The sequence below is a fragment of the Nocardiopsis sp. NPDC050513 genome (assembly GCF_044457925.1).
In the GTDB taxonomy this organism is placed as follows: domain Bacteria; phylum Actinomycetota; class Actinomycetes; order Streptosporangiales; family Streptosporangiaceae; genus Nocardiopsis.
This window is the reverse complement of record NZ_JBITHK010000016.1, coordinates 1-55,423: the sequence shown is the minus strand read 5'-3', so window position 1 is coordinate 55,423 and position 55,423 is coordinate 1. Positions and strand designations below refer to the sequence as shown.

Here is a 55,423-nt window from a genome sequence, read left to right as displayed (position 1 = left end):
GGGACGTGGGGGTCGGCGTCGGGGCAGGCGGTCTCGACCCGGATCTGGCTGTTGTGGGTGATCGACCGGAGGTGGTACACGGCGTGCAGCTCCCGGCCCGTGTCGCCGGGGTAGTGCACACCGGACACCCCGGTGCAGAGCTCGTAGCGCAGGGCGGGGTCGTCGCGCAGTGCCCGGGCGACGTCGACCAGCGCCTCGCGGCGCACGTGGAAGGTGATCTCGCCGCGGTCGACGACGATCCGCTCGACTGCCTCGGCCTTCTCCCCCAGGGCGGCCTCCAGGTCGTCGGCGACCCGGTCGAAGTCGGCGGTGCGCGGGTCGTCGGGGTCGGTGAACGGGCGGGAGCTGGCCGCGGGAGCGCTCCCCCGCACGCGCAGACCGCCGTAGCCGGAGGTGTCGCCGGTCGTGGTGGCGCCGAACATGCCGGTGCGGACGACGGGCGCGGCCAGGCGCTCGCTGCCCCGGCGCTCCGGGAGGTTCTCGGCGGACGCGCCGCCGTCGCCGTTCTGGTTGGCCTCGTTCTCGGTGCTCATGTCAGTCCTTGCTCACCAGCGGGAGCGAACGGCGCAGCATCCGCTCCTCGGTCTCGGCGATCTCCTGCTCCCGGTGGGCGCCGAGCTTGGTGTTCTGCACCTTGTCGTGCAGCTTGAGCACGGCGTCCAGGAGCATCTCCGGCCGGGGCGGGCAGCCCGGCAGGTAGATGTCGACCGGGACGATGTGGTCCACGCCCTGGACGATCGCGTAGTTGTTGAACATGCCGCCGCTGGAGGCGCACACCCCCATCGCGATGACCCACTTGGGCTCGGGCATCTGGTCGTAGATCTGGCGGAGGACGGGCGCCATCTTCTGGCTGACCCGGCCGGCGACGATCATCAGGTCGGCCTGGCGGGGCGTGGCGCCGAACTTCTCCATGCCGAAGCGGGCGAGGTCGTAGTGCGGGCCGCCGACGGCCATCATCTCGATCGCGCAGCACGCGAGCCCGAAGGTCGCGGGCCACATGGAGCTCTTGCGGGCGAACCCGACGATCTGTTCGACGGTGGTGAGCGCGATGCCGCTCGGCAGTTTCTCCTCGAGTCCCATCAGTGACGGACCTCCTCGGGGCCGTGGTGCGGGGTGGGCCGGGTGCGGGACGGGCGTGCCGCCGTCGGGATCAGTCCCATTCGAGGCCTCCGCGGCGCCACTCGTAGGCGTAGGCGATGGAGACGTTCACCAGGAAGAGGACGATCGCGACCAGTCCGAACCAGCCCAGGGCGTCGAAGTGCACGGCCCAGGGGATGAGGAAGATGATCTCGATGTCGAAGACGATGAACATCATGGCCGTCATGTAGTACTTGACGGTGAAGCGTCCGCCGCCCGCGGGCTGCGGGGTGGGTTCGATGCCGCACTCGTACGCCTGCATCTTGGCTCGGTTGTAGCGCTTGGGGCCCATCACCGCCCCCGCCACCATCGACACCACGACGAACGCGGCGCCGATCCCGCCGAGCACGAAGATCGGTGTGTAGAGCTCCATCGGTCACCCTCCTTCTGGCTGGTCGGGGAGGTCGTGGAACATGCTTGTGATCGCTTTCACTAGCGGCCGCTCATCCTTCTGGGCTTCTCCCCGCGCGGGGGGAGACGGGCGTGTGCGTGGCTACCGTCCGACCGGCCCTAGGCTGCGGGCGCGATGCGCGACAGACCGTTGATCACCCGGTCCATGGCGTCTCCCTGGGTCGGTTCGGTGAGGTTGGCGAGCATCTTCAGCGCGAACTTCATGAGGGTGCGCTGGCGCAGGCCGTAGCGGGTCGCGTACTTCATGAACTCGGGCTGGCCGAGCATCCTCACGAAGTAGCGCCCGAGCGTGTAGTAGCCGCCGTAGGTGTCGGCGAGCACCTGGGGGTAGCGCAGGAGGGCCCGCTCCCGTGTCTGCTGGGTGGGACGCCCGTGCGCCTGCGTGACCACGTCGGCGGCGATGTTCCCGGCCTCCATGGCGTAGGCGATGCCCTCGCCGTTGAAGGGGTTGACCATGCCGCCCGCGTCGCCGACGAGCATGAGGCCGCGGGAGTAGTGGGGGACGCGGTTGAAGCCCATCGGGAGCGCGGCCCCCCGGATGGCGCCCCTCTGGCGGTCCTCGGTGAAGCCCCACTCCTCGGGCATGCTGTCGGTCCACCGGCGCAGGAGCCTGCGGTAGTCGACGTCCTGGAAGGAGGAGGTGGAGTTGAGGATGCCGAGGCCGACGTTGCAGGTGCCGTCGCCGACGCCGAAGATCCAGCCGTAGCCGGGCAGGAGGACGTCGCGGTCACCGGTGCGGTCCCACAGTTCGAGCCAGGACTCCAGGTAGTCCTCGTCGTGGCGGGGGCTCTCGAAGTAGGTGCGCACGGCCACGCCCATGGGTCGGTCGTCGCGCTTGCGGATGCCCATGGCGACCGACAGGCGGGAGGAGTTGCCGTCGGCGGCGACCACGAGCGGGGCGCGGAAGGTGACGGGTTCGCGGTCGGCGTCCTTGGCGCGCACGCCGACGATGCGGTTGCTGCGCTCGTCCATGAGCGGGCCGGTGACGGTGGTGCGCTCCAGGAGCTTGGCCCCGGCGGCGACCGCGCGGTCGACCAGGATCTGGTCGAAGTCGAAGCGGGTGCGGACGAGTCCGAAACCGGGGTAGGCGGCCAGGTCGGGCCACGGCAGGTCGAGGCGGACCCCGGCGCCGACGATGCGCAGGCCGTGGTTGCGGACCCACCCCTCGTCCTCGAAGGTGACCCCCATGGCGGTGAGCTGCTTGACCGCGCGGGGCGTGAGCCCGTCCCCGCAGACCTTCTCACGCGGGAAGGAGGTCTTCTCCAGCAGGAGGACGTCCAACCCCGACTGGGCCAGGTAGTACGCGGTGGTGGAGCCCGCGGGTCCGGCGCCGACGACGATCACGTCGGCGTCGTACTCGATCCGCTCCCGGCGTCTGGGGGAGGAGGTGGCTGTCTCGCTCACGGTGGGTCCTCGACTACTCGCGCGGTGCACCGTGGCGGGCCTGTGCGGGGTCCGACCCGCTCACGGGGTCTGTTGTGCGGCGACCCCAGCCGTCCGGGATGTCCGGTTTGTGGCTTGTGGGATACGCCTCGCGCCCTTGTGAAGCACTTCACAAGGCCACTTTTCCGCAGTCTAGACCCTTCGGGGGCCGATAGGCGAGCCCCGAGGGGGTATTCGGAACGCTCTGGCAATAAACAGGACATACAGTGACAGACAGTGCCATCAGCCCCGCAAGGCCGTCACTCTCCGACAGACACACAGGTCATCGATGGTTTCCAGCACCACATCCGCCACCACGGCCACAGAAAAAACCCCGACGAACACGTAGTTCATCAGGGTTTGAGTGTTTTGAGTTGTATGTGACCAATGTGGTTAAAAGTTCCCCATGTCGGATTTTACTTTTCCCGGAACCCCCGGTGCAGAGCGACCGTTCCCAGGGTCAGGTTGCGCCAGGCCACCCGCGACCAGCCCGCGTCCTGGAGCTCGCGCGCGAGCTCGGGCTGGGTCGGCCACGCCATGATCGACTCCGACAGGTAGTCGTAGGCCTCGCTGCGCCCGGACACCGCGCCCGCGATCCTCGGCAGGGCCGCCATGAGGTAGGTCGAGTAGATCCGGTCCACGGCCTCCACCGGGATGTGGCTGAACTCGCAGATCACCAGCCGCCCGCCGACCTTCGTCACCCGCAGCATCTCGCGCAGGGCCTGGCCCACGTCGTTGACGTTGCGCAGCCCGAAGGAGATGGTCACCGCGTCGAAGGTCCCGTCGGCGAACGGCAGCCGCAGCGCGTCGCCCGCCACGAACGTGACCCCGCCCGTGGACGCGCCCCCGCGCCGCTCGACCCCCGCGCGCAGCATCCCCAGCGAGAAGTCGCAGGCGATGACCCGCGCGCCCTTGCGCACGAAGGACTCCGAGGAGGTGCCCGTCCCCGCCGCCAGGTCCAGGACCAGTTCACCGCTGTGGGCGTCCACCGCGTTCACCACGCCGCGCCGCCAGACGCGGTCCTGGCCGAGGGAGATGACGTCGTTGACGAGGTCGTACCTGGAGGCGATGCCGTCGAACATCGCGGCGACGTCCTGGGGCTTCTTGTCGAGCTTGGCGCGGGTCATGGGACCAGCCTAAGGGGGCCGTCCCGGTCACCGGGCCCCTCCCCCGAATCCGTCGGCCCCGGTGCCCCGGTCCCGGCGAGAGCCGCCCTCCCGATCACCGTCCGCACACACCTCGTGCACAAGTTTTTCCCGGAATCCCCTACACGCCGAAACCTTCGACGGACGACCGGCGTCAGATGTAACGGAAAGTGAGATGTGACGGATCCATCACCGAAGGGAGACCCCGCGTGTCCAGTTGGGACATCCAGCCCGCCGAGGTGGCCGGAGTACTCACCCGGGTCGCCGGGCACTTCGGCGAGGAGGGCGGCGAGGGCCTGATCGGCGCGGCGACCGGTCTCGAGCACTGCGTTGGCCGTTGCGTCGAGATACCCGCCAGCTTTCCCATCGAGGTCGCCTTCGGCGAGTTCGCCGACTTCTACTTCGGCCTGGTCGGCGACATGGCCGCTGTGACGTCCAGCGCGCTCACCGGAGCCGCCGAGGCCACCCTGGCCTACAGGAACGGTCAGGAGGACATGGCCGCCCAGCACCAGGCGGCCGCGGGTCAGGTCCCCGAGCCCGTCGACTACGGCTCCGACTACGCCGCCCCCTAGCGGGAGCGCTCCCGAACCTGTCCCCCGCCTACCCCCGGCCCCGGGTTCCCCACTCTGCGACCCCACTGACGGAGACGGCACTGTGACTGCTGAGACCTGCGCGATCGGCGGCCTGATCAACCCCGACGCGTTTCCCGTACCCGACTTCAACACCGACGTACTGGACTACCAGGCGGGTCGGCTCCGCTCGCTGGGCGCCGACCTCGCCCGGGTGGGCGGCGACATCAAGAGTTCGTGGGCGGGGCTGAGCTCCTGTTACTCCGCGCCCGAGGCCGAGGAGCTGTTCGCCGCGGTCGACCCCGTCGCCGTCGACGGCGAGACCATCGCGGCCGGAACCGACCAGGCCGCGACCGCCCTGGAGACCTTCGCCCAGGACGTCCGGGACCTCAAGGTGGAGTGGAGCGCCCTGAGGAGTGACGCCAACCGCTTCCTGGAGAGCATCGAAGGCGATGAGGACTGGCGGGAGGGCGGGTTCTTCGACGAGGTGAGCGACAAGGTCGCCGAGCACAACGAGCTCATCGGCCGTGCCAACCTTCTGGTGCAGGACTACCAGGCCGCCGAGATGAAGTGCGCCAACGCCGTCACCGCCGGGCTCCCCGGGCGGACCACCTTCAGATTCGCCGACTCGTACACCGACAGCGCGGGCGTGGGCGAGATGCTCTACGGATACGGCGGAAACCCGCGCGGCATGGACACGGCCTGGGGCGGACCGCTGGAGACCGACCACCACTGGGCCATGGACGTGGACCATGCGATCGGGGACTTCCTGGAGACCGGCGGCGAGGACCTGAGCGCCTTGTTCGGCGTGGACACCACCGGGGGCCGTCCCGACTTCTCCTGGGACACGCTGCGGGAAGCCCACTGGGGCAACCTCACGGGCACCGCCTCGCTGTTCGGTGTGTACGACCCCGAGGACGGCGGCTGGGGCTGGCCCGACAAGGACGTGGCGATCGACGCCTGGGCCGGGGTGGCGCACTCGATCGTCCCCTGGACGGAGTGGGACGAACGGCCCGGGTACGTGGTCGGCACGACCGCGATCACCATCATCGGTGGCGGGGGAGCGTTCGCGGCCCTCAAGGTGTTGCGCAAGGGCGACGCCGACACCCCGGGCGGGACCGACGTCGGCCTGCGGATCGACATCCCCTTCCTCGGCAACGTCGGATCCTCGTTGCCCGTCCTCCACCTCGACCTGCCGACGCTCGAGCGGTTCCTGGACGGCTCCGCTCTGTCAGGCGCCCAGGACGCACTGGACCGGCTGATCAGCCGCAACGAGGAAGCGGCGCACTCCGACCCCGCCACCCAGGACCTCGACGACGCCCTGACCGTGGAGGACGTCCTCAACCCCGCCTCGGAGGAGAACACCCGCCTGCGCGACGAGTACGAGGGCGACTTCCTGGAGAACGACGTCCGCTCCGACGGCGAGGTCCCGGACAGCTGGGAGGCGTCGAACACCGGTCTCGGCGACGACACCGACTCCACCCAGGTCCCCGCCCTGGTCGGCCCCCGGTCCGACACGGGCGAGGGGGAGGGCGTCCCCGACACCCCTTCCTCGGACCGCCCCGTCGACCTCACCGGGATCGGAGACCACGATCTGCCCGAGTCCACCGGCGACGGCGTCGACCTGGGCGACCGGACCCCCGACGTCACCGACAGCGTGGACGCGGGGAGCCCCCACGGCACCCCGTCCCACGGGGACGGCACGGGTGACCACCACGACGTCGGACCGGGCGGTGACACACCCGACTACTGGGACGAACTGGGCGGCGGCGCCCCTGACTACGACGCGGAACTGGGCGGCGACGGCCCTGACTACGACGCGGAGCTGGGCGGCGACGGCCCGCTCTCCGAGACGCCCTCGGGCGACATGGCACCGGCGGAGCGAGTGCGGGTCGCCGAGGCCAGGATCTCCGAGGGCGCGGAGACCTTCGCCAGCGACCGGACGGCGATCGAATACGGGAACAGCCATTGGAACGAGTACGTGAACGGCCTCTCCGAAGATCACCAGAGAGCGCTCTCCGGCTACTCCGCCTCGCCGCCGCACAGCCCGAACTACACGGACTACAACGACTACCTGCGCAGCCCCTACGACGACCCTCCCGCATGGCTGGAGGGGGACCTCAGGCTCATCGACGAGGCCCTCGGGGGGAGGCCACTCCCGAACGACGTGGTGGTGAGCCGGGGCACGGGTCTGGGACACCTCGGCGTTGATCCCTGGGAGCTGACCGGCGGGAACTTCACGTACACGAACAAGGGATACCTGTCGACTTCCCTGGGCAGCGTCCCGGGCCTGTACCAGAGCAAGGAGGCCGTTCTCCACCTGCGGGTCCCCGCGGGCACCCCCGCGCTCTGGATGCCGGAGGTCTCGAGATCCGGAGCCGCCGAACGCGAACTCCTCCTGGGAAGAGGAATCGAGTACCGGATCGTCGACGCGATCCTGGACGAGAACGGACAGTGGCAGATCTACGCCGAGGTGGTTCGATGAAACCGGGAGGGCACATGGACGACGGCGAGCGGGACGACGCGAGGCTCACGGACGACCTGCGCTTCACACCGGTGGAGGGGGCGGCCGAGGGGTTCGCCCGGACGACCGCCGGGGCGGTCTCCTACGTACCCGTGGTCAGCACGTCCGGCGTCCTCGGTTACCTGTGGTGGAGCGACGCCGAGAACGCCGCGGGATTCGAACCCCGCCCTTCCGCGGGGAACGCGGCCTTCAACGCCGCCTCCTACTGGATCGCCCGTGTGCGCGGGACGAATGTCCGCGAACGGCTCCCCTCACACGTGGTGACCGAACTCAGAGAGGGAAGCGGTGGGTCGGCCGCGGGTCACATCGCCCCGGACGCGCCCGCTCAGGCTGAGAACCACCAAGCTGTCAGGGCGATCGCGCGAGAGTAGTCACCGGTCCGTCTCCCATGCCATGACTCGCGAACGAGGTGAACCGAACGCGCGCGCGGGCCGTCTCAGCCTTGTGGAAGCGGATCTCCGGAGCGAGGAGGCGGAGCGGGCGTGAAGTTCGAGTTCGTCGAGCCGGGCGAGGAGCAGGCCATGCTCCCCGAGACCGGGCGGGAGCACGCCGCCGAGGAACCGGAGGCGGTCGAGCCCGAGGAGGCGCCTCCCGGCACGCGGCTCACCCGCGCCGCCGCGTCGATGCGCACCCGGGTCAGGGCCGACCTCGTCACCCTCGAATCGTCCCTGAACCGACTCGGGCAGTCCATCGCCGCCGCGCACAGGACCCGACCGCGCCAGTCCGCGGACGCGGCCCCGCCGCGCAACTTCCGCGCCGGTGCCTTCTCCCACCGCGACGACTGAACCCCACGGGAAGGAAACGAGCCACGTGTCCACCTGGGACATCACACCGAGCGACGTCGGCGGCGTCCTGACCGCCGTCGCCGGGCACCTCGGCGAGGAGGGCGGGTCCGACGGTCTCGTCGGATCCATGACCGCGATCGAGGGACGCCTCACCGCCATCAACGAGAAGGCCGGCAGCGTCCCGGTCAGCGTCGCCCTCGGCGAGTTCGCCGAGCACCACTTCGGCCTCCTGAGCGGTATGGCGTCGCTGACCGTCAGCGCCGTCACCGGGACCAGCGAGGCCACCACGGCGTACGTGAACGGCAACCTGGAGATGGCCGCCCAGCACCAGGCCGCCGCCGGAGAGGTCCCCGAACCGGAACCCCGGAACCCCGGCGGCCCGAACGTCCCCCTGTGACCTCGGCCCTCACCCTCACCGCCCCCTGCCCCGGGCTTCCCTCAGCGACACGTCGGCACCGCTTGGAGACACGGCAGTGACCATGGAGATGTGCACGCCCACGGGCGGCGTGATCAACCCCGGCAACTTCCCCGTTCCCACCACGGACCCCGACGAGCTGGAGACGCTCGCCGCCTCCCTCCGGACGGACGGAGAGACGGTGTCCGGCATCGGCGCCGACATCAAGTCCGCGTGGGCGGGCCTGACCTCCTGCTACTCCGCCCCCGAGGCCGCGGAGCTGTACGCGGTGGTGAACCCGGTGGCCACCGACGGAGACGCCGTCGAGAGCGGCATGGACAGCGCGGCGACCGCGCTGGAGACCTTCGCCGGCGAGGTCCGCGACATCAAGGCGCGGTGGGCCGTCCTCACCACGGACGCCAACGGCTTCCTCGCCAGCATCGAGGGCGACGACGACTGGCGCAGCCCCGACACGTGGTCGTGGGAGTGGTGGTCCGGCGGCGAGAGCCCGAAGGTCGCCGAGCACCAAGCGCTGCTGGACCGCGCCGACCAGCTGCGGCAGGACTTCGAAGCCGCCGAGGTGACGTGCGCCAACGCCATCAACGCGGGCATTCCGGGCCGTACCTCGTTCGTGCACAGCGACGGCGGCGAGCCCGGCGCGAACGAGTTCGCGCACGGGTACGACGGATACCTGGGCGATGTCCCCATGGCCTGGGGCGGCCCGGTGGAGACCGACGACGCGTGGTTCGTCGACCTCGGCAACTCGGTCAAGGACTTCGGTGTGGGCGCCCTGGAGGACCTCGGCGGCATGCTCGGCATGCACAGCTCCGAGGGCTGGTTCCAGATGTCCTGGGGCGACGCCCTGTGGGAGAACTACGAGGGGGCCCTCCAGGGCGCGGCCTCGCTCGTCGGCATGTACGACTCCGAGAGCGGCGACTGGGGCTGGGCCGGCTGGGACAACGTGGGCTCGGCCTGGCGCGACGCCGCGCACGCGGTGGTGCCCTGGGAGGAGTGGGGCGAGCGGCCCTGGTACGTGATCGGCACGGCCGCGCTGAACATCGGCGCCACGGTCGGCGGCGCCCTGCTGACCGCCACCGGGGTGGGCGCCGTGGTCGGTGTGCCGCTCATGGCCTGGCGCGGTTCGGCGATCCTCGGCAAGCTGGGCGGCGGCCGCGGTCCGGACGTGGACCTGCCCGACGGGGGCACCCCCGACCTGACCGTCCACCTGAACCTGCCGCGCTTCGCCGGGGGTCCCCGGGAGCTGTTCACCGTCGACCTGTCCCGCCTCGACCTGGCTGGAGTGAGCCCGTCGCGGATGGCGGACATGCGGGGCGCGCTGGAGCGGCTGGTCAACCGGTTCGGTGTCGGCGACGGGCCGACGGACGGCGCCGACGCGCCCCGAAGCGACCGCCGGTACGGTGACGGCGGCGAGGACCCCACCACCCAGGACCTCGCCGACACGGTCACCGTCGAGGACGTGCTCAACCCGGCCTCGCCCGAGGCCACCCGGCTCCGGGACCGGTACCAGGGCGAGTTCCTGGAGAACGACCTGCGGTCGCAGGACGGCTGGGAGGCGTCGCAGACCGGGCGGAACGACGGTCCGGAACCGGACCGCGAACCCGCGCTGATCGGCCCGCGCGCCGACACCGCCGACGCGACCGCGACCCCGGACACGCCCCCGGTCCAGCGCGTCGACCTGACCGGCGACGGCGGCCTCGACGACCTTCCGGACCACCGCCGAGGCGACGTCGACGCGAGCGACCGGAACCCGGACGTCACCAACAGCGTGGACACCGCCGATCTGGCCGGTCCGCGCGACACCGGTGGCGTCGGCCCGTCGAACGGCGCGCACGCGAGCGTCCCGGGCGACGGTTCCCCGGACGGCGACCAGACCGGCGGGCGCGGCCCGACGAGCATGGGCGGCGACCTGACCACGCGCGGGAACGGCGGCGCGAACGGGAGCGGAAACGGGGGCGACGGACAGACACCGCCGCGCAGCGAACCCATCGACCTCGGCGACCCCGACGGCCTCAGCCCCAGGCTCAGGGCGCTGGTCCCGGGCGAGGGGCAGCGGTTCGGCGACGGTGTCCGGCTCGACCCGAACACCCGTTACGAACTGATCGAGGCCGACGGTACGCGGCGCACCGAGTACATCACCGACGACCAGGGGAACATCCGCGAGATCCGGGCCGGCTCCGACGGGTGGAACGCCAACCACCCCGAGTTCAGGAATCCCCGGCCGGACATGACCTACGTGGTCGACGACCGCTACACGTACCGCACTGACGGTCTCGGCCGGACCGAGTCGGCCGAGGGGACCCTGAGGCGCGGCGCGAACGTACGCAACGACGATGAGCAGGGCGTGGTCAACGCGCAGGGCAGGACCTACTTCCAGGAACTGAACGAACAGCTCCGGGACGAGTTCGAGCGGCGCGAGGGGCGTCCGCCCGAGCCCGGGGAGGTGCCGCAGTACCAGGACATCCAGTGGAACGGCGGCCACCTGATCGGGTCGGCGGAGTTCTTCGGCATCGGCGAGCGGTTGAACCAGGTCCCCATGCGGTTCGACGTCAACCAGAACCGCACCGAAACGGCGCTCCCCGACATCCCCGAGGAGGCCCGCGGCGGCATCGACGGGAGCTTCCGCAACCTCGAACGGTCCTGGCGCGGAATCATGCGGGACGGGGCAGGGTGGCACAGGTTCAACGACCCGCGGTTCAACGACGGCACGTGGGGCGCGGCGCTGGACATCGACCGCGCTAACCCGCGAATTGACGTGCGGATCAACGGCGTCTACGACCCGGACCTTCGCCCCGTACCCGACCCGGACAACCCTGGTAGCATGATTCCTCCGCCGCCGAGCAGAATCGAAGTCGAATGGACGCTCAACGGCGTCCGAATGAGAACACAGGAATACAACAACCTGCCGCCGCTCGTCAATCCGGGAGAGTAAGGGAAAGGCATGACGACCCATCATTTCAAACGGGGACACCTGGATCCGGCACAGCAGCAGGAAGTCCTCACCCAGATCGGGATGAGGATTCTTGACAAGGTTCCCGGCGGATGGAGCCGGATCACGTACTCCCGGGAGTCGGTCATCGAGCACTCCGCCTCGCTCCTGGAGGTGGAGTACGGGGACGGCTCGACCTCCAGCGAGTCCGTCGCGGGGCTCGGCGTTCTCGCCGACGACCTCCGGGCGGGAATGTACCGGGAGGGCAAGGGCACCTGGTTCTCGATGAAATACGTCATCACCCCGCCCGGAAAATTCAACGTCGACTTCAACTACGACGAGGACCCTGGGCTGACCTTCCCCACCGCCCACGGTTTCACCGTCGACCTGAAGTACTTCCCCCGCGACGACGAATTCGTCCCCGACTGGCTCCGGGAAAAGCTCCGGGAGGAGTCCGAGGGACGTGCCGCCGAATAACGCGGACCGGGAGCCCGCAGCCCCACGGCCCTCCGGGAACCGCGCGCGATTCGACCAGATCTGGCATACCGACGACCACCGGATCATCCTTGTCGAAATCAAGGGGAATCCGGACGGGGGACACCGCGCCGGCGACGGCTCCGCGGCATGACCGCGCGGTGGGCGGAGGCGTCCGGATCGCGCCTCCCCCGCCGCACCCGGCTCGGCGCCCCTGCGCACGGGGTGGAAGTGAGGGCACACGCGACACAACACCCATAACAGTGTGTGATTAAGGAGCGACTCTTTGCCACAATGTGGTGGCGCCCCAATTCCGTGGCACACCGGCCCCGGCCGACCTCCACGACCGAGGAGAGTCCTCCGTGAAACCCACCCGACTGACCGCGCTCACGATGAGCGCGTTGCTCCTTCTCCCCGTCGGGGTCGCCGTCGCGGCCCCGACCGCCGCGGCGACCGGCACGGGCGTCGTCAGCGACGAACCCGTCCCCTGGACCCCGCACGTCCTGGACGGGCGCGTCAAGGACATCCTGCGCGTCGGCGACGTCGTCGTGGTCGCCGGGGACTTCAACCGCGTGTCGGACAGCGGCCGGCGCCGTACGCACGACCGGCGCAACCTGTTCGCGTTCGAGCACGGCACGGGCCGCCTCGTCGAGGAGTTCGACCCCGACGTCAGCGGCACGGTCAACTCCGTGGTCCCCGGCCCCGACGGCTCCGTGGTCATCGGCGGCGCCTTCGGCGTCGTCAACGGCCAGCGGAGCAGGGGTCTGGCCCGCCTCTCCCTGGCGGACGGCGCCACCGTCCCCGGGTTCGACGCGGCGCTCGACAACGGGTCAGCGACGCGTCTGGCCACGGACGGCACGCACGTCTACGTCGGGGGCGCGTTCCGCGGGATCAACCGCGAGGCACGCGTGGGCATCGCCCGGCTCGACGCCCGCACCGGCGCCGTGGACCCCGACTTCGCGCCCAGGATCTCCCATCCCCGCCGCGGCGGCACCCGCCTCCAGGAACTCGCGCTGAGCCCCGACGGCCGCCGTCTGGTCATCAACGGCACCTTCACCAGGGTCGACGGCGAGGGCCGGTACCAGATCGCCATGATCGACACGGCGGACGGCGCGCTGACACCGTGGTCGACGAGGGCCTTCGAACCCGACTGCGACTACTCCCGCATGCACACCTACATGCGGCAGATGGACTTCTCCCCCGACGGCTCCTTCTTCGCCGTCGCGACCGCGGGCGGGCCCCACATCAAGCCCGGACTGTGCAAGGCGGTCGTGCGCTTCGACGTCACCGACACCCCGGACGCCGACCCCGCCTGGTCCAACAAGACCGGCGGCGACGCCGTGTACTCGGTGGAGATCACGCGCGGCGCGGTGTACGTCGGAGGCCACCAGCGCTGGATGGACAACGAGCTCGGCGCGCACAACGCCGGTCCCGGCGCCGTCCCCCGCGAGGGGATCGCCGCGGTCGACCCGCAGACCGGCCGCGCGCTGCCCTGGAACCCCGGGCGCCCCCGCGGCCACGGAGCCGAGGCCCTGCACGCCACCCCGGACGGCCTGTACGTCGGCAGCGACACCGAGCGGCTGGCGGGCGAGTACCGCGCCCGCCTCGGCATGTTCCCGGCCTCCTGAGGACGCGGCGCGGGAACCCCCGGCCGGGGAGGCCTCATGCGTCCCCGGCCGAGGCGCGCGCCTGGTCCCCGTCCTCGCGCGAGGCCCCGGCCGAGAGGCGCTCGCCCACCCCGGGGTCGCGGCGCCTGTCGAGGCGCGCGATCGTGGCGGCGGACATCTGGTCGCGCAGCCTCGACAGCAGGACGTAGGAGACGAGGCCGCTGATGAGCCAGGCGAGCACCAGAGCGACCCACGATCTGGCGCCGAACAGATAGACGACTCCGAAGGCCGCCGCGAACAACCCGAGGCGGGCGGCGGTATAGGTCAGCCAGCTACGCATGGAAAAGCCTCACAACAGACGATTACCTGGACTAGATTGGTCGCAACACCCATCAGCGCGCGTTTGCGTCCGACCCCCGACGGGCCGGGAGCGTTCCGGGCGGCCGTACCGCCCGTGCGCGCGCTGGCCGGGTGACGCCCCAGAAGCCCTGACCTCAAGGTTAAGGGCGTGCACCGAGGGGCACGCACCAGGGCGGCGTGTGTCGTCTCTCAGGGGTGGCCGGGACGGTCCAGCCATGGGTCCGGATGGTCATGGGATGTTTCAATCCCGACAGCAAGGTCCGAACATCACGTTCCGGTCACATATCCCGTACTCCTCCCCCCAACAACGCAATTTCTCCGAAAACTAGGGAGGAAACGGACCAACTCGTGCACACTAGGGGATCAAACGCCCGCCGCCCCCGCAGCCGAGGCGGGCATGATTGGGGGAATGTGAAGGTGGAACGAGCTAGCGAACGCCTGTTGACCCCCGGGGAAGTGGCCTCACTCTTCCGGGTTGATCCCAAGACCGTCACCCGCTGGGCCGCCTCCGGGCGGATCAGCAGCATCCGCACCCCGGGCGGTCACCGCCGCTTCCGGGAGTCCGAGGTACGCGCGCTCCTGTCCGGGGAACCGGCCGAGAGCGCGCACTGAGGGAGCCTTCCCGACACGGGGCCGCGCCGCTCACCTCCACGGTCCGCAGCACCCCCGTACGGCCTCCCCGAATCCGTGTCCGGTGTCCCAGCTGTGAGGAGTCGACAGCAAGAGTAGGCTGGAAGCATGGTATGGCTCGGTGGCCTGATCACTCTCGCGACGATCGTTCTGTGGGTGTACGCGTTCTGCGACGCGCTCACCACATCGGCCCAGGATGCGCGCAACCTGCCGAAGTTCCTGTGGTTGGTCGTCATCGCGGTGTTCATGCCCGTCGGCGCGATTCTGTGGCTCTTCCTGGGCCGGCCTCGCCAGTCGGCCCCGGCGTCCGGCGGCACGCCCTCTCCGGCCCAGGCCGGGTCGGCCGCCGACGATCTCGACCCGTCCGACTTCACCAAGCCCTCCAGCGGCCCGCACCCGCTCGGGCCCGACGACGACCCCGAGTTCCTGCGACGGCTCAACCGCCGTATCGACCCGGACGAGTAACCGACCGCGCGATCACACGACGGTGGGGCCGCACCCGCGAGGGGTGCGGCCCCACCGTCGTCCCGGGGCCCCGGCGCGCGGGCGCGGCCGGGTCAGGCGTAGGAGTGCAGTCCGCTGAACAGGTAGTTCACCGCGAAGAAGTTGAACATGATGGCCGCGAAGCCCACCAGGTTGATCCAGGTCGCCTTCCGGCCGCGCCAGCCGCCGGTGGCCCGGGCGTGCAGGTAGGCGGCGTAGATCACCCAGGAGATGAACGACCACACCTCCTTGGGGTCCCACCCCCAGAACCGTCCCCACGCCTCGTCCGCCCAGATGGCGCCCGCGATGATGCCGAACGTCCACAGCGGGAACGCGAACAGGACGAAGCGGTGCGACAGCCGGTCGAGCATCTCCGAGCTGGGCAGGCGCCCGGCGATGCCGGCGACCTCCTCGCCCCGTGCCCTCCGGCCCTCGGCCCAGTGCGACACCAGGTACACGATCGCCGCGACACCGGAGACCATGAACGCGCCGCCGGAGATGATCAGCGCGGTGATGTGGATCGGCACCCAGTACGAGTCGAGCGCCGGGATGAGCGGCCCCGGGTCCACGTACAGCCAGCGCACACCGATGCCCAGCAGGACCAGCACCGGAACGAGGACGAACGCGCCGAGGTAGCGCGCCTGGTAGCGGAAGGACGCGAACAGCAGGCCCGCGACGGCCACCAGGCACAGGGCGACGATGAACTCGAACATGTTGCCCCACGGCCACCGGTCCGCGGCCAGACCCCGGGTGGCCACCTGGGCGACGCTGAGCAGGAAGCCGAGCGACGTCACCCCGAGGGCGATCCGGCCCAGCACGCTCTGGGAGGCCCGCGCCTCGCCCTCGCTCGTGCGGACCCGGACCTCGATGCCGTCGTCGGCGCCCCCGGCGTCCGCCGTGGCCCCCGCTCCCACCGGCATGAGCCGGCCGGCCTTCAGCTTGGTGCGGCGCCCGTAGGCGGCCTCGATCGCGAAGAGGAACAGCGCCGCGGCGTACGCGAGGATCATTCCGATGATCAGCGTGTCGCTGGCGGACGCCATCGCCTCGTTCGACAGTGCGGCAATCGTCACCGCTCACTCCGTTCGTCGACTGGGTCGGATGGTCGGTCGGGTCGGTCCGCCGAGCCGGATCCCTGGCGGAGCCGGTCGGCGAGCCTGGTGGTGAGTTCGTGGAACTCGGCGTTGTTCCCCGCGACCTCGGTCTTGCCGAGCCCGGCCACCTCGACCGTGGTCCGGCCGTCCTCCCCCTTCGCCGCGCGCACCCACACGCGGCGCGGACGGACGAACAGGGTGACGAGCAGGCCCCCCACGGCCGCGACGGCGGACCCGAGGGCGAAGGGCCGGGCCCCGTCGCGGTTGGTCTGGAGGCTGACGTACTCCCGGACACCGGTGAAGGTGACGGACCCGGCGCCGTCCGGCAGCTCCCAGGTGTCGCCGACCTCCATCACGGGCGAGGAGCCGAGTTCCTCCATGCCCTCCGTCCGGAGCTGGTACACCGACTGCGGATCGATCAGCCCCAGGTCGCCCCGGTACCCCTCCAGGGTGACGCGCGGGTTCTCCGCCCCGGGGAAGGTCGAGACCATCTGCCCGTCGGCGGTCTCCTCCGCCGTGGGCAGGAAGACGCCGACGAATCCCAGCTGCTCCCCGCCGGTGTCCGGCACCTTGAGGACGCCGTCGGAGGTGAAGGTGGCGGTCTCGCGGAAGAGGAACGGCACCGCCTGGTCGAAGACCACCCCGCCGTCGGCGTCCCGGACCACGAACTCCGGCGCGTACCCGTGCCCGAGCAGGTAGACCTGCACCCCGTCGACGGTCAGCGGGTGGTTGACCTCCAGCCGGTGCCGACCGTCCTCGGCGCCGGGCGACTCCCGGTAGGTGACGTCGGCGACATAGGACGAGGCCTGCCCGCGCAGGTCCCCCTCCTCGATGAAGGTCGCCTCGAAGTCGTCGAGGCGCAGTGTGAACGGCTGGAGGTCGTCGGTGTCGGTCCAGTGGCCGGGGTAGATCGCGTCGTAGGAGGGCAGCGTGTTGGCGAAGCCGTCCCCCTCGACGATGAGCATGTTGCCCCGGTAGCCGAAGAACGCGCCCGCGGCGAGGGCCGCGAGGAGCCCGAGCAGCGCCAGGTGGAACAGCACGTTCCCGGCCTCGCGCAGGTAGCCGGTCTCGCTGGAGAGCGAGTCGCCGTACCGCTCGACCCGGTACCCCCGAAGGATCCGCCGGGCCTGCTCCAGTGCCGTCTCCGGGCTGGCGTCCGTCGTGAAGCGCGCCGCGTAGGGCATGCGGCCCAGGTTGCGCGGGGTGCGCACCGGACGGGCGCGCAGCGCGCGGGCGTGCGCCACGGCGCGCGGGAGGACGCAGCCCGCCAGGGAGACGAACAGCAGCAGGTAGATCGCCGCGTACCACGGCGAGGAGAAGACGTCGAAGAGCGCGAACCGGTCCAGCCACGGGGCCAGGTCGGGGTGCTCCCTGAAGTAGGCGCCGACCTCGTCGACGCTGACCACGTTCTGCGGCAGGACCGACCCCGGGATGGCGCCGACCGCCAGCAGGAACAGCAGGATCAGCGCGGTCCGCATCGAGGTCAGGGTCCGCCACGTCCAGCGCAGCCATCCGAGGGCCCCGATCCCCTTCGGCCGCGGCGCGGCGGTCTCCCCGTCGGCGGCGGGTGTCCCGGTCTCGGTCGTCGTCATCAGATCACCGTCTGGAATCCGGCGGCCCAGCCCTGCATGACGGTGGTCAGCTCGGTCCACAGGCCGGTCACCATGGACAGGCCGACCAGGACGAGCATGACACCTCCGATCACGGTGACCGCCCGGGTGTGGCGTTTGAGCCGGGCGAACGCGCCCAGCGCCTTGCGGTAGAGGAGTGCGGCCAGCACGAACGGCAGGCCCAGGCCGGCGCAGTACAGGAGTGACAGGAGCATGCCGCGCCCCGCGCCGCCCTCGACGAAGGCCAGGGACTGCACGGCGGCCAGGGTCGGCCCGATGCACGGGGTCCACCCGAGCCCGAACAGCACGCCGAGCAGCGGCGCTCCGGCCAGACCCGCGCGCGGCAGTCGGTGGAACCGGAACTCGCGGCCGAACCCGGGCAGGACTCCCGTGAAGGCCAGGCCCAGCACGATGGTGAGCGCGCCGAGCACCCGGGTGATGGCGTCGGTGTGGTCGAGGAGGACGTCGCCGAGCCAGCCGACGAACCCGCCCACCGCCACGAACACCAGGGTGAACCCGGCGATGAACAGCGCGCTGCCCGCGACCATCGTCCAGCGGCGCGAGGCCAGCTCGGTGTCGAGGTCGGTGGCCGTGGCCGTTCGGCCCGCGGACGCCGCCCCGTGCTCGCGCACGGCGGCGCCGCTCATGCCGGTGACGTAGGACAGGTAGCCCGGAACCAGGGGAAGGACGCACGGGGAGAGGAAGGACACGAGTCCGGCGGCCATCGCCAGGGGCGCGGCCAGGAGCAGGGATCCGCTGAGGACGGTGGCGCCGATCGACTCCATCAGTCGGTGTCCTCGTCGGCCGCGTCCCCGGTGGGCTCACCGGCGGACCCGTTCTCCTCGGCGGACGCGTCGGGAGACGCCTCGGCGGACTCCCGTGCCTCCTCGGCCTCCTGTTCGGCGACGCGCGTCCGCTGCTCGGGGTCGCCGAGGTCGAACTCGACCACGACCGGGTCGAGCAGTTCGGTGAGCTGCCCGTAGGTGGTGGGGCCGATGACGCGGGCGGCGATGCGGCCGTCGGGATCGACGACGATGGTGGAGGGGATCGCCCGGGGCGGGACGGTGTCGCGGAAGGCCTGCGCGATCTCGCCGGGTTGGTCGTAGAGGCTGGGGTAGGGGATCTCCTGGGCGGCGACGTAGGCGCTCGCGGCGGTGTCGTCGTCCTTCATGTTGACGCCGAGGAATTCCACGCCCAGGTCGGCGTACTCGGTGTGCACCTCGTCGAGGACGGGCTGCTCGGCCCGGCACGGCCCGCACCAGCTGGCCCACACGTTGAGGACGAGGATGCCGCCCTCGTAGTCGCTGAGCGCGATCTCCTCGCCGTCCAGCGTGGTGCCGGAGACGTCGGGCGCCTCCAGCCGCTCCGCCGCGTCGAACGCGGTCGCGCTGCCGTCACCGGAGATGAAGCGCTGGTCCTCGCTGCTCTGGATCTCGGTCCCGCCGGCGCAGCCGGACAGGACGAGCGCGGCGGCGACGGCGGACGCCGCGAAGCGCGGCGCACGGGGCCGCGCACCGACTCTGGCACTGGGCATCGAGGATCCTCGCGAATGGGGCTGAGCAGGGCGGACTACGACAACGACAAAGTGTAGTAGCTGCCCGGCACCCCACCTCGGCGGCCCGGCGGAACCAGCGTTCGCCCAGCGCAGGGGGAAGGGGGATCCCGAGGGGGGCGGTGGTGGAGGACACACCCGCCCCCGGGATGGTCAGCAGACCGGGGGCCGGGCACTCGGCCCCGCCCCGGTCGGCCGCTCCGCTCGTCAGCCGGCCTCGACGAAGGCCTCGCGGAGATAGTCGTGCACGGCGCGCTCGGGGACCCGGTAGGAACGTCCCACGCGAATCGCGGGGAGAACCCCCGAGTGCACCATTCGGTAAACGGTCATCTTGGACACGCGCATGATCGTGGCGACTTCCGCCACGGTCAAAAACCTGACCTCGTCGAGAGGCGGCTTGCTCCCGTTCATCTTCCGACGCCCTCATTCCCGGACGTGAGCATTGGCTACCGTTCGGCCCGGCGTGGAAGCCCACGGAGGGGCGACCCCGGTATGCGCCCGTCCCACCGCCACGCCGGTGTGTCATACCGTCACTACTGACACGTCCGTTTTCAGAGTAGGACGGAGTTCGCCTGAGCGAAAGGGCGTTGGTCCCCTCTTCTGCGCACCCCCTCTCCGAGCCGCCCAAAGAGGTTTAGCGGTGGGTATAAATGGTCGACCCTGATCACACAAGTCCCGCCCGAGCGAGGACGTAATCACGCAGGGGCGCGTAGTCCTCGGGCGGATATCCGTCGTCCAAAGGCACGGTGACCAGTAGTTTTCCCTCGTGTTCGGCGAGGAACAGGGCGGGGTCGTTACTGTCGGCGAAGCCCATCGCGGGCACCCCGGCCTCACCCGCCGCACCCGCGAATCCGTGATCGGCGATGACCAACTGCGGCCACTCCTCACCGCGGTTCGAGAGGTCGCCGAGGATGGCGCGCATGGCGAAGGGGTGGTGGCTGTGACGGGGGTGATGGCCGTCCGTTACGATGGCGACATCGTCCCTCCAGACCACGGTTCGGCGGCTCGGAGGGCGTTCCGCGGGCACCTCGTAGCTGTATCCCTCGGCCGCGGTCACGACGCGGCATCCCCGAGCGGCGAGGGCGCCCTTCCACGCGGCGTACATCGCCCGGAGTTTGACGGGGTGTCCGGTGGCGAACATGACCGACTCGCGCCGCTCCGCCGCCAGGGCGAGTCGGTCGGCGACCCCCTCCAGGGCGTCGACCGTCAGGTCGGGGTCGATGGTGTCGATGCCCCAGGTGTACTGCTCGTCGGCGACCACGCCGCAGCGCTTGCTCATGAGCGCGAGCACCTCGGGAAACGTCCAGTCGTGGGAGAAGGTCAGACCGAACTGGTGGTAGGGGTCGCCGTCCACGAGCCGCTGGTAGTGCCGAAGATTGTTCTGGCGAGGGGTGTCGACATGTCCCGCGATCCCCTTACGGACCAGATACGTGATGAGTTCAGCGCGTGTCGGCGGCGTCACCAGCGTTCCCCTTCCTCGAATGCGCAGCGAGCGTGCGCCACGCTGTGCGGCCACCACGACGCCCGCTCCTGTTCGCCCGGTATTCAACCTCTTCCTACCCACTGGACGTACGCCACGCCCAATCCTGCCGATTTCGGCCGTGTGCGCACACACGTACGGACTCGCGCGGAAACTCCCGAAGGGTGCCGTCAGAGGCTGGGGTCGATTCCGTGGCTGGGGAAAACCGCGGTACGGGTCGCGTGGATCGCCCGGTCCACCGGGTCTCCGGGGTCGTACCCCTCCTCGAACCGGGCGAAATCCACCTCGCGCCCGTCGGTCATGTAGAGCGGGGCCTGTTCGCCCGTGCGCCGCCGCACGAAGTCGCGCCACGCCTGCGGGGTCTCGGCGTCGGGGTCGACCGGCGCACCGGCGGCCTCGGCCAACAGGTGGGTCCAGGCCCGCGGAACGACGTGCACCAGTCCGTATCCGCCGCCGCCGAAGAGCAGCCACCGGCCGCCCGCCGTCTTCTGCGCGAGTTTGTGCAGCTCGGTGTAGGCGCGGCGCTGTCCGTCGAGGCTCAGGGTGAGGTTGGCGAGCGGGTCCAGGGCGTGGGTGTCGCACCCCTGCTGGGTGACGAGGATCTCGGGCTGGAACTCGTGCAGCAGCGGCGGCACGACCGCGTCGAAGGCCCGGTGCCATCCGGAGTCCCCGGTCCCCGCCGGGAGGGCGACGTTGACCGCGTACCCCTCGGCGCCCGGGCCGCCCGTCTCGAAGGCCTGGCCCGTGCCGGGGAAGAGCGTGGTCGGCGACTCGTGGAGGCTGATCGTGAGCACGCGGGGATCGTCGTAGAAGGCGCGCTGCACCCCGTCGCCGTGGTGCACGTCGACGTCCACGTACGCGATCCGCTTGGCGCCCTGCTCCAGCATCCACGCGATGGCCAGGGCCGGGTCGTTGTAGACGCAGAAGCCCCAGGCGTGCCCGCGCATGGCGTGGTGCAGACCGCCCGCGATGTTGGCGGCGTGCGCGGTCTCGCCGCTCCACACGGCCCTGGCGGCGGCGACCGACGCCCCGGAGATGAGCGCTGCCGCGTCGTGCATGTCCGGGAAGACGGGGTTGTCGGCGGTGCCGAGCATGTGGGCGTCGTCGGCCTCCAGCGTCTTCCCGGCCCGCTTCACCGCCTGGATGTAGGCGGGGTCGTGCACCAGGGACAGCAGCTCGTCGGAGGCGGGTTCCACGTCCAGGAGGCTGACCCCGGGGGCGTCCAGGACCCCCAGCTCACGGCTGAGCGCCATCGTCAGCTCGACGCGGACCGGCGCCAGCGGGTGCTGCGGCCCGAAGTCGTAGGCGGTGAGTCCGTCGTCCCACGCCAGCCGAAGCGAACAGGACGTGCGCCCTCCCATGCCGTGACCCCCGTTCCAGGTGCGCGTGCTCCACTGCACACAGTACGCACCGGGGTCGGTCGGCTGAACCGCGGGGTAGGTCTGGACCAATCGGCCCGCGCGTGGAGCGGCCCGGCCGGACACCGGGTCCGACCGGGCCGCCGGCGCCTCACTCCTCGCGCGTCACGTAGAAGCAGCTCTCGTACCGGTCGCCGCCGCTGAGGTCCAGCGTGCCGTGCAGGGGAATGGACCGGCCCGTGTCGGAGACGAGCAGCATCCGGTACTCCCCCGGATCGAGCTCGACGCGCATGACCTCGCCGCCGCGATCGAAGCACGAGTTGCCCGACGGCGGCGAGGTGTACTCGCCGCAGTCCTCGCACCCGGGCGTGACGACGTCGTCGTGGGCGCCGTCCGGCCCCGTGTAGAGGAACCTCATGTCGTAGGGGCTGTCGTTGGTGATCTCCATGACCACCTGGTCGCCGTCCGCGCTGCCGGTGGGCCGCGCGTCGAAGTCGGAGTCCCCGTAGACGGTGAGGATGTCCATCTCCTCCTCGACGCGCGCGGCTCCCACGAAACGGACCAGGTCCTCGACGTCGTCGGCCTCGTGGTCCGGGTACTGCGCGGCGAGGAAGTCGGTCATCTCCTCCGCGGTGGCGGCCGACCCTCCGTCGACCTCGGCCCAGCCGCACTGGCGGGCCGCCTCGGGGGCCTCGGCGTCGATCCGCTCGGTGACCGCGGGGGCCGCGGACCAGTCGAGGTCGGCGAAGACCTCGATCTGCCGGAAGGCCGCGCACCAGCGCTCCGCCGCGTAGTCGGACGTGCCGAGGTCGTACAGCTCCACCATGGCGTCGGGCACCTGCCCCGCGGCCTCGGTTCCCTCGTAGTCGCCGGGGATGACGCTGTAGATCTCGTGCGCCCGCTGGAATCCGTCGCGGATCTCGTCGGTCACCTCTCCGGTGTAGGCCTCCGAGGTCTCGTTCGCGATGCTCCCCGCGTAGGAGAGGTAGGTGTCGGCCACCTCGCCGTCGGTGTCCTCCCAGCGGGAGGCCGGGTGGGCGAAGTAGTCGCTGTAGGTGTCCAGCGCCGCGTCGTACTCCTCGTCGGACACCTGGTCCTGGGCCTCGGTGAGCAGGCGGCAGGCGTCGACGCCGCCACGCGCCCGGTCCATCAGGGACGGCGACATCGACAGCTGGAAACCGCCCTCGATCCGCGCGTAGGCGTTGGTGGCCGCGTCGCAGTCACCGCGCGCGTGCGTGGCGTCGGCGACGCGCAGTCGCCACTCGCCCGCCTGCCACACCCCGGCCAGGCCCGCCAGGACGGCGACCGCCAGGGCGGCGGCCGTGAGCACGGGCGCGAGCTTCTTCGCGGGCTGTCCCCCGGCGGCCGCGGTGCGCTCGTCTCGGGCACGGCCGGCGAACAGACCGTGCGTGGCCGCGGCGAGGAACCACACCAGGAGGACGGGCACCCAGATCAGCAGGTGGTCCGCGGCCCCGTGGAACGCGGCGCCGACGAGCAGGCCCGCGGTGACGGCCAGCGCGATCCCGAAGAACAGCCACTGGCGCAGGAAGACGTACCCGGCGCCCAGCCCGGAGAGGTTGAGCAGCGCGGCGCGGACACCGGAGGGCGAGGAGAGGAGACCGAGCCGCGGCGGCCGGGGCGGCGGGGGCGGCGGGGGCCCGAACTGCCCGGGAGGCATCCCTCCGGGGGGCATCCCGCCGGGGGGCACGCCCATGGCCGCGCCGAAGGCGCCGGGGGGCGGCGAGCTGAACTGGGGTCCGGAGGGCGGCCCACCGGGAGGAGGCGGGGGAGCGCCGCCGGGCGGCCGCTGTGGCCCGGACGGAGGCTGGTGCGGAGCGTGGGACGGCTGTCGCGGGGGCTGTTGGGGGCCCGGCTGCGGCTGCTGCGGGCCGGAGGGCTGCTGTTGCGGGGGTTGCTGGGGCCCCGGCTGCGGCTGCTGCGGTCCCGAGTGCGGCCGCTGCGGGGGCTGACCGGGCTGGGGCTGACCGGGCTGGGGCTGGCCCGGGGGCTGCTGGGAAGGGTCGAACGGGGGTGGTGAACTCATGGGGGCCCTGGGGTCGGGAGGGGATGGGACGTCCCGCGCACACGGGACCGAGATGGGGAGCGATGTCCCCTTCCTCGCACACTATCCGTGTCTGAGTACGTCCTACCCCGTGGTCAGCGGCCGATCCCGGCCAATCCCCGTCCCCGCTCCCCCGGGCCCGTCCGGGCCCGGATCAGCTCCCGGACAGCGCCTGGCTGCGGTCGCGGGCGGCCTCGATGGCGTCGGTGAAGGCGGTCCGCACACCGTGGCGTTCCAGCTCGCGCAGGGCGGCGGCGGTGGTCCCGCCCGGCGAGGTCACGGCCTCCCGCAGCACCACGGGGTGCTCTCCGGAGTCCGTGAGCATGGCGGCGGCGCCGGTCATGGTCTGCTCGACCAGCTTCTGCGCCGTGGCGCGCGGCATGCCCATCGCCACACCCGCCTCGACCATCGTCTCGGCGATGAAGTAGAAGTAGGCCGGCCCGCTTCCGGAGATCGCGGTCACCGTGTCCATGTGCTGCTCGCCCACCCTGATCACCTCACCGACGGCGCCCAGCAGCTCCTCGGCGCGGTCCAGGTGCTCGGGCTCGGTGTTGGCCCCGCCCGAGACGGCGGTCATGCCGCGCCCCATGAGCGCCGGGGTGTTGGGCATCGCCCGCACCACGGGCACCCCGACCGGCAGGTGGCTCTCCATCACGGACGTGGTGAGACCGGCGGCCACCGAGATGACGAGGCGGTCCGCGGCCAGGTGGGCGGACAGGTCGTCCAGCAGTGCCACCATGTCCTGCGGCTTGAGCGCCAACAGCAGCGTGTCGGCCCGCTTGGCGGCCTCCTCGGCGGGCACCACCTCGACCCCGTACCGCTGGCGGAGCTCGTCCGCGTGCTCCACCCGCGGCTCCGTGACCAGGACGTCCTCCGGCGCGTGGCCCCTGGCCAGCATCCCGGCGAGGAGCGCCTCGCCCATCTTGCCTGCACCGATGATCGCGATCATGAAGGTTCCTCTCCGCGGGTCCCCTCCACGCTAACGGCACGGGAACTCCGGTGTGGACGCGACGTCTCACACCGTGGACGTTCAGTGGCGCTCGGGGCCCTCCGTGCCCGGGTCGCCGTCCTGGTCGTCGACGGTCCCCTGCGGGTCGACGGAGAAGTGGCGGGGCGGCGCGGGCGGCCTGCGGCGCAGCAGGGCGATGCGCTCACGGCGGTCGTGCGGCTGGGCGCCGGCGTCGGCGGTGGGCCTGGCGAAGTGCAGACGCGTGAAGGCGAGCGCCTCGGCCAGTTCGCGCATGCGGGAGGTCCGGTCGGGCGACTTGCGGGTGCTCACCTCCAGAACGAGCTGGCCCTCGTAGCCGTCGGCCGCCAGGTGCTCCAGGAGTTCGCCGACGGGCTGGCGGCCCCGGCCGGGGATGAGGTGCTCGTCGAGGTTCTGGCCGCCGAAGCCGTCGGCGACGTGGACGTGCGAGAGGCGGTCGCCGAGCCGCTTGGCCATGTCCATCGCGTCGGAGCCGGACATGGCGGTGTGCGACAGGTCGAGCGTGACGTCGGGGTAGTCCCGGTCCAGCGGGTTCCAGCTCGGCGCGTAGGGGACGACCTCGCGGTCGCGCACGCGCACCGGGTACATGTTCTCCACGGCGAAGACGACGTCGGTCTCGTCCTGCATGCGCGCGACGCCGGTCTCGAACTCACGGGCGTAGTCGCGCTGCCACCGGAAGGCCGGGTGCACGACGATGGTCTTCGCGCCCAGGGCCTCGGCCATCTCCTTGGACCGGACGAGTTTGCCCCACGGGTCGCGGCCCCACACCCGCTGGGTGAGGACCAGGCAGGGGGAGTGGACGGCGGTGACGGGCATCTGGTGGTAGTCCGAGAGGCGCCGCAGCAGGTCGATGTCCTGGCTGGCGGGGTCGGAGGAGACGAGCACCTCCACGCCGTCGTACCCCAGCTTCGCGGCGATCTCGAAGGCGGCCGGGGTCTTCTCCGGGTAGACCGACGCCGACGAGAGGACGACGGGCGCGTCTGGGACCTGGATAGGGCTCACGAGACCCAGACTATGCGCTCCGCCCCCTCCCGCGGGTTCCGCTCCGGTGAACGCGGCGTGCCGCGTCCGGAGCCGGGGACGGCGGCGGCGCCGCACCGGTCACCGTAGGCTGCGGGAATGATCTCCCGGAGCCCCAGGATTCCCAGGGACGCCATCCCCAGTCCGAACATCTGGAAGCATCCGCGAACCTACGAACTGGAGAACGACGCCGTCGACCCCGACGGGGTGCTCGCTGCCGCCATGGACCGCGTGCGGCCGATCGACGACGCCCTCGTCTTGGACGTCGGCTGCGGTACCGGCTACCACCTGCCCGGCTTCGCGGCGCGGGCGCGTCGGGTCACCGGGGTGGAGCCGCACCCCGCCCTGGCGGAGACGGCCCGGGCGCGCGTCCGGGGGCTGGACCACGTCCGGGTGCTGGACGGGACGGCCCAGGACCTGCCGGTGCCCGACGCCTCGGTCGAGGTCGCGCACGCCCGGTGGGCGTACTTCTTCGGCCCCGGGTGCGAGCCCGGCCTGGCCGAGCTGGCGCGGGTCATGCGGCGCGGCGGGGTCGCGTTCGTCATCGACAACGACGCCACCCGGTCCACGTTCGGCGCGTGGTTCCGACGTTCGCTGCCGGGCTACGACCCGGGCGCGGTCGAGCGGTTCTGGACGGCGCACGGGTTCCACCGCGAGGCCCTCACAACGCGCTGGCGGTTCACCGACCGGAGCGACTTCGAGGCGGTCGTGCGGATCGAGTTCCCCGCCGCTCTGGCCGCGCGGATCATCGGGTCCCACCCGGGACTGACCGTGGACTACGCGGTCAACCTGTGGTGGAAGGAGTACTAGGAAGGGAGGGGGAGGCACCAGGGACACGGGTGCCGGGTCCGGGTCGATCAGGACTGGCGGGCGGCGGACGGGCCGCCGACGGGGTCAGAGCCGTACGGCCCTCGCCCCGGCCATCACGTCGCGCTCGCGCACGTGGTCGCCCCTCTTCGGCGCGTCGATCATGCGCCCGCCGCCGAGGTAGATGCCGACGTGGTAGACGTAGCCGCCGGTGTTGGCCCAGTAGACGAGGTCGCCGCGCCGGGCGTGGGAGTAGGGGATGCGGAATCCGGCCGCCGCCTGGTCGTGGGCGACGCGGGGCAGTGCGACGCCCGCCTGGCGGAAGGACCACTGGACGAGGCCGGAGCAGTCGAAGCCGTTCGGCCCGGTCCCGCCCCACACGTAGGGCGCGCCCTTCTTCGACTCCGCGGCGCGGATCGCCGACTCCACGGCCGACCAGGGAAGTGCCTGGTGGACCCGGTCGGCGGCGGTCCCTCCGGCGGGCGCCGGAGCCGCGTGGGCGGGGGCCGGCGCCGGGGCGAGCGCCGCGGCGATCAGGGACACGGTCGCGGCGGTGACGCAGAGCGCCCGCGCGACGGTCCGCACGGATACGGCCTGCCGCCCGGGGTGGACCGGACGACAGGCCGGGATTTGCTCGTGGTGTCGGGAGTGGGTCATGAGGTTCCCCGTTCGGATGTGCGTGCCCCGTGCCGGGTCGGCCCCGGGGCGTTCCATCCCAACGGATCACCCTTCGTCGCTTTCGTACGGGAGCGAATCACCCTCTGTGATCAATTCCCCGTGCGATGACGGTAAAATCTCGCACGCAAACTGCGCATTTCAGTCACTGAGTGCGAAACCTCCATCACTCCTGACACGTTCAGTGACAGAGATCAGGGCTGGACGCCCACTCCGGCCAGGAGCCGCTCGGAGACGGCCGCCATGCCCGCCTCGTTCGGGTGCACGGGGGCCGCGGTGTTCTCCGGAACCAGCCCCTCGACCCAGCGCCGGGACGAGGACTGGCAGACGTCGTGGCCGCGTTCGAGGACGTCGACGAAGACCGCGCCCGCGGCCCGCGACTCCTCCGCGATCATCTGGTTGAGGGAGGTCTGGACGCCGTCCAGGTAGGCCACGTCGCCCCGGGCGATGGGCGTCGCGGGCCAGCAGCCCCTGTTCTCGGGCAGGATCTGGAGGTACCCGACGCCGACGACGGTCGCCTCCGGGCTGCGGTCGGCGATCTCGGCGTAGACGCCCGACACGTCGTCGCGCAGGTCCTCGACCCGCTGGTCGAGTTCGTCGCCGTAGTGGTCGGCGCACGGGCTCCCGAAGGGGTTGCGCAGGCTCCGTTTGGCGCACTCCATGAGGATGTCGGTGAATCCCAGGTCGTTGCCGCCGATCCCCACCGTCACCAGGTCGGTCTCGGGCGTGAGCGCGTCGAACTGCGGCGGGACATCGGTCAGGTCGGTGTGCTGGGGCTCGCGCAGGTCCCGGATGACCGCGCCGGAGCAACTGACGTCGGTGAACTCGGCGACGCCCAACGCGTCGGCCGCGAGTCGGGCGTAGTTGCTGGACGAGCGGAGGCAGCGCGGGTCGGAGCCCGGGGCGTACGGGGGGATGAGCGGCCCCGAGGTGAACGAGTCCCCGAGGGCGACGTAGTGGCCGAAGGAGGCGGCCTCTTCGGTCGCGGCGGAGGCGGGCGCCGCCGCGGCCAGGCACAGGGCGGCGGCGAGCGGAAGGGCGAGGAGGGGGGTTCGTCGGAGGTCGCGGAGCCGGGAAGCGGACACGGTCGTGCTGGCGTCGGTGCGGGGCACGCGGGGGTTCCTCTCCAGGAGCGGGGGGTTCGGAGGTGTCGGACCCTACGCATTCTGTAACACGACCTACGAACGACGTTGACTAACTCGTAGGTAACTTTCATGTGTCCCGACGTACCGGAGAACTGTCCCGTCAGGCGTGTCCCCGGGAGGCGTTAGCGTGACGGACATGGCCAAAGCAGCGAAGACGACGTTCCGGTGCACCGAGTGCGGGTGGAGCACCCTCAAGTGGGTGGGCCGGTGCGGTGAGTGCCACGCCTGGGGCACGGTCGAGGAGGCCGGGGCCCCCGCGCCGACCGCGGTCGCTCCCGCGCCCGTGACCTCCCGGGCCCGGCCGATCACCGAGATCAGCGTCGAGACCGCCGAGGCCGTGCCGACCGGGGTCGACGAGCTCGACCGGGTCCTCGGCGGCGGCGCCGTCCCCGGCGGGGTCGTCCTGCTCGCGGGCGAGCCGGGCGTGGGCAAGTCGACGCTGCTGCTGGAGGTCGCCGCGATGCGGGCCGCCCAGGGCCCCGTGCTGTACGTGACCGGGGAGGAGTCCGCCGGCCAGGTGCGGCTGCGCGCCGAGCGGCTCGGCGCGCTGTCCGACAAGCTGTACCTGGCCGCGGAGACCTCGATCGCCTCCCTGGTCAGCCATGTCGAGGAGGTCGCACCCCGGCTGCTCATCGTGGACTCGGTGCAGACCATGGTCTCCCCCGACGTGGCGGGGGTGCCCGGCGGCGTCACCCAGGTCCGCCAGGTCACCGGCGCGCTGATCCAGATCGCCAAGGAGCGCGGGATCGCCACCGTGCTGGTCGGCCACGTCACCAAGGACGGCTCCATCGCCGGACCCCGCCTGCTGGAGCACCTGGTGGACGTCGTGCTGCACTTCGAGGGCGAGCGCCACTCCCAGCTGCGGCTGCTGCGCGCGGTCAAGAACCGTTACGGCCCCACCGACGAGATCGGGTGCTTCGAGCTGACCGAGTCCGGCATCGTGGGCCTCCCCGACCCCAGCGGCCTCTTCCTCACCGAGCGCACCGACCCGGTTCCCGGAACGTGCGTGACGGTCACCCTGGAGGGGCGGCGCCCGCTCATCACGGAGGTGCAGGCGCTGGTCGCGCCCACCCCGCTGCCCGCGCCGCGCAGGGCCACGTCCGGTCTGGACACGTCACGGGTGAACATGATCCTGGCGGTCCTGGAGAAGCGCACGGGCATGCGCCTGGCCAACATGGACGTGTACGCGTCCACGGTGGGCGGTGTACGGCTGGGCGAGCCCGCGGTGGACCTGGCCCTGGCGATGGCGGCGGGCAGTTCCAACAACGACGTGGCCCTGCCGCGCGGGTTCATCGCGATCGGCGAGGTGGGACTGGCGGGCGACATCCGCGCCGTGAACGGCGTCCAGCGCAGGATCGCCGAGGCGCAGCGCCTGGGGTTCACGGAGGCGGTCGTGCCCAAGCACAGCGGGGACCCCGTGCCCGGCATCCGCACGCACGAGGTGGAGGAGCTCAGCGAGGCGCTGGCCTGGGTGGCGCGGCGCTCCAAGCGCGGGAGCTGACCGGCGCCGGGGGCCGGAACGGGCACCGCCTAGAAGTCGAACACCGCGCGTTTGGCCGCCCGCAGCAGGCAGCCGTTGCCGTAGGTCTTCTGGAAGGCCTCGGCGCCCAGGGCGGTCGCGGCCACCGGGCGGTACTCCAGTGTGCAGACGGCGGCGGGGTCCGCCGGAACGGCCGCGATCGAACCCGCGCGGGCGATGGCGGAACAGGCCTCGGCGGCACGCGGGTGGGTGCCGCCGCTGCCGTAGGAGGAGCACAGGAGCGAGGCCTCGCGCACCGACTCGTTCCCGAACCCCACGCCGTCGACCACGATCAGCCGGTAGACGGCCCGGCCCCCGGCCTCCCACGCGCGGGACTCGGTCGGGCTCGCGGGATCGGCGGGCGCGCTGGGAACGACGGGCGGCGCCGGAACGGCGGGCGCGGCGGTGGCGAGGACGGCCGCGGCGGCGACGAAGGCGGCCCGGGTGATCGCGACGAGTCTCATGGTGGCCTCCAGTCGGCCGGGCGTCCGGCACGCGGCGGGCCGCCGTGCCGTCACACCAGTCCCTTGGGACACCCCTACCCCGAATGGGGCGGAGTGCGCCGGCCCCGGCCGGCCCGCACCGTGTGGCGCGACGACCGGCCGGGGCCCCGTCCGCACCGGACGGAACGTGGCGACCTACGGGTTACCAGAATCCGTTGAGATCCTTGTGGTCACGCGGCTTCTTCGGGTCCTTGTAGTCGTCGTCGTGGTCACCGTGCCCGTTGTGCCCGTTGTGACCGTTGTGGCCGTGCCCGTTGTGGCCGTTGTGCCCGTTGTCGTAGTAGTAGCCGTCGTCGTCGTGGTGCTTCGGCTTCTTGGGCTTCTTCGGCTTCTTCGAGTCCGCGAAGTCGTCCTGGTGACCGTGGAGACCGTGGTGGCCGTGCAGCCCGCCGTGGAAGCTCGGGTGACCGGCCTCCCCCATCCCACGCTCCGTGGTCATGCCGGGACCCTCGATCATGCCGCCGCCCTCGACCATGCCGGCGGTTCCCCGGTCCTTCTTACCGTTCGAGAAGTCGAAGACCTCGCCCTTGACGTCGAGCAGGACGCACTTGTTCGGGAACGTCTTCTTGAAGTGCTCAGAGCCCTCGGAGCGCGCGACGACCGGGTCCCAGATCATCGGGCAGGCGCTGTCGCCCAGGTCGATCTTCTTGATGGAGCCGAACGCGTAGATGAGGTCACAGGCCTCCTCCGCGTGCGGGTGGTTGCCACCGGGCGGGTCACAGAACAGGAACTTGTGCTCCTTCTTGCCCGAGTGCTTCTTCTCGATCGAGAGGCGGTAGAAGTCCCGCCTCTCCTCCTCCGCCGCCTGCGCCGGAGCCGCCATCGACAGTGCGAAGACGGAGACGGCGATACCCGACAGGACGGTTCCGACAAGCTTCACGACTACTCCAGATGACTGCGAAATCGCTTGACGTCACAGACAGTAACAGAGTCATAACAGAATGTGCTGTACGTCGCCGCGCGTGGCGTGCCCCCGGCGAGCCGCTCCGGTTCCGGGCATGGAAAAGGGCCCGACCGGACGATCCCGGTCGAGCCCCCACGTCGCTCTAACGCAGCTGGAACACGACCTCGCCGGTGTCGCCCGCGTAGTCGCCCCGCAGATGGGCGCGGTACCAGCCCGGGCGCGCCGAGGTGGCGTCGCGGCAGTCGGTGAAGGACCTCTGCCGGTCCCAACCGAACGTGGTCTCGAAGGGCACTCCCCGTCGGAGCTGGCGCTCGTCGGCGGCCTCGCCCTCGACACAGTCGCCCGTGGAGAAGATGCGGTCGTCGCCGGAGTGGATACGGATCTCCATGGCCTCGGGGCCCACGTCCACGGTGCAGGTCTGGTTCGCGGTGTTCACCACGGTGACCCGGAACTCCGGCTCGGCGCCGCTCCCGTAGACCTCGCGGTCCTCGTCGGCCAGTTCGAAGGTCACGACGACGTCCTGCGGGCGGCAGGCGTCCTCCGGGCTCTCGGGCGCGGCGGCTGCGCCCGCGTCCTCACCGGATCCCCCCGCGGCCTCACCGCCCCCGCTCTCGGCCGCGTCGCGGTCGTCCTCGCCGCCCTCGGCGTCCCCTTCGGCCCCTTCCGACGCACCGTCCTCGGGCTCACCGCTCGCGGTCGGGGACGGCGTCTCGGGTGGGACACTGGGAGAGGGGTCGGCGTCCGCCACGCCCGCTTCCGACCGGACCGGATCGGAGTCGTCCTCCGCGGAGGGGCGGCACGCGAACGCGATCAGCGTGAGCACGAGCAGGGCCCCCGCCAACACGAGTGCACGCCGCTTCCAATAGGTCTCGCGGCTGACGGCTCCTGGATGTCCGGTACTTGACGCCATGGCCCGTAGTATTGCGGTTTCGCGTGCCACTCACCTACCCAACCCGCCGATACCCCGTAAAAGATGAGCGATAACCCTTACAGCACAGCGGTTCTGGCGTGGTACGAGGCCAACGCCCGCGACCTTCCCTGGCGCGCCCCGGACGCCACCCCCTGGTCGATCCTGGTCAGCGAGATCATGCTCCAGCAGACGCCCGTCGTGCGTGTGCTGCCCGCCTGGGAGGCGTGGATGAAACGCTGGCCCACCCCCGCTGACCTGGCCGGGGAGCCCTCCGGCGAGGCCGTGCGCATGTGGGACCGCCTCGGCTACCCCCGCCGTGCGCTGCGCCTTCACGCGTGCGCGGTGGCGATCACCGAGCGGCACCGGGGACAGGTGCCGGACGACCACGCGACCCTTCTCGCGCTGCCCGGCGTCGGCGCCTACACCGCGGCGGCCGTGGCCAGCTTCGCCTTCGGTCAGCGGCACGCCATTCTGGACACGAACGTTCGACGTGTCCTCGCTCGGGCCGAAACCGGGATCGAGTACCCGCCGAAATCCCAGACGAAGGCGGAGACCGCGCTCGCCGAGTCGCTGTTGCCGGACCTTCCCTCCGTGGCGGCCCGCTGGGGCGTGGCCGTGATGGAGTTGGGCGCGCTCGTGTGCACCGCGCGGACCCCCGCGTGCGTCGACTGCCCGATCGCCGGCCAGTGCGCCTGGCGGCTGGCGGGCAAGCCCGCGCACGACGGCCCGCCGCGCCGGGGCCAGACCTACGCGGGCACCGACCGACAGGTGCGCGGCCGACTGCTGGCCGTGCTGCGCGACTCCGCGGACCCGGTGTCCAAGGACGCCCTGGACGCGGTGTGGGACGACGGCGTCCAGCGCGAGCGCGCGCTCGACGCCTTGGTCGCGGACGGCCTCGTGGACCCCCTCGACGACGGACGCTACGCGCTGCCGGGCTGAGCCCGTGCGCACGGGGCGCGGCCGGTCAGTCCGTCTCCGCCAGGCCGTCGGAGCCCTCCCCGGCCGTGAGCGGGAAGTCCTCGGCGGTTCCGTCGTAGGCGCCACTGCACGGGGCGCCTGGCTCGGGCGCGTCGGGGCTCTGCTCGTACTGGCGGATGAAGGCGGCCAGGCGCGGATCGTCGGGGCCGTCGAGGAGGATCTGGGCGCCCCACGCGGAGGCCACGACCGGCGCGGGCATCCCCTCCTCCACCGGGCTGACGAGGAGGTAGTCGCCCGTCGAGTAGTGGCTCTCCAGGCTGGCCGCGCCGTCGCCGCCGACGGCCGCGGGGTCGTAGGTCACCCATACGGCACCGTGCTCCAGGGAGTGCACGGCCGTCTCGTTGCGGACCGGCTCGGCGTAGACGCCGCAGTTCTGCCAGGTGTTGTAGTGCTCGCCGCCAGCGGGCGGGAACATCTCGTAGTCGACGGTGACCGTGGACTCCACGTGGTCGGCGGACAGGCCCGGGTACTCGACCACCGCGCCCAGGTCGGCCGGTCCGCCGACCGGCGACGGATCGTCACCGGAGTTCACCGCCCACAGGACGGCGCCCGTCCCGGCGGCCAGGAGGACCACCAGGGCTCCGGCGCCCGCCACCAGTCCGATGACGAGACCTCGGCCCTTCTTCGGCCCCTGGGGCCGGGGGTGCTGGCCCGGCGCGGGACCGTACTGGCCTGGCTGCCCGTACGGGCCGGATTGTCCGTACGGGCCCTGGGCAGTGTGCGGCTGTCCCTGAGGCGCGTACGGCTGACCGTGCGGGCCCTGCTGGCCCTGGGGCGGAAACTGGCCGGGCGGGACGGGGCCGCCGGGCCGCTGGGGATCCTGTGGATGGGTCACGCGCACACCCTAACCACACCCCGCGCGGGGGCGGCAACCCCGGGACGGGCGCCACGGAACCGCACGCACACGGGCGGGGACACCCCCGAAGGGACGCCCCCGCCCGTGATCGGAACCGGTGCGCGACCGGTGCCCGCTACTCGCTCTTGGCGGTCGACTTCTCCACCTCGGGCGTGTCCGGCACCGCGGCGGGCTTCGGCACACCCTTGAAGGTGAACTTGGCTTCGGTCCCCTCGCCCTCGGCGTCGATTACCACGATCTGACCCGACTTGAGGTCGCCGAACAGGATCTTCTCCGAGAGCTGGTCCTCGATCTCGCGCTGGATCGTGCGACGCAGCGGCCGGGCGCCCAGGACCGGGTCGAACCCTCGCTCCGCCAGCACCTTCTTGGCGCCCGGACGCAGCTCGATGCCCATGTCCCGCTCCTTGAGCCGGGAGTCCAGGCTGGAGATCATCAGATCCACGATCTGGAAGATCTCCTTCTCCGTCAGCTGGTGGAAGACGATGACGTCGTCCACGCGGTTGAGGAACTCCGGCCGGAAGTTCTGCTTGAGCTCCTCGCTGACCTTCCCCTTCATCCGCTCGTAGTTGGTCTGGGCGTCGTCCTCCTTGGCGAAGCCCATCGCCACGCCCTTGGAGATGTCCCGCGTACCCAGGTTGGTGGTCATGATGATGACCGTGTTCTTGAAGTCGACGTTGCGACCCTGGGCGTCGGTGAGACGGCCTTCCTCCAGCACCTGCAACAGCGAGTTGAAGATGTCGTTGTGGGCCTTCTCGATCTCGTCGAAGAGCACGACCGAGAACGGCTTGCGGCGCACCTTCTCGGTGAGCTGGCCGCCCTCCTCGTAGCCGACGTATCCGGGCGGGGAGCCGAACAGCCGCGAGACGGTGTGCTTCTCCATGAACTCGGACATGTCCAGCTGGATCAGCGCGTCCTCGTCCCCGAACAGGAACTCGGCCAGCGTCTTGGACAGCTCGGTCTTACCCACACCGGACGGGCCGGCGAAGATGAACGAGCCACCGGGGCGCTTGGGGTCCTTCAGACCGGCGCGCGTGCGGCGGATCGCCTGCGAGAGCGCCTTGATGGCGTCCTCCTGGCCGATGACCCGCTTGTGCAGCTCGTCCTCCATGCGCAGCAGACGCGAGGACTCCTCCTCGGTCAGCTTGAAGACCGGGATGCCGGTGGAGGCGGCCAGGACCTCGGCGATGAGCTCCTCGTCGACCTCGGCCACGACGTCCATGTCGCCGGCCTTCCACTCCTTCTCCCGCTGCGCCTTCTTGTTCAGCAGCTGCTTCTCGTCATCACGCAGCGACGCCGCCTTCTCGAAGTCCTGCGCGTCGATCGCGGACTCCTTGTCCCGGCGGACCTTGGCGATCTTCTCGTCGAACTCGCGCAGGTCCGGCGGAGCGGTCATCCGGCGGATGCGCATCCGCGAGCCCGCCTCGTCGATGAGGTCGATCGCCTTGTCCGGCAGGAACCTGTCGCTGATGTACCGGTCGGCCATGTTGGCGGCGGCCACCAGGGCGCTGTCGGTGATGGACACGCGGTGGTGCGCCTCGTAGCGGTCGCGCAGACCCTTGAGGATCTCGATCGCGTGCGTGATGGTCGGCTCGTCCACCTGGATCGGCTGGAACCGGCGCTCCAGCGCGGCGTCCTTCTCCAGGTACTTGCGGTACTCGTCCAGCGTGGTCGCGCCGATGGTCTGGAGCTCGCCGCGGGCCAGCATGGGCTTGAGGATCGAGGCGGCGTCTATGGCGCCTTCCGCCGCACCCGCGCCGACCAGCGTGTGCAGCTCGTCGATGAACAGGATGATGTCGCCGCGGGTGCGGATCTCCTTGAGCACCTTCTTCAGGCGTTCCTCGAAGTCACCGCGGTAGCGGCTGCCCGCGACCAGGGCGCCCAGGTCGAGGGTGTACAGCTGCTTGTCCTTGAGCGTCTCGGGGATCTCCCCCTTGACGATCTTCTGCGCCAGCCCCTCGACGACCGCCGTCTTGCCGACGCCGGGCTCGCCGATGAGGACCGGGTTGTTCTTGGTACGGCGCGAGAGCACCTGCATCACGCGCTCGATCTCCTTGTCCCGGCCGATGACCGGGTCGAGCTTGCTCTCGCGTGCCGCCTGGGTCAGGTTCCGCCCGAACTGGTCCAGGACCAGGGACGTGGACGGCGCGGACTCGGAGGAGGCGCCCGTCGCCTGGGGCTCCTTGCCGCTCTGGTATCCGTGCAGCAGCTGGATGACCTGCTGGCGGACCCGGTTCAGGTCCGCGCCCAGCTTGACCAGCACCTGCGCGGCCACGCCCTCGCCCTCGCGGATCAGACCCAGGAGGATGTGCTCGGTGCCGATGTAGTTGTGGCCGAGCTGAAGGGCCTCCCGCAGTGACAGCTCCAGGACCTTCTTGGCGCGCGGGGTGAAGGGGATGTGCCCCGAGGGCGCCTGCTGGCCCTGACCGATGATCTCCTCGACCTGCTGCCGAACCGCTTCGAGGCTGATGCCAAGACTCTCCAGGGCCTTGGCGGCGACACCCTCACCCTCGTGGATGAGGCCGAGCAGGATGTGCTCCGTACCGATGTAGTTGTGGTTGAGCATCCTGGCCTCTTCCTGGGCCAGAACCACCACTCGCCGCGCGCGGTCGGTAAACCTCTCGAACATGTCTCGTCGCTCCTCTACAGAGCGGTCAGGCAGGGACGGTACTCGCCGACCCAACTCTTCCGCATATCGGCCCCACAGGGATAACCGCCCCGGGGAGCACTGTCGCACCCGTCCGTCCCAGACGGCTGGCTGCCGACCGGTCGGACGTCTCCGCGCGGCCGGCCGTAGCCGTCCGTGCCAGAGACTTTCCCCGACGATAGGGCGTTCACCCAACATCCAACTACCAATTGGGGCGCCAGATTTCGGTGTACGCCGAAGGCGAACGGCCCGGGGCTCCCATCCATCACGGGAGTCCCCGGGCCGCACGCGCGTAAGCCCGATTATCGGCTCTTAGCGAACACACCGATCGTTGAGTTGTTCTTCGCCGCTCGCTGTGCGAGGGGAAAGCCTCCGCCGGAATTCTCGCGCGGGTGCTCGCGTCCGCCGACCCTCCGCCCTCGGCGGGCGGCGCCGACCGGCGACCGGCCCCGTGGCGGGCGGGTCTTCCGTGCGACCGGCAGCGGGACTCGCACGACGGCGCCGGATCGTGTCCGGGTCCGTACCTCCTCCAACGGCGCGACGGGGTGGGGTGTTCCCCGTCGGGCCCGAAGGTGCGGGCGAGCGGTGCGGTCGTCGTGCCGTCCCCGGCCCCGCGGCCGACAGGCCGCGGGGCGGACGATGCGGGGGCCTCCGCGAGAACGGGGACCGCGGGGCCGTCACCCGTGGCGGACCGTGGCCGCGGCGTACCGCCCCGCCGTCGCGGCTCTCGCCGGGTCGGAGGGTCACGCGGTCCGCAGCGGTCTGTTCACCAGCCCGTGTCGCGGGTGTGGCGGCGGTGGATCCAGTCCACGCCGCCCGGGGCCCAGGAGCCCGTGCTATCCCCTTCATCCCGTGTCACGTCGGACCCTCGTGGGCCCGGGGATGGTCGGGTTCGGGTACGCGCCCCGGGGCGCCGGTCCTGAATCGATCAAGACCTGACAACATTTTGGCGAACCCGGGTGCCTGCGGCAAACCTAGCCCTTGACGGCCTCATATTCGGCGACGATCTTCGCGGGGATACGGCCGCGCTCATTGACCGGCTTGCCAGCGGCCTTCGCCCACGCGCGAATCTCGGCGCTGCGCTCGCGGCTGGGCGCATTCCGGGTTCCGGTCCGGCGGGCGCCGCCGCGACCGGCCGCCTTGGCCGGCGCCTTGCGGGCGGCGTCGACGAAGGGCGTAAGGGCGTCGCGGAGCTTGGCGGCATTACCCGCGCTGAGGTCGATTTCGTACACGGAGCCGTCCAGACCGAACGTCACCGTCTCCTCGGCCTCGCCGCCGTCGAGGTCGTCGACCAGGAAAACCTGGACCTTCTGTGCCATGGATTCAAACCTTTCAGAAGAGCAGTGCCTTCGCACCTGCAATATAAAGCTATCTCGCGCGAACGCGGAAGACAATTCCCGACGTGCCAGTAATCGCCTGGAGTCGACCCGGGGTTTCGGGGGTCGCCGGAGCTGCGCGGGGCCCTGACGGGCCGGCACGCGCGGATGTGCCCTGATCAGGGCCGCTCGGGGCTCGGCTTGGTCAAGTACCGTATCAACGACCGTCGGATTCGGCGCGTTCCCCACCCCGGGTAATCGACGCATCATCGACCGCACCGGTCACGGCCGTCGCGGTGGCATCCGCCCCCGCGGCCCCGGCCGCGTCACCGCTGACCAGGCTGCCGTCCATCCGACGCGGAGCCATCTCCCTGCGCAGCAGCTTGATGACGAAGGCGCAGAAGACGGTCGCGACAACCACCGGCGGGATGAGCGCGGACAATACGTCGACCAGCCCGGCGGGAAGCACCGACGAAAGGTCACCCATCGAAGCCGTCCACCCTTCCTGGTTGTTACTTATCGCAGCAAATACCCGACTCAGCGTCGGGCCAGTCCTGGGGGATGAGCACCGGGAACCCGGGCAATCGCATACCCGACATCATAGACATCGCTTGCCCCCGGTTTGACACCGGACGTACCGAAGCCCTCCCAGGCAAACCGGATCGTGACCAATGTCCGGCCAAGGCGTCGCTGTCCCGTTGGCAGCGGCACCCCCTGAGTGAACTCGATTCGCGACCCTTCGTAACCGTCCCGGGGGAACTCGATCGGCGGGAGGGTCGCCGAGCGCAGCTACACATTACCCGCCGTCTTCCCCTCTCTTACCACCCGGTGGACATAAGCGAGAGGTCAGGACGGCGCACGCGGACACGGCCCGCGCGGACCCAATCGGGCACTCAGTCCCAAGAGCGCCCGAAAGCCTTTAGCGACGGGCGGTTCGGGACTCGGTCCCCAGGTGCACGAGCATCCGCGTGTTCCCGAGAGTGTTGGGTTTGACCCTCTCGAGGTCGAGGAATTCGGCGACGCCCTCGTCATAGGAACGCAGGAGTTCCTCGTAGACCCGGGAGGAGACCGGGGTGCCCTGGATCGGGGCAAAGCCGTGTTTGGCGAAGAAACCGGTCTCGAATGTCAGACAGAACACACGCCGCACGTCCAACTCCCGCGCCGCGTCCAGCAGTTCGGTCACGATGCGGTGTCCCACTCCGAACCCGCGCAGAGAGGGGTCGACCGCGACGGTGCGGACCTCCGCGAGATCCTCCCAGAGGACGTGGAGGGCGCCGCAGCCCACGACGCGGTACTCGGTCTCCCTCTCGGCCCCGACGGAGCCGGAGGGCGCCGTGGCGGGCGGAGCGTCCTCGACGACCTCCACCTCGGCCACCCAGAATTCCTGGATGTCCTCGTAGAGGTTGACGGTGCTCTTGGAGAGGACGCGGCGGTCGACCGTGTAGGTGTCGACCAGGCGGCGGATGTGGACCACGTCGCGCGTCTTGGCGCGACGGACCCGGACATGACGAACGGACATAGCCGGACCAGACTACGCCCACGTACGCGCCCGCACCTACCGGACCGCTCTTCCTCCGGCGGGTGCCGCGTACCCGTGCGTGCTGGGCCGGGTATGCCCGTGGTCTCTCCCGGCTCACTGCGCCGGGACAGCCAGCCTCAGATGAGCTGGCGTCGTGCGGCCCAGACGACCGCTTCGATGGGGGTGTTCACGCCGAGCACGTCGCAGATGTTGCGGATGCGTCGGCGCAGGGTGCGAGCGCTGAGTTCGAGCCGCCGCGCCGCCACCTCGGTGGTGACGCCGGTGGCGATCTCGGCGAGGAGCTCGAGGTCCTCGTGAGCCAGTTCGACCGGGGCGAAGGCGCCTCCCAGCGCCGTGTCACGCGAACGCGGCTGCAGGGGAACCACGTTCTCCCGGTGCTCCCGCGGCTGGAGAGCACTCTGGTCCTCAACGCTACGCCGTACGAGTGTGGCCTGTTCCACTCCGTCCTCCCTCATCCATGTGAGTGCGGAACATCAACTCGTCACCGGGCGAATCGAGCGTGTTCGGGGGTGACCGAGCCCCGCGGGCCCGACGGCCCTCCGAGAGGACCCCTCTGGCACAGGGGTGGAGGGCGTTGGGGGACACGGGTCGCAGCGGGCCCGTTCGCCGTGGTCTGGGACGGTCAGACCACGCCGAGGGCACACGTGCGTGCGGGATGGGTGGGCCGTGGGTCGGCCCTCACACCTCGCTCACGGTCGTACTCGATCCACTTCGGCAATCTCGCGGACCAAGGTCCGCCCTCAGCACGCTAGGCGGCCGAGATGATACCGTCAAGGGCTGTTAAATCACCATGCGTAGCCTTGTGGCACCGTTCGGTGACAGTGTGACGGGTGGGGCGCATTCGCCACTGGATTGACCTGCGTAAACCTTGATCACTCTCGGTCGACGCCCAGAGGAACGGCGTTCCAAGGAAAAACTGCGACCTGTCGCCGACGACACCCGGCTCTCACTGTGATTTGCCGCCATATGCCCCAAGAGTGAGGTCTGTCCAGTGGCGCACGCCACATTCCGAGGGCGAAAACGGGGCCGCCGCGATGAAGCGCGGCAGCCCCGTTCCCGATTTCGGTCCGCCGGTCGCCCGGATTCGGTTCGGAAAAAGGACTCAGTCTCCGGAGGGCTTGACGATCGGGAAGAGCACGGTCTCACGGATGTTCTTTCCGGTGAACGCCATCAGGAGCCGGTCGATACCGACGCCGACGCCGCCCGTGGGCGGCATTCCGTACTCCAGGGCGCGCAGGAAGTCCTCGTCCAGCTGCATCGCCTCGGGGTCGCCCTCGGCGGCCATGAGCGACTGCTCGGTCAGGCGGCGGCGCTGCTCGACCGGGTCCACCAGCTCCGAGTAGCCGGTCCCCAGCTCCATACCGAAGCCGATCAGGTCCCACTTCTCGGTGAGCAGCGGGTCCTCGCGGTGCTGCCGCGTCAGGGGGCTCGTCTCGACGGGGAAGTCGCACACGAACGTCGGCTGGACGAGCGTGTGCTCCACCAGTTCCTCGAAGAGGTGCTCGACGAGCTTGCCCTGGCCCCACGTGTGGTCGAACTCCACCCCCCCGGCCTCGGCCAGGCGCCGGACGTCCTCCAGCGGGGTCCGCGGGGTGACCTCGGTGCCGAGCGCCTCGGAGACCGCCCCGTACAGGGTGATGCGCGGCCACTCCCCGCCCAGGTCGAAGGTCTGGCCGTCGCGCTCGACCACGGTCGAGCCGAAGACCGCCCGCGCCGCGTCCTGGATGATCTCCCGGGTGATCCGCGCCATGTCGTTGTAGTCGGCGTAGGCCTGGTAGAACTCCAGCATCGTGAACTCGGGGTTGTGCGTGGAGTCCGCGCCCTCGTTCCGGAAGTTCCGGTTGATCTCGAAGACCTTCTCCAGACCGCCCACCACGAGCCGCTTGAGCGACAGCTCCGGGGCGATGCGCAGGTACAGGTCCATGTCGTAGGCGTTGATGTGCGTGGTGAACGGACGCGCCGTGGCGCCGCCGTGCACGCGCATCAGCATCGGGGTCTCGACCTCGATGAACTCCCGGGTGCTGAGCCCCTCCCGGATCGCCCGGATGGCGGCCGAACGGCGGCGCACCATCTGCTGGGACTCGGGGTTGACGATGAGGTCGACGTAGCGCTGGCGCACGCGGGCCTCGGGATCGGTGAGCCCCTTGTGCTTCTCCGGCAGGGGGCGCAGGCACTTGGCGGTCAGCGTCCAGGAGCGGACCAGGACCGAGAGCTCACCGCGGCGGGAGGTGATGACCTCGCCCTCGACGCCCACGTGGTCGCCCAGGTCGACGTCGGCCTTCCACGCGTCCAGCCGCTCCTTGCCGACCTGGTCCAGCGACAGCATGATCTGGACGTCCCCGGTCTCGTCGCGCAGCGTGGCGAAGCAGAGCTTGCCGCCGCTGCGGTAGAGCATCACCCGGCCCGCGATCGAGACGTCGACCCCGGTGCTCGTGTCGGGCTCCAGGCCCTGGTGTTTGTCGCGCACGGCACCGATCGACGTGGTCCGCGGGAAGGTCACGGGGAAGGGGTCGATGCCCTCCTCCCGGAGACGGTCCAGCTTCTGGCGCCGGACCCGCATCTGTTCGGGCAGGTCGTCGTAGGAGTCGTGCGCGTCATTCACGGCCCCGATCCTACTCTCACTCGGACACCCGAATGGCGCTGTCCACAGGCCGTCCGGCAGGGAGCCAGCGCAACGATGCGAACGCCTTGCGATCAGATCATCACCGTACGAAACAGGTGTATCCTGGGTGTATGAGTCGCACAAACATGGACATCGACGACGACCTGATCGCGTTCGTGATGGAGCGTTACCAGATCCGGACGAAACGTGAGGCCGTGGACATCGCGCTCCGCCGCATGGCCGGCACACCTCTCTCCAAGGACTTCCTCCTCGGCCTCGAAGGGATGGGCTGGGAGGGCGATCTGGACGAGATGCGCCGCTCTGGCTTCGAGGATGGGGCCGAGGACGTCCACGTATGACCGCGATCTACCTGATCGACAGTTCCGCGTGGGTGGAATACCTCCGTGGCACGAAGTCCGAGACCAACGACTTCGTCCGTGAACTCATCGAGAAGGAGGCGCATCTGGCGACGACCGAACCCATCGCCGCCGAGCTCCTGAGCGGGGTCAGGAACGCGGCCGAATTCCAAGTCATCGAGCGCCTGACCAGCGGGCTCATCCAATTGTCCTTGGAGAACCGTCTCGACTTCACCTATTCGGCGAGCCTGTACCGAGAAGCACGGACCAAGGGCAAGACCATCCGCAAGCTCTACGACTGCCTCATCGCGGCGGTCGCGCTGCGCAATGACGCGGTACTCGTCCACTGCGACCGCGACTTCGACCACCTGGCCGAGGTCTTCCCGCGACTGCGGGTCCACAGGCACAACAAGGACTGACCGGCGGTGCGGGGAGCCCCCGCACCGCACGGCGGCGTTCAGGCGACGTTGCGCTCGAAGACCAGGCGCAGGCCGGTGAGGGTCAGCCACGGGTCGTGCACGTCCACGGTCTCGCACTCGCCGACGACCACGGAGGCCAGCCCGCCGGTGGCGATCACGGTCACGTCGTCCGGGGCGTCCGTGAGCTCGGTGACCATCCGGTCCACGATCCCGTCGACCTGTCCGGCGAACCCGAACACGATCCCCGAGCGCAGCGCCTCCGTGGTGTTCTTCGCGATCGCCGCACGCGGCTTCACGATCTCCACCATGTGCAGCTGGGCGCCCCTGCGCGACAGCGCGTCCACGGAGATGTCGATCCCCGGCGCGATCGCGCCGCCCACGTACTCCCCCTTCGCGCTCACCGCGTCGAACGTGGTCGCCGTGCCGAAGTCGACCACCACCGCCGGACCCCCGTAGATGTGGCTGGCGGCCAGTGCGTTGATGATCCGGTCGCTGCCCACCTCCTTGGGGTTGTCCATCCGGATCGGCACGCCCGTCTTGACGCCCGGTTCGACGATCACGGCGGGCACGTCCCCGAAGTGGCGGCGGAACATGTCGCGCATCTCGTGCTGCACGGACGGCACCGAGCAGCACAGGGCGATGCCGTCCACGTCCGCCGGGGACCCCAGCTCGCTCCCGTCGATGAGCCCGCGCAGCACCACCGCCCACTCGTCGGCGGTGCGGCGCGTGTCGGTGCCCACTCTCCAGTGTTCGAGGAGGTCGTCGGCCTGGAAGAGGCCGAAGACCGTCTCGGAGTTGCCGACGTCGATGGCGAGCAGCATGCTGGGGACCCTCATCCGTGGTCGAAGTGGCGTGTTCTCTGGGAATCTTCCACCAACCGGGCCGTTCACGACAGGTCGAGTGCGATATCCAGTGCCGGACTGGAATGCGTGAGGGCGCCGACCGCGAGGTAGTCGACCCCCGTGGCGGCGACGTCGGCGGCCACGTCGAGCGTCAGCCCCCCGGAGGACTCCAGCCGCGCGCGCCCGGCGACGAGTCCGACGGCGGAGCGCAGCCCCGGCACCGTGAAGTTGTCCAGGAGGATCTCCTCGGCCCCGGCCGCGATCGCCTCCTCGATCTGGTCGATCCGGTCCACCTCGACCTCCAGGGGCAGGTCGGGGAAGCGCTCGCGGATCGCGCGGACGGCCGCGCCGACGCCGCCCGCGGCCACCACGTGGTTGTCCTTGACCAGCCCGGCGTCGCTGAGGCAGTAGCGGTGGTTGACGCCGCCTCCGCAGCGCACCGCGTACTTCTCCAGCGCGCGCAGCCCGGGGCGGGTCTTGCGGCTGTCGCGGATCCGGGCGTCCGTCCCGGCCACCGCCTCCACCCACGCACGGGTCGCGGTCGCGATGCCCGACAGGTGCGTGAGGAGGTTGAGCGCCGTCCGTTCGGCGGTGAGCAGGTCGCGGGTGCGGGCGGTGACGGACATGAGCACGTCCCCGCGCTTGACCGCGTCGCCGTCCCGGGCGGGGCGGGCGATCTCCAGGGCGCCGTCCGTGACCAGCCAGAAGACCAGTTCGGCCAGGGGCAGGCCGCTGACCGTGCCGTCGGCGCGCGCCACGACGTGGGCGGTGCGCACCTGGTCCGCGGGGATGGTGGCCACGGTGGTGACGTCGATGCGCGGACCGGCGGTGAGGTCCTCCGCCAGGGCGCGGCGCACGAGGTCCACATGGGACTGGTGGGGCGCGGTGTAGGGGAGGGTGAACTCGGCCCGGGTGTCCGGGTCCGGGGTCCCCTCCGCGAGCGGGAACGCGATGTCGTCCAGCGCGGCGACGAGCGCGGGCGGCAGGGACGGGGTCCAGTCCTCGTCGGTGGCCACGGGGGTGCTGCCCTCCAGTCGGACGACGACCGGGCGCGCCCGGTACTCGGGGTCGGGTTCGGGGGCGTCGGCGCGCTGGTGCGAGCCGCGGCTCTCGGTGCGGTGCAGCGCGGCGGCGGCGACCAGCCGGGCCACGGTGAGCAGGTTGACGGCCTCCCAGGTGGCGGTGTCAGGGCGGACGTCCGTGCCGTGGGTGGTGAGCGCGTCGAGTTCGGTGACCAGCGCGGCCAGCCCCTCGGCGGTGCGCCGGACCCCGGCGTGGCGGGACATCAGGGCCCGCACGCGGGTGGCGGCGGTCGGGTCGACGAGTCGGGTGACCTCCCCGGTGGACACGCCCCGCGTCGGGATCGGGCGCGCGTCGGCGGCGAGGCGGGCGGCGATCCGGTCCGCGTAGACCAGCCCCTCCAGGAGGGAGTTGGAGGCCAGGCGGTTGGCGCCGTGGACGCCGGTGCGCGCCACCTCGCCGACCGCCCAGAGGCCGGGAACGCTGGTGGCGCCGTCGATGTCGACCTCGGCGCCGCCAGACGCGTAGTGCGCGGCGGGCGACACGGGGATCGGCTCGGTGACGGGGTCGATCCCGTGCGCGCGGCAGGCCGCCAGGATCGTGGGGAAGCGGCGCTCCCAGGTCCGCGCGCCGAAGTGGCGCGCGTCCAGGTGGACGTGGTCGGTGCCCTGCTCGGCCATGACGCGCGCGATGGTCCTGGCCACGACGTCGCGGGGGGCGAGGTCGGCCAGCTCGTGGACGCCCTCCATGATCCGCTTCCCGCGTCGGTCGACCAGGAAGGCGCCCTCGCCGCGCACCGCCTCGGAGACGAGCGGCTGCCTGCCGCGGGCGTCCGGGCCCAGCCAGAGCACGGTGGGGTGGAACTGGATGAACTCCAGGTCGCGCAGGCGCGCCCCGGCGCGCGCCGCGAGCGCGAGGCCGTCCCCGGTGGACACCGGCGGGTTGGTGGTGGCGGCGAAGATCTGGCCCATCCCGCCGGTCGCCAGGACGACGGCGGGAGCCAGCACGGCGCCGACGCCGTCGCGCGCGCCCTCGCCGATCACGTGGAGGGTGGCGCCGACGACGGCGGAGGTGTCGGGGTCGCGCAGGACGTCCAGCGCGAGGGCGTGTTCGATGACCTCGATCCGCTCCTCGGCCATGACGGCGGCCTGGAGCGCGCGCTGGATCTCGGCCCCGGTGGCGTCGCCCCCGGCGTGCGCGACCCGGTCGGCCCGGTGTCCGCCCTCCCGGGTGAGGGCGAGGTCTCCGCCGTCGGTGCGGTCGAACTCGGCGCCGGCCCCGATGAGCCAGCGCAGGGCGTCGGGGCCCTCGGTCGCCAGGACGTGCACGGCGAGGGGGTCGCACAGGCCCGCCCCGGCCAGGTGGGTGTCGACCATGTGCGCGACGGGGTCGTCGCCGGGGGCCATGGCCGCGGCGATGCCGCCCTGGGCGTAGGACGTGGAGCCCGTGGACAGGCGGTCCTTGGTGACGAGCACGACGCGGCCGCGCTCGGTGCGCTGGACGTAGCGCAGGGCCGTGCTCAGCCCGGCGACGCCCGAGCCGATGACGGCGACGTCGGCGCCGACGGTCCACGACGGGGCGGGGGCGTCGATCCGGGTCTGTCTGGATGTGGTCATGTGCGTCTCTTTCGCAGGTGCCGACCGTGGCTGGGCGGTCGTGGGTCGGCTCGGTCCCGAGGGTGGGCCGCCGTCGTGCGGCGACGGCGCCGCGGCGCCCCTAGCGGTGGGGAAGCCGCACCGGCACGTTGTCGATGAGCCGGGTCGTCCCGACGCGGGCGGCGACGGCGAGGACCGCCTCGCCCGCGTATCCGGCGGGGACGTCCGCGAACGTGGCGGGGTCGACCAGGGCGAGGTAGTCGGGTTCGACCGGCGGAGCGGCCTTGGCGGCCTCGTCGAGGACGGCCCGTGCCGCGGCGCGGACGGCGTCGGGCCCGTCGGCGGCGGCGCCGCGCCCGGCATTCAGGGCGCGGGACAGGGCGAGGGCGCTGGCGCGCTCGTCCTGGTCCAGGTAGACGTTCCTGCTCGACGTGGCCAGGCCGTCGGGGTCGCGCAGGGTGGGGGCGCCGACGATCTCCACGGGGAGGTTGAGGTCGGTGACCATCCGGCGGACGACGGCGAGCTGCTGGGCGTCCTTCTGACCGAAGACGGCCACGTCGGGGCCGACCAGGTGCAGGAGCTTGCTGACGACGGTGAGCACCCCGGTGAAGAACCCGGGCCGGGAGGCGCCCTCCAGGCGTTCGCCCATGGGCCCGGCCTGGACGGTGACCATCTGCTCCGACGGGTACATCGTGTTCACGCTCGGGGCGAAGACCACGTCCACGCCCTCCTCCGCGCAGACCGCCGCGTCCGTGTCGAGCGTGCGCGGGTAGCGGTCGAAGTCCTCGTTCGGGCCGAACTGGAGCGGGTTGACGAAGACGCTCACGACGACGGTGTCGGCGTGGGCACGGGCGAGGCGCATGAGGCTGCGGTGGCCCTCGTGCAGGGCGCCCATGGTGGGGACGAGGGCGACGCGCCCGGCGTCGGAGAGGACGCGGCGCAGGTCGTCGGCCGTGTGGACGAGGCGGGGACGGTCGGCGGGCGCGGTCTGGGGCGTGGGTTCGGTCATGGTGGTTTCCCGTGGTGGTGGTGTTCGGCGCGGGCGCCGGTACGCGTCCGGTGTCGTCGAGTGCCGCGGTGGGCCTCAGCGGCGCAGGACGTCGAGCAGGCGCGCGGCGTCGGCGGGGTCGAGCATCCCCGCGTTGATCGCCCGGTCCGCGGTGAGGCGGGCGAGCTCGACGTAGCTGGCGACGCTCTCGGGGGCGTTCTCGCGCAACTGCTCGATGTGTCCGGCGACGGTTCCGGCGTCGCCGCGCAGGACCGGGCCGCTCAGGCCGTGGATGCCGAAGCGCAGTGCGTTGTCCAGGGCGGCGCCGAGCATGGGGGCGAGCATCCGGCCGGGCTCGGGCACCCCGGCGGCGGCGAGCAGGGCGGCGCTGTCGGCCACGAGCGTGACCAGGTGGTTGGCGCCCCCGGCGAGGGCCGCGTGGTAGAGGGTGCGTTTGTCCTCGGTGATCCACACGGGTTCCGCTCCCATCTCGACCACGAGCGCCTCGGCGATGGGGCGCAGCTGGTCGGGGGCGGTGACGCCGAACGCGCAGTTGGCGAGCCGCTCGATGTCCTCGTCGCGTCCGGTGAAGGTCATCGCGGGGTGGAGGGCGAGCGGCAGGGCTCCGGCGATGGTGGCGGGGGCCAGGACCCCGTAGCCGTGCGCCCCGCTGGCGTGGACGAGGAGCTTGCCCCGCAGCGCGGCGCCGGTGGCGGCGAGCCCCTCGACGAGGTCGGGCAGGGCGTCGTCGGGCACCGTGACGAGGACGAGGTCGCTGGCCCCGACGACCTCGGGAGCGTCGAGGACCCGTGCGGTCGGCAGCCGGGAGGCGACGTTGGCCTTGGAGGTCTCGGAGACCGCGGTGGCCGCGACGACCTTGTGCCCGGCCCTGCCCAGGGCCTGGCCGAGGACGGAGCCGACCCGGCCGGGTCCGATGACGCCGACTCGCAGCCGCGCCGGGCGGCCCTGCGTCGTCTCCATGGTCGTGCCCCTTCGTGGTCCCGTGCGTCCGGTCACCCCCCGCACCGTGACGCCTGAGCACACGATAACTCTCCTGGACCGGTGACCCGCCGACCAGCCCCGGACGCGGGGGCGGGCGCCGCGTGGGCGCCCTCCGCGACCGCTCGCGAGGGGTGGGGACAGACGCGAAGGGCGCCACCCCGCCTTCGCGGAATGGCGCCCGAGCGGAACGCTCTGGACCTGGTCGGACCGGATCACCCGGGACGTCTCCCGGCTGGACACCCCCGACCCGACCAGGTGGCCCGGCCCGGCTCCGCCTAGTTGATGACCTTGGCGTCGGAGCCGGTGCAGTTGGCGCCCGCGACGCCGATGACGGCGATCGCGTTGCCGCAGACGTTGATCGGGATGTCGAGGTCGGCCACGAGCTGGTTGCCGCCGAGAATGCTGCCGTTACCCGAAGTGAACACGTTGCTGTTGGCCATGGCCGGAGCGCCGGTGAACAGGACGCTGGCGGCAGCGGCGGTGATGGCGCTGGCGGCGAGAGCCTTCTTCAGCATGGTTTCTCCCGTAGGTCGATCGACAGGGGGTGCCAACCAACCCAAATTATTGACGATGTGTATGACAGTGAACACTCCCCGTGTTCGGACACCATTTAGCCATACTCAACCGCCGCGCACGACCTGATCAGCGAGGCGTGGCGCGGCCAGGACCTGGAGCTATCACGCCGAGTGAGCAGATATGTCGGACATGCCGACCGCAACCACGGAGGCATCAGCCTTCATATGTGACTCATCCCACACTCACTCCCCGGGAGTGTCCACGGCCCCCTCGGCCGGTCCCTCCGTCGACCGCGTCGCCCACCGCTCGGTACCCGCCTCGGGGACCCGTGCCCTGTGCGCGGCCACCACCAGCGCGTCCAGGAGACGGCGGCCCTCCGCCGCCGTCCGCCCCGCGGCCCGACCGTCCGCCGGCCCCGGCGGCGTGTCCACGTCCACGGCCACCCGGCCGGTGAAGCGCGCCAGCGGCCCCGCCGTCAACCTCAGGGTCTGCATCCGCTCCACGGGAACGATGTCCGTCACCCGGCAGAACGGGCCGCGCACGGTGACGAACAGGTGCTCGTCCGCGCCTGTCAGCCGCGGCGCCCACCGTCCGTCCCGAACCAGCGGCACGAACGCCGGGTCCGACCCGACGAACACCTCGTTCACCAGCGAGAACGCCAGACGTCGCGGTGCCACCGGCAGCAGCGTCGCCGAGTCTCCCTGGCGGGCGCCCGCGTACCCGGCCACGTTGGCCTCCACGCGCGCCACCCCGAGGACCCGCCACAGCAGGGGCTCCACGACGCGCACGGCCTGTACCCGCCCCGGCGGGACCGTCTGCATCCGCCGCTGGAACATGCCGTACCGCAGCCGCAGGCCGTCGGAGGACAGCGACGCGTAGTAGTCCGTGTAGCGCGCCAGCGGGCCCCAGAAGTAGCGGATCAGGCCGAGGACCAGCGGGATGAGCGCGCCCGCGACCCCGGCCTCGGCGAACAGCAGTCCGATCAGCGTCAGCAGGAGCACCGCGACGAACGAGAGCAGGATCGGGACCCGGAAGGTCAGTGCCCCGAGCAGCAACGGGAACGGCAGCCGGTAGAAGGGCCACTCGGGCGCTTCGGGCGACCTGCCCGGCAGCCCGGCGGCGTGCGCGAGCACGGCCACCCTGAGGCGTTCGGCCAACGGCTTGTCCAGGCACCGCAGACGGATCGCGGTGCGGTCCCCGCCCGCCAACTCGATGCGCAGCTCGGCCAGCCCGAACACCTGCATCAGCAGCGGCTGGACCACGTCCACCGCCTGGAGGCGGCTCAGCGGGATCTCCCGCGATCCCCGCAGCACCAGCCCGCTGTGCACCACCAGGTGGTCCTCACGCAGGCCAAAGGTGCCGTACCACCACGCGGGGAGCGCGTAGGCGAGCGATCCGAAGACGACGGCGAGCGCGAGCAGGAACACCCAGGCGACGCCGAAGGTGAACAGGATCGGCCCCACGAGCGCCACGAACACCAGCGTGACGGCCAAGACCTGCATCGGGATGATCGACCAGTGCGACCGGAACACCCCGCTGGTGACGTCGTCCTCCGGCCGGGGACGCCACAGCGGCGGGGGCCGGTACCCCATGGTGGGCGGCATCAGGGCGACCCCCGGCGGTACCGCGCCGGGACGCGGGGCCGGGCCCCACCACGGCCGCCCCGCGGACGCGGGCGGCCCCGGAGGTCCTGGGGGCGTCGGCGGCAGCGGTCGTCCGGCAGTGCCCTGGGGGTGTCCGAGGGGCGGCTGTCCGGGCCGCGGGTACTGGGTCGATCCGTCCACTACAGCCCCGTCGAGAAGCTCTCGCTGCGCGCCGCGAGCCGGTCGCGCATCCCCACCGCCTCGGCCAGCGGAAGCCCCACCACCCGGGTGTCGGCCGTGCTCGCCGCGGTGCGCAGCCGCACGGTCGCGATGCCCAGGGCCTGCTCCAGGAGGTCCGCGGTCACGTCGACGACCTGCATCCGGCCGTAGGGGACCACCACGAGCTGGCGCAGGACCACGCCGTAGGTCAGGTAGAGCTCCCCGGGGCCCTCCACGTACCCCCACGACCGCTGGAACCGCCCCGCCAGCAGCCATCCGGCCGCGAGGGCGACGAGGGTCAGGGCCGCCACGGCGGCGGCCCACACGGGTCCGAACCACACGTACGACAGGATCGCGGCGGCCGTCCCTCCGACCAGGCACAGCGAGCCGACCACCAGCCTGCGGTACAGGGCCAGGGCGGGCGACACGCGCAGCCAGGACGTCCCCTCGGGCGGGGCGAACGCCGCCGCGAGCGGGTCGTCGGGGGGAGGCGGGCCGGACGGAGGCGGTGTCGGTGCCGGGTCAGTGGTGTCCACGACGCCAGTCAACCATCTCCACGCAAGCCCGCCCGTCACCCTCAACCGAGGTGCGGCGGCCCGTTCCTGAGTGCGTGTTCCACCCGCAGCCGCTGAGTGCGGTGCATGTCCAGCCCGCCCATTTCCTCCAGCCCGAACCAGCGGACCTCGTGGGACTCGGCGCTCACCCGGAGCCCGCCGCCCACCACCACGGCCCGGAAGCAGACATTGAACTGACGGCGCACCTCGCCGTCGCTGTAGGCGATGATGTGCCGGGGATCCGTGTACGTGCCCACCAGCCCGGTGACACGTACGTCGTATCCCGTCTCCTCCTTCACCTCCCGCACGGCCGTGTCCGGCAGGCTCTCGGTCATCTCCATTCCGCCACCGGGCATCGCCCACAGCCCGTTGTCGGCCCGCCGCTGCAACAGCAGGCGACCGGAGCCGTCGAACACCGCGGCGCTGGCCGCCACCACCAGGCTGTTCGGCGTTGGAGCCGCCTGATCGTCGTAGAACTCGGTTCGGGCCATCGGAATCACTCCTGGAGGGGACGGGCAGTGCGCCACACGGCGTCGACGCTCTCGGCGTAGGCGTCGAACAGACCGCTGTCGGTCTTCCTGTACAGGTGGAACAGCGGGTTACCGTAGGCGTTCACACCGTAGATGTGGGCGTTGACGTACATCTCGTCGTCGGCACGGTAGACCGAGTTGCAGAGCGACGAATAGTCCGATGGGTACACACCTACGCGGGGATCCCGAACACATTTCCTTTCCGGGATCCCCACGTACCGGGTCCTACCGCGTCACGGACGCCAGCAGCGCCGCCCACTCGCGGGCGTCGAACGGCAGGTGCCCAGCCTCGCGGTGCTTGGTGTCGCGCACGTCCGCACCCGCCTCGTGCTCTCGGACCTCGACGCAGTCATGCCCCTGGGTGGGGCTGTAACTCGACTTGTGCCATTCTCCGGGCTTCACTTCAACATTCCTTCCATGAGGGTTCTCGATTGGATCATGGGCAGTGCCGCCCCGAGCATCCTCTTGGCCTGACCCGCAAGACGTTCGATATCGGTCGGCTCGTCGTAGACCTCAAGCCCGCGTACGTGTTCGCCCGCAGCGACCGTTCCCCCATCCCTCTGATGGAACAGGACCACGGGCGCGACGAGGGAGACGGGGGTGTCCTCGGGGATGAGGTGCACCCGCACACGGGCCGCACCGGTCAAGGAAAGCAGGCGGTTCACCTGGTCACGGCGGACCCCGTCGGGCAGGCACGTCAACGCGTACACGGGGAACACGGCCACGACCCACGGGTTGCCGTTCGACCTCAGTAGGTCGTACTGCGAGGCCTGGCGTTCGGCGACCCGTTGGATCTCCTCGTCCGTGCCGGGATACATCGCTTCTTCCAGCATCATCCGGGCGTAGGAGACGGCTTGCAGCAAGTCGGGAACCGCGTTCGGGACAACGGCCTCGATGGTGTGGGACGCCCTGCGGAGCTGCTCCAACGGGCGTCTCCAGTGGGGGATGATCGAACCCGTGGCTTCGTACTGCCACGCCCTGATCAGACGCCCGTTGCACTTGAGCGCACGGTCAAGGGCCTCGGCGACGTCCCGATCCGGCAGATTCTCGCCGTTCTCCCAGCGACTGACCGTGCCGCCGACCACACCGACGATCCGACCGAGGGCGTCTTGTGTGATTCCCGCGTTCCTGCGGGCCTCCTTCAACAGCTTGCAGAAATCCTGCGCGCTCATGCGGTGACTCTAGGCGGGGCACGTGAACTGGTCACCAGGTCGATGCACACCGTAGTGAAGGTGTGACCTGGTCTCATGCAGACCTGGACTCGCAAGGCCGCCCGCGAACTTCGCCGCCATGACATCGTGCTCGTCGGGGCCGGGCGCCTCCGCGTGGTCACCGCCGTGGAGCCCGACCCGGACCCCGCCTTCGTGAACCTCCGTCTCGGGGCCGCGTGGTACCGCTATCCGGCCGGTCAGTTGGTGGTGGTGGACGGTGCTCGCCGGTGACCCCGTGGTCTCTTATCTGGGACACGGAGTCTGGCGCGTGGGCGACGTGGCCGGAAGCTGGCACGTCTGCCACACCCACCTCACCCGCCAGTACGGGATGCGGCACAGCGAGGCCAATCAGGCGCTGGTTGACGCCGCACGCAACCCGATGGGCGACGCCAAGCCGGAAGACCGACGTACCCCGCACCCGTGACCGCTTCGGACACACCACGAGATCGCATCCGCACGCGGGGTAGACACCGAGCGCCCCCGTCCTGAGAGAGGAACGACGCATGGCCACGTGCGCGGCATGCAAGGGTGAGGGAACGATCGTCGCCGGTGGGGACGGATCGGGCCCCTGGTCCGACAAGGAGGTCGTCACCTGCGGCGACTGCAACGGAACGGGAGAGAAGTGACGGACCTGGACGACCTGCACACCCGGCTCGTCGAACGCCTGGACACCACCGACACCATTCGCGCGGCGTTCGCCGGCCATCCCCGCCACCATTTCATCCCCGACCTCATCTGGCCGGATGTCCAGGGGCTTCCACTCCCCCGCAGGCGGAATCCGCAGCGCTGGGCGGAGTGCGTCTACTCGGACGGCTTCGTCGTCACCCAGGCCAACGACGGGGGAAGCGGCCTGGTCAACACCCCCTCTTCGTCGTCCTCGGCACCCCAGGTGATGGCGGACATGATCGAGGCGGCGAGCGTCTCTCCCGGGATGCGGGTGCTGGAGATCGGCACGGGAACCGGATGGAACGCCGCCATCCTGGATTCCCTGGTCGGTCCAACCGGTTCGGTCACGTCGCTGGAGATCGACCCGGACGTGGCCGCTCGTGCCCGTAGGGTGCTCGCCGGAACCCGGGTGGACGTCGTCCACGGCACACAGCCGCCGCCCGGCTCGGTCTTCGACGCGGTCATCGCCACGTGCGCCGTCCGCCGCCTCCCCCTCGCGTGGCTGGTCTGTCTCGACGGCGGTTCGACGCTCGTCGTGCCCTGGGCCCCCTACCCCGAAGGCGGACCGACCCCGATCGCGGCCCTGCGCAAGACGGGCCAGGCCAGTGCCACGGGTCCCGTGGTGCGTGACGCGGCGTTCATGCGGGACCGCACCCAGCGCCAGGGCGGGCCCTCCTTCCCCGGAGTCGGTCAGGCCGCCGAGACCACAGCCCGGTTCCCTCTGGGGTCGGACGACCTGATCGGCCGCGACCTGCTCACCCGGCTCATGCTGGCCTGCCCCGGCATCCACGTCGCCGTGGGCGGACGACCGTGGAAGGACGGACGGGCGAGGCTGGTCGCCGTGGGGGACGCCCGGAGCTGGGCGTGGATCTGGCCGGACGCCTCGGTCACCGGCGGCGGTGGGACCACGGCACTGAAGACCTTCACGGCAGCCTATGCGGCGCTGGACGAGGCGGACTGGCCCCCTCTGGACGCGTTCACGGTGGATGTCGATGCGCAGCGCGGTGTGTGCGTCGTCCGATCCGGGGCTGGTTCCTGGGAGCACCGGGCCTGACCCGCACACGGGTCGGGGCGGACTCGGGGTCCTGGAAAGACCGTACACTCGGCGCGTTTCACACAGGCCGGAAAATATGCCCCCATTCGGTCGAAAGGGATAGTTCTGGCGAGACAGTGAAATGGGGCCACGCCTTTTCCCCATGGCCCTGACCTGTGACGATACCGAGAGCATGAAGTTTTTTCCGACGGGTTCGCAGAAAAGTTCGCCTGCGCTCCACGTGTGCTCTACTCTTCTTGCCAAACCCACAACTCCATTCGACGAAGACCCCGCGACGCTAGCAAGCGCCCGGGGTCGTGGTCAGCAACTCAACACCTTCAAAGACAAGGATTGCCATAGGGTTGGCCGCCCGGCGAGGTATCTGCCATTTGCAGACCCTTTTCCGAGCGACCTCCCTCCGAACCACGCATGCCAGTTTCC

The 55,423-nt window shown here is 71.0% G+C and carries 59 protein-coding genes (1 of these 59 cut by a window edge); 20 read left to right on the top strand and 39 right to left on the bottom strand.

The genetic code is table 11. The features are described 5' to 3' along the window. From ACIBFB_RS23870 to ACIBFB_RS23850, 5 genes are all read right to left on the bottom strand, one after another. Window positions 1-533: the 5' portion of an NADH-quinone oxidoreductase subunit C gene (locus ACIBFB_RS23870; RefSeq protein WP_397233721.1), read on the bottom strand. The gene continues 220 nt to the left of window position 1, outside the view; only the first 533 of its 753 coding nucleotides appear in the window; its start codon is at window positions 531-533; its stop codon lies off the left edge, out of view. 1 nt (window position 534) lies between these two features. After that, window positions 535-1,080 (bottom strand): NuoB/complex I 20 kDa subunit family protein, encoded by a 546-nt coding sequence (locus tag ACIBFB_RS23865; protein WP_397233719.1) that lies wholly within the window; start codon window positions 1,078-1,080, stop codon window positions 535-537. A 70-nt stretch (window positions 1,081-1,150) separates the two neighbouring features. Then, window positions 1,151-1,510 (bottom strand): NADH-quinone oxidoreductase subunit A, encoded by a 360-nt coding sequence (locus ACIBFB_RS23860; protein WP_017601065.1) that lies wholly within the window; start codon window positions 1,508-1,510, stop codon window positions 1,151-1,153. A 137-nt stretch (window positions 1,511-1,647) separates the two neighbouring features. After that, window positions 1,648-2,952, bottom strand: coding sequence for a geranylgeranyl reductase family protein (locus ACIBFB_RS23855; RefSeq protein WP_397233717.1), 1,305 nt, complete (start codon window positions 2,950-2,952; stop codon window positions 1,648-1,650). 434 nt (window positions 2,953-3,386) lie between these two features. Beyond that, the gene (locus ACIBFB_RS23850; protein ID WP_397233715.1) at window positions 3,387-4,097 is read right to left on the bottom strand and encodes a demethylmenaquinone methyltransferase; all 711 of its coding nucleotides are present in this window, start codon (window positions 4,095-4,097) and stop codon (window positions 3,387-3,389) included. 227 nt (window positions 4,098-4,324) lie between these two features. On the opposite strand from ACIBFB_RS23850, the gene ACIBFB_RS23845 reads away from it, so the two are divergent. The 8 genes from ACIBFB_RS23845 to ACIBFB_RS23810 all read left to right on the top strand — a co-directional run bounded on the left by ACIBFB_RS23845 (window position 4,325) and on the right by ACIBFB_RS23810 (window position 13,436). Then, window positions 4,325-4,687 (top strand): DUF6507 family protein, encoded by a 363-nt coding sequence (locus ACIBFB_RS23845; protein ID WP_397233713.1) that lies wholly within the window; start codon window positions 4,325-4,327, stop codon window positions 4,685-4,687. A gap of 82 nt (window positions 4,688-4,769) precedes the next feature. Next, on the top strand, window positions 4,770-7,169 hold the full coding sequence (locus tag ACIBFB_RS23840; protein WP_397233711.1) for an ADP-ribosyltransferase: 2,400 nt from the start codon (window positions 4,770-4,772) through the stop codon (window positions 7,167-7,169). Between the two features lie 14 nt (window positions 7,170-7,183). After that, window positions 7,184-7,579 (top strand): hypothetical protein, encoded by a 396-nt coding sequence (locus tag ACIBFB_RS23835; protein WP_397233709.1) that lies wholly within the window; start codon window positions 7,184-7,186, stop codon window positions 7,577-7,579. A 111-nt stretch (window positions 7,580-7,690) separates the two neighbouring features. Continuing rightward, complete coding sequence (locus tag ACIBFB_RS23830; protein WP_397233707.1) at window positions 7,691-7,993, top strand: hypothetical protein; 303 nt, start codon at window positions 7,691-7,693, stop codon at window positions 7,991-7,993. Window positions 7,994-8,018: 25 nt separating this feature from the next. Continuing rightward, window positions 8,019-8,390 carry a DUF6507 family protein gene (locus ACIBFB_RS23825; protein ID WP_397233705.1) on the top strand — a complete coding sequence of 124 codons (372 nt, stop codon included), beginning with the start codon at window positions 8,019-8,021 and terminating at the stop codon, window positions 8,388-8,390. An 82-nt stretch (window positions 8,391-8,472) separates the two neighbouring features. Further along, window positions 8,473-11,337: a hypothetical protein gene (locus ACIBFB_RS23820; RefSeq protein ID WP_397233845.1), complete on the top strand. Its 2,865-nt coding sequence runs from the start codon at window positions 8,473-8,475 to the stop codon at window positions 11,335-11,337. A gap of 9 nt (window positions 11,338-11,346) precedes the next feature. Beyond that, the gene (locus ACIBFB_RS23815; protein WP_397233703.1) at window positions 11,347-11,811 is read left to right on the top strand and encodes a hypothetical protein; all 465 of its coding nucleotides are present in this window, start codon (window positions 11,347-11,349) and stop codon (window positions 11,809-11,811) included. Between the two features lie 359 nt (window positions 11,812-12,170). Continuing rightward, complete coding sequence (locus ACIBFB_RS23810) at window positions 12,171-13,436, top strand: hypothetical protein (RefSeq protein ID WP_397233701.1); 1,266 nt, start codon at window positions 12,171-12,173, stop codon at window positions 13,434-13,436. A 34-nt stretch (window positions 13,437-13,470) separates the two neighbouring features. On the opposite strand, the gene ACIBFB_RS23805 is transcribed toward ACIBFB_RS23810, so the two are convergent. Continuing rightward, the gene (locus ACIBFB_RS23805; protein ID WP_397233699.1) at window positions 13,471-13,755 is read right to left on the bottom strand and encodes a DUF4229 domain-containing protein; all 285 of its coding nucleotides are present in this window, start codon (window positions 13,753-13,755) and stop codon (window positions 13,471-13,473) included. A gap of 431 nt (window positions 13,756-14,186) precedes the next feature. Between ACIBFB_RS23805 and ACIBFB_RS23800 the strand changes: the two genes are divergently transcribed. Both ACIBFB_RS23800 and ACIBFB_RS23795 read left to right on the top strand, forming a co-directional pair. Further along, window positions 14,187-14,387, top strand: coding sequence for a BldC family transcriptional regulator (locus tag ACIBFB_RS23800; RefSeq protein WP_397233697.1), 201 nt, complete (start codon window positions 14,187-14,189; stop codon window positions 14,385-14,387). Between the two features lie 126 nt (window positions 14,388-14,513). Further along, window positions 14,514-14,870 (top strand): PLD nuclease N-terminal domain-containing protein, encoded by a 357-nt coding sequence (locus ACIBFB_RS23795; protein ID WP_397233695.1) that lies wholly within the window; start codon window positions 14,514-14,516, stop codon window positions 14,868-14,870. Between the two features lie 92 nt (window positions 14,871-14,962). Here the strand turns inward: ACIBFB_RS23795 and ccsB are convergent, their stop codons facing one another. The 8 genes from ccsB to ACIBFB_RS23755 form a co-directional block, all read right to left on the bottom strand. Next, window positions 14,963-15,928 (bottom strand): c-type cytochrome biogenesis protein CcsB, encoded by a 966-nt coding sequence (gene ccsB / locus ACIBFB_RS23790; protein WP_397233843.1) that lies wholly within the window; start codon window positions 15,926-15,928, stop codon window positions 14,963-14,965. Window positions 15,929-15,954: 26 nt separating this feature from the next. Next, window positions 15,955-17,571, bottom strand: coding sequence for a cytochrome c biogenesis protein ResB (locus tag ACIBFB_RS23785; RefSeq protein ID WP_397233693.1), 1,617 nt, complete (start codon window positions 17,569-17,571; stop codon window positions 15,955-15,957). Beyond that, window positions 17,571-18,374 carry a cytochrome c biogenesis CcdA family protein gene (locus ACIBFB_RS23780; RefSeq protein ID WP_397233691.1) on the bottom strand — a complete coding sequence of 268 codons (804 nt, stop codon included), beginning with the start codon at window positions 18,372-18,374 and terminating at the stop codon, window positions 17,571-17,573. The genes ACIBFB_RS23785 and ACIBFB_RS23780 overlap by 1 nt, the downstream gene beginning before the upstream one ends. Then, window positions 18,374-19,123, bottom strand: a complete 750-nt coding sequence (locus ACIBFB_RS23775; protein ID WP_397233689.1) for a TlpA family protein disulfide reductase — start codon at window positions 19,121-19,123, stop codon at window positions 18,374-18,376. The genes ACIBFB_RS23780 and ACIBFB_RS23775 overlap by 1 nt, the downstream gene beginning before the upstream one ends. Window positions 19,124-19,348: 225 nt before the next feature. Continuing rightward, complete coding sequence (locus ACIBFB_RS23770; protein ID WP_017601078.1) at window positions 19,349-19,552, bottom strand: helix-turn-helix domain-containing protein; 204 nt, start codon at window positions 19,550-19,552, stop codon at window positions 19,349-19,351. Window positions 19,553-19,805: 253 nt separating this feature from the next. Continuing rightward, window positions 19,806-20,603 (bottom strand): phosphatase, encoded by a 798-nt coding sequence (locus ACIBFB_RS23765; protein WP_397233686.1) that lies wholly within the window; start codon window positions 20,601-20,603, stop codon window positions 19,806-19,808. Window positions 20,604-20,791: 188 nt separating this feature from the next. Continuing rightward, window positions 20,792-21,952, bottom strand: a complete 1,161-nt coding sequence (locus ACIBFB_RS23760; RefSeq protein WP_397233841.1) for an acetoin utilization protein AcuC — start codon at window positions 21,950-21,952, stop codon at window positions 20,792-20,794. 178 nt (window positions 21,953-22,130) lie between these two features. Next, window positions 22,131-23,657 carry a DUF1109 domain-containing protein gene (locus tag ACIBFB_RS23755; RefSeq protein ID WP_397233684.1) on the bottom strand — a complete coding sequence of 509 codons (1,527 nt, stop codon included), beginning with the start codon at window positions 23,655-23,657 and terminating at the stop codon, window positions 22,131-22,133. A 150-nt stretch (window positions 23,658-23,807) separates the two neighbouring features. Between ACIBFB_RS23755 and ACIBFB_RS23750 the strand changes: the two genes are divergently transcribed. Continuing rightward, the gene (locus tag ACIBFB_RS23750) at window positions 23,808-24,017 is read left to right on the top strand and encodes a hypothetical protein (RefSeq protein ID WP_397233682.1); all 210 of its coding nucleotides are present in this window, start codon (window positions 23,808-23,810) and stop codon (window positions 24,015-24,017) included. Between the two features lie 178 nt (window positions 24,018-24,195). On the opposite strand, the gene proC is transcribed toward ACIBFB_RS23750, so the two are convergent. Both proC and ACIBFB_RS23740 read right to left on the bottom strand, forming a co-directional pair. Then, window positions 24,196-24,990 (bottom strand): pyrroline-5-carboxylate reductase, encoded by a 795-nt coding sequence (gene proC / locus ACIBFB_RS23745; RefSeq protein WP_397233680.1) that lies wholly within the window; start codon window positions 24,988-24,990, stop codon window positions 24,196-24,198. Window positions 24,991-25,071: 81 nt separating this feature from the next. Next, window positions 25,072-26,031, bottom strand: a complete 960-nt coding sequence (locus ACIBFB_RS23740) for a sugar phosphate isomerase/epimerase family protein (protein ID WP_397233678.1) — start codon at window positions 26,029-26,031, stop codon at window positions 25,072-25,074. 117 nt (window positions 26,032-26,148) lie between these two features. On the opposite strand from ACIBFB_RS23740, the gene ACIBFB_RS23735 reads away from it, so the two are divergent. Then, window positions 26,149-26,859: a class I SAM-dependent methyltransferase gene (locus tag ACIBFB_RS23735; protein WP_397233676.1), complete on the top strand. Its 711-nt coding sequence runs from the start codon at window positions 26,149-26,151 to the stop codon at window positions 26,857-26,859. 84 nt (window positions 26,860-26,943) lie between these two features. On the opposite strand, the gene ACIBFB_RS23730 is transcribed toward ACIBFB_RS23735, so the two are convergent. Continuing rightward, on the bottom strand, window positions 26,944-27,513 hold the full coding sequence (locus ACIBFB_RS23730; protein WP_397233674.1) for a C40 family peptidase: 570 nt from the start codon (window positions 27,511-27,513) through the stop codon (window positions 26,944-26,946). A 212-nt stretch (window positions 27,514-27,725) separates the two neighbouring features. Continuing rightward, a complete protein-coding gene (locus tag ACIBFB_RS23725) occupies window positions 27,726-28,643 on the bottom strand; it encodes an SGNH/GDSL hydrolase family protein (protein WP_397233672.1) in 918 nt (305 codons plus the stop codon). Window positions 28,644-28,812: 169 nt separating this feature from the next. Here ACIBFB_RS23725 and radA point away from each other — a divergent pair, with 169 nt between their 5' ends. Next, entirely contained in the window at window positions 28,813-30,177 is a 1,365-nt protein-coding gene (gene radA / locus ACIBFB_RS23720; protein ID WP_397233670.1) for a DNA repair protein RadA, read from the top strand. 29 nt (window positions 30,178-30,206) lie between these two features. On the opposite strand, the gene ACIBFB_RS23715 is transcribed toward radA, so the two are convergent. The 3 genes from ACIBFB_RS23715 to ACIBFB_RS23705 all read right to left on the bottom strand — a co-directional run bounded on the left by ACIBFB_RS23715 (window position 30,207) and on the right by ACIBFB_RS23705 (window position 32,512). Then, window positions 30,207-30,659: an SSI family serine proteinase inhibitor gene (locus tag ACIBFB_RS23715; protein ID WP_397233668.1), complete on the bottom strand. Its 453-nt coding sequence runs from the start codon at window positions 30,657-30,659 to the stop codon at window positions 30,207-30,209. A gap of 181 nt (window positions 30,660-30,840) precedes the next feature. Next, window positions 30,841-31,578 carry an SSI family serine proteinase inhibitor gene (locus ACIBFB_RS23710; RefSeq protein ID WP_397233666.1) on the bottom strand — a complete coding sequence of 246 codons (738 nt, stop codon included), beginning with the start codon at window positions 31,576-31,578 and terminating at the stop codon, window positions 30,841-30,843. A gap of 166 nt (window positions 31,579-31,744) precedes the next feature. Next, complete coding sequence (locus ACIBFB_RS23705) at window positions 31,745-32,512, bottom strand: hypothetical protein (protein ID WP_397233664.1); 768 nt, start codon at window positions 32,510-32,512, stop codon at window positions 31,745-31,747. A gap of 63 nt (window positions 32,513-32,575) precedes the next feature. On the opposite strand from ACIBFB_RS23705, the gene ACIBFB_RS23700 reads away from it, so the two are divergent. Further along, window positions 32,576-33,451: an A/G-specific adenine glycosylase gene (locus ACIBFB_RS23700; protein ID WP_397233662.1), complete on the top strand. Its 876-nt coding sequence runs from the start codon at window positions 32,576-32,578 to the stop codon at window positions 33,449-33,451. 25 nt (window positions 33,452-33,476) lie between these two features. Here ACIBFB_RS23700 and ACIBFB_RS23695 read toward each other — a convergent pair whose 3' ends face one another. The 7 genes from ACIBFB_RS23695 to lysX all read right to left on the bottom strand — a co-directional run bounded on the left by ACIBFB_RS23695 (window position 33,477) and on the right by lysX (window position 42,448). After that, a complete protein-coding gene (locus tag ACIBFB_RS23695; RefSeq protein ID WP_397233660.1) occupies window positions 33,477-34,325 on the bottom strand; it encodes a DUF3105 domain-containing protein in 849 nt (282 codons plus the stop codon). 136 nt (window positions 34,326-34,461) lie between these two features. Continuing rightward, a complete protein-coding gene (locus tag ACIBFB_RS23690) occupies window positions 34,462-36,972 on the bottom strand; it encodes an ATP-dependent Clp protease ATP-binding subunit (RefSeq protein WP_397233658.1) in 2,511 nt (836 codons plus the stop codon). 992 nt (window positions 36,973-37,964) lie between these two features. After that, the gene (locus tag ACIBFB_RS23685) at window positions 37,965-38,309 is read right to left on the bottom strand and encodes an Lsr2 family protein (RefSeq protein ID WP_397233656.1); all 345 of its coding nucleotides are present in this window, start codon (window positions 38,307-38,309) and stop codon (window positions 37,965-37,967) included. Window positions 38,310-38,523: 214 nt separating this feature from the next. After that, entirely contained in the window at window positions 38,524-38,793 is a 270-nt protein-coding gene (locus ACIBFB_RS23680; RefSeq protein WP_397233654.1) for a hypothetical protein, read from the bottom strand. Between the two features lie 432 nt (window positions 38,794-39,225). Next, complete coding sequence (locus ACIBFB_RS23675) at window positions 39,226-39,825, bottom strand: amino-acid N-acetyltransferase (protein WP_397233652.1); 600 nt, start codon at window positions 39,823-39,825, stop codon at window positions 39,226-39,228. Window positions 39,826-39,962: 137 nt separating this feature from the next. Beyond that, on the bottom strand, window positions 39,963-40,286 hold the full coding sequence (locus ACIBFB_RS23670; RefSeq protein WP_397233650.1) for a LuxR family transcriptional regulator: 324 nt from the start codon (window positions 40,284-40,286) through the stop codon (window positions 39,963-39,965). Window positions 40,287-40,948: 662 nt separating this feature from the next. Next, complete coding sequence (lysX, locus tag ACIBFB_RS23665; RefSeq protein ID WP_397233648.1) at window positions 40,949-42,448, bottom strand: bifunctional lysylphosphatidylglycerol synthetase/lysine--tRNA ligase LysX; 1,500 nt, start codon at window positions 42,446-42,448, stop codon at window positions 40,949-40,951. A gap of 146 nt (window positions 42,449-42,594) precedes the next feature. Between lysX and ACIBFB_RS23660 the strand changes: the two genes are divergently transcribed. Beyond that, entirely contained in the window at window positions 42,595-42,807 is a 213-nt protein-coding gene (locus ACIBFB_RS23660) for a type II toxin-antitoxin system VapB family antitoxin (protein ID WP_397233646.1), read from the top strand. Beyond that, complete coding sequence (locus ACIBFB_RS23655; RefSeq protein ID WP_397233644.1) at window positions 42,804-43,223, top strand: PIN domain nuclease; 420 nt, start codon at window positions 42,804-42,806, stop codon at window positions 43,221-43,223. The genes ACIBFB_RS23660 and ACIBFB_RS23655 overlap by 4 nt, the downstream gene beginning before the upstream one ends. Before the next feature lie 38 nt (window positions 43,224-43,261). On the opposite strand, the gene ACIBFB_RS23650 is transcribed toward ACIBFB_RS23655, so the two are convergent. The 11 genes from ACIBFB_RS23650 to ACIBFB_RS23600 all read right to left on the bottom strand — a co-directional run bounded on the left by ACIBFB_RS23650 (window position 43,262) and on the right by ACIBFB_RS23600 (window position 53,244). After that, entirely contained in the window at window positions 43,262-44,044 is a 783-nt protein-coding gene (locus tag ACIBFB_RS23650) for a type III pantothenate kinase (protein ID WP_397233642.1), read from the bottom strand. Window positions 44,045-44,109: 65 nt separating this feature from the next. Next, window positions 44,110-46,701, bottom strand: coding sequence for an L-aspartate oxidase (locus ACIBFB_RS23645; RefSeq protein WP_397233640.1), 2,592 nt, complete (start codon window positions 46,699-46,701; stop codon window positions 44,110-44,112). Between the two features lie 100 nt (window positions 46,702-46,801). Then, the gene (gene panC / locus ACIBFB_RS23640; protein WP_397233638.1) at window positions 46,802-47,689 is read right to left on the bottom strand and encodes a pantoate--beta-alanine ligase; all 888 of its coding nucleotides are present in this window, start codon (window positions 47,687-47,689) and stop codon (window positions 46,802-46,804) included. 75 nt (window positions 47,690-47,764) lie between these two features. Next, entirely contained in the window at window positions 47,765-48,649 is an 885-nt protein-coding gene (locus tag ACIBFB_RS23635; protein ID WP_397233636.1) for a Rossmann-like and DUF2520 domain-containing protein, read from the bottom strand. Between the two features lie 296 nt (window positions 48,650-48,945). Beyond that, the gene (locus ACIBFB_RS23630; protein WP_397233634.1) at window positions 48,946-49,185 is read right to left on the bottom strand and encodes a chaplin family protein; all 240 of its coding nucleotides are present in this window, start codon (window positions 49,183-49,185) and stop codon (window positions 48,946-48,948) included. Between the two features lie 243 nt (window positions 49,186-49,428). Beyond that, on the bottom strand, window positions 49,429-50,790 hold the full coding sequence (locus ACIBFB_RS23625) for a PH domain-containing protein (protein ID WP_397233632.1): 1,362 nt from the start codon (window positions 50,788-50,790) through the stop codon (window positions 49,429-49,431). Between the two features lie 179 nt (window positions 50,791-50,969). Next, window positions 50,970-51,416: a PH domain-containing protein gene (locus ACIBFB_RS23620; protein WP_397233839.1), complete on the bottom strand. Its 447-nt coding sequence runs from the start codon at window positions 51,414-51,416 to the stop codon at window positions 50,970-50,972. Window positions 51,417-51,565: 149 nt separating this feature from the next. Next, window positions 51,566-52,033, bottom strand: a complete 468-nt coding sequence (locus tag ACIBFB_RS23615) for an NUDIX hydrolase (RefSeq protein ID WP_397233630.1) — start codon at window positions 52,031-52,033, stop codon at window positions 51,566-51,568. 5 nt (window positions 52,034-52,038) lie between these two features. Continuing rightward, on the bottom strand, window positions 52,039-52,242 hold the full coding sequence (locus ACIBFB_RS23610; protein WP_397233628.1) for a hypothetical protein: 204 nt from the start codon (window positions 52,240-52,242) through the stop codon (window positions 52,039-52,041). A 55-nt stretch (window positions 52,243-52,297) separates the two neighbouring features. Further along, entirely contained in the window at window positions 52,298-52,474 is a 177-nt protein-coding gene (locus tag ACIBFB_RS23605) for a DUF397 domain-containing protein (RefSeq protein ID WP_397233626.1), read from the bottom strand. Next, on the bottom strand, window positions 52,471-53,244 hold the full coding sequence (locus ACIBFB_RS23600; RefSeq protein ID WP_397233624.1) for a Scr1 family TA system antitoxin-like transcriptional regulator: 774 nt from the start codon (window positions 53,242-53,244) through the stop codon (window positions 52,471-52,473). Before ACIBFB_RS23600 ends, ACIBFB_RS23605 begins: the two co-directional genes overlap by 4 nt. Before the next feature lie 75 nt (window positions 53,245-53,319). Here ACIBFB_RS23600 and ACIBFB_RS23595 point away from each other — a divergent pair, with 75 nt between their 5' ends. From ACIBFB_RS23595 to ACIBFB_RS23580, 4 genes are all read left to right on the top strand, one after another. Continuing rightward, window positions 53,320-53,514, top strand: a complete 195-nt coding sequence (locus ACIBFB_RS23595; RefSeq protein WP_397233622.1) for a hypothetical protein — start codon at window positions 53,320-53,322, stop codon at window positions 53,512-53,514. A 37-nt stretch (window positions 53,515-53,551) separates the two neighbouring features. After that, window positions 53,552-53,707 carry a hypothetical protein gene (locus tag ACIBFB_RS23590; RefSeq protein ID WP_397233620.1) on the top strand — a complete coding sequence of 52 codons (156 nt, stop codon included), beginning with the start codon at window positions 53,552-53,554 and terminating at the stop codon, window positions 53,705-53,707. A gap of 79 nt (window positions 53,708-53,786) precedes the next feature. After that, window positions 53,787-53,909, top strand: a complete 123-nt coding sequence (locus ACIBFB_RS23585) for a hypothetical protein (protein ID WP_397233618.1) — start codon at window positions 53,787-53,789, stop codon at window positions 53,907-53,909. Beyond that, complete coding sequence (locus tag ACIBFB_RS23580) at window positions 53,906-55,003, top strand: rRNA adenine N-6-methyltransferase family protein (protein WP_397233616.1); 1,098 nt, start codon at window positions 53,906-53,908, stop codon at window positions 55,001-55,003. Before ACIBFB_RS23585 ends, ACIBFB_RS23580 begins: the two co-directional genes overlap by 4 nt. The last annotated feature ends 420 nt before the right edge of the window (window positions 55,004-55,423 follow it).

Excerpts from the sequence above, each read along its gene's own strand:
- ACIBFB_RS23865 (WP_397233719.1), bottom strand. The coding sequence starts at position 1,080 with ATGGGACTCGAGGAGAAACTGCCGAGCGGCATCGCGCTCACCACCGTC.
- ACIBFB_RS23860 (WP_017601065.1), bottom strand. The coding sequence starts at position 1,510 with ATGGAGCTCTACACACCGATCTTCGTGCTCGGCGGGATCGGCGCCGCG.
- ACIBFB_RS23850 (WP_397233715.1), bottom strand. The coding sequence starts at position 4,097 with ATGACCCGCGCCAAGCTCGACAAGAAGCCCCAGGACGTCGCCGCGATG.
- ACIBFB_RS23835 (WP_397233709.1), top strand. The coding sequence starts at position 7,184 with ATGGACGACGGCGAGCGGGACGACGCGAGGCTCACGGACGACCTGCGC.
- ACIBFB_RS23820 (WP_397233845.1), top strand. The coding sequence starts at position 8,473 with ATGGAGATGTGCACGCCCACGGGCGGCGTGATCAACCCCGGCAACTTC.
- ACIBFB_RS23815 (WP_397233703.1), top strand. The coding sequence starts at position 11,347 with ATGACGACCCATCATTTCAAACGGGGACACCTGGATCCGGCACAGCAG.
- ACIBFB_RS23805 (WP_397233699.1), bottom strand. The coding sequence starts at position 13,755 with ATGCGTAGCTGGCTGACCTATACCGCCGCCCGCCTCGGGTTGTTCGCG.
- ACIBFB_RS23795 (WP_397233695.1), top strand. The coding sequence starts at position 14,514 with ATGGTATGGCTCGGTGGCCTGATCACTCTCGCGACGATCGTTCTGTGG.
- ccsB (WP_397233843.1), bottom strand. The coding sequence starts at position 15,928 with ATGGCGTCCGCCAGCGACACGCTGATCATCGGAATGATCCTCGCGTAC.
- ACIBFB_RS23785 (WP_397233693.1), bottom strand. The coding sequence starts at position 17,571 with ATGACGACGACCGAGACCGGGACACCCGCCGCCGACGGGGAGACCGCC.
- ACIBFB_RS23780 (WP_397233691.1), bottom strand. The coding sequence starts at position 18,374 with ATGGAGTCGATCGGCGCCACCGTCCTCAGCGGATCCCTGCTCCTGGCC.
- ACIBFB_RS23775 (WP_397233689.1), bottom strand. The coding sequence starts at position 19,123 with ATGCCCAGTGCCAGAGTCGGTGCGCGGCCCCGTGCGCCGCGCTTCGCG.
- ACIBFB_RS23770 (WP_017601078.1), bottom strand. The coding sequence starts at position 19,552 with ATGAACGGGAGCAAGCCGCCTCTCGACGAGGTCAGGTTTTTGACCGTG.
- ACIBFB_RS23755 (WP_397233684.1), bottom strand. The coding sequence starts at position 23,657 with ATGCCTCCCGGGCAGTTCGGGCCCCCGCCGCCCCCGCCGCCCCGGCCG.
- proC (WP_397233680.1), bottom strand. The coding sequence starts at position 24,990 with ATGATCGCGATCATCGGTGCAGGCAAGATGGGCGAGGCGCTCCTCGCC.
- ACIBFB_RS23735 (WP_397233676.1), top strand. The coding sequence starts at position 26,149 with ATGATCTCCCGGAGCCCCAGGATTCCCAGGGACGCCATCCCCAGTCCG.
- ACIBFB_RS23730 (WP_397233674.1), bottom strand. The coding sequence starts at position 27,513 with ATGACCCACTCCCGACACCACGAGCAAATCCCGGCCTGTCGTCCGGTC.
- radA (WP_397233670.1), top strand. The coding sequence starts at position 28,813 with ATGGCCAAAGCAGCGAAGACGACGTTCCGGTGCACCGAGTGCGGGTGG.
- ACIBFB_RS23715 (WP_397233668.1), bottom strand. The coding sequence starts at position 30,659 with ATGAGACTCGTCGCGATCACCCGGGCCGCCTTCGTCGCCGCCGCGGCC.
- ACIBFB_RS23705 (WP_397233664.1), bottom strand. The coding sequence starts at position 32,512 with ATGGCGTCAAGTACCGGACATCCAGGAGCCGTCAGCCGCGAGACCTAT.
- ACIBFB_RS23700 (WP_397233662.1), top strand. The coding sequence starts at position 32,576 with ATGAGCGATAACCCTTACAGCACAGCGGTTCTGGCGTGGTACGAGGCC.
- ACIBFB_RS23690 (WP_397233658.1), bottom strand. The coding sequence starts at position 36,972 with ATGTTCGAGAGGTTTACCGACCGCGCGCGGCGAGTGGTGGTTCTGGCC.
- ACIBFB_RS23685 (WP_397233656.1), bottom strand. The coding sequence starts at position 38,309 with ATGGCACAGAAGGTCCAGGTTTTCCTGGTCGACGACCTCGACGGCGGC.
- ACIBFB_RS23680 (WP_397233654.1), bottom strand. The coding sequence starts at position 38,793 with ATGGGTGACCTTTCGTCGGTGCTTCCCGCCGGGCTGGTCGACGTATTG.
- ACIBFB_RS23675 (WP_397233652.1), bottom strand. The coding sequence starts at position 39,825 with ATGTCCGTTCGTCATGTCCGGGTCCGTCGCGCCAAGACGCGCGACGTG.
- ACIBFB_RS23660 (WP_397233646.1), top strand. The coding sequence starts at position 42,595 with ATGGACATCGACGACGACCTGATCGCGTTCGTGATGGAGCGTTACCAG.
- ACIBFB_RS23655 (WP_397233644.1), top strand. The coding sequence starts at position 42,804 with ATGACCGCGATCTACCTGATCGACAGTTCCGCGTGGGTGGAATACCTC.
- ACIBFB_RS23650 (WP_397233642.1), bottom strand. The coding sequence starts at position 44,044 with ATGCTGCTCGCCATCGACGTCGGCAACTCCGAGACGGTCTTCGGCCTC.
- ACIBFB_RS23645 (WP_397233640.1), bottom strand. The coding sequence starts at position 46,701 with ATGACCACATCCAGACAGACCCGGATCGACGCCCCCGCCCCGTCGTGG.
- panC (WP_397233638.1), bottom strand. The coding sequence starts at position 47,689 with ATGACCGAACCCACGCCCCAGACCGCGCCCGCCGACCGTCCCCGCCTC.
- ACIBFB_RS23635 (WP_397233636.1), bottom strand. The coding sequence starts at position 48,649 with ATGGAGACGACGCAGGGCCGCCCGGCGCGGCTGCGAGTCGGCGTCATC.
- ACIBFB_RS23630 (WP_397233634.1), bottom strand. The coding sequence starts at position 49,185 with ATGCTGAAGAAGGCTCTCGCCGCCAGCGCCATCACCGCCGCTGCCGCC.
- ACIBFB_RS23625 (WP_397233632.1), bottom strand. The coding sequence starts at position 50,790 with ATGCCGCCCACCATGGGGTACCGGCCCCCGCCGCTGTGGCGTCCCCGG.
- ACIBFB_RS23615 (WP_397233630.1), bottom strand. The coding sequence starts at position 52,033 with ATGGCCCGAACCGAGTTCTACGACGATCAGGCGGCTCCAACGCCGAAC.
- ACIBFB_RS23600 (WP_397233624.1), bottom strand. The coding sequence starts at position 53,244 with ATGAGCGCGCAGGATTTCTGCAAGCTGTTGAAGGAGGCCCGCAGGAAC.
- ACIBFB_RS23595 (WP_397233622.1), top strand. The coding sequence starts at position 53,320 with ATGCAGACCTGGACTCGCAAGGCCGCCCGCGAACTTCGCCGCCATGAC.
- ACIBFB_RS23585 (WP_397233618.1), top strand. The coding sequence starts at position 53,787 with ATGGCCACGTGCGCGGCATGCAAGGGTGAGGGAACGATCGTCGCCGGT.